The organism is Pseudomonas sp. D47 (assembly GCF_045447305.1).
In the GTDB taxonomy this organism is placed as follows: domain Bacteria; phylum Pseudomonadota; class Gammaproteobacteria; order Pseudomonadales; family Pseudomonadaceae; genus Aquipseudomonas.
Window position 1 is genome coordinate 1 of sequence record NZ_JBJGXU010000031.1, and the last position, 57,671, is coordinate 57,671.

The following is a 57,671-nucleotide window of genomic DNA, read 5'->3' on the forward strand; positions in this document are numbered from 1 at the left end:
CGCGACAACCAAAGAATTCAGCCCATAAAAAGATGTGTAGATACCTATGCTGCGATAGCATCAACCGGCTATCCCTGCCGTACCGAGGTGCCTGCATCGCAGCAGTGCGGCGATTCGACAAGCCAGCTCCCACACTGTATCGGCGTCGCCTTCGCGCATTCGGCCTGATAGCCCTGTGGTAGATGCCGGTCAGGCATTTCAGAGCTACAATGCACGCCTCGACCGTGACAAGCCTGACTAAAAAAACTATGTCCTTGCCCAAGCATCACCTGGAATTGCTCAGCCCTGCCCGCGATGTCGCCATCGCGCGCGAGGCTATCTTGCATGGCGCCGACGCCATCTACATCGGCGGCCCGAGCTTCGGCGCCCGCCACAATGCGTGTAACGAGGTGAGCGATATCGCTCAACTGGTCGAATTCGCCCATCGTTACCACGCCCGTGTGTTCACCACCATCAACACCATCCTGCATGACAACGAGCTGGAACCTGCGCGCAAGCTGATTCATCAGCTGTACGACGCCGGTGTCGATGCGTTGATCGTGCAAGACCTGGGCGTGATGGAGCTGGATATTCCGCCGATCGAGCTGCACGCCAGTACCCAGACCGATATCCGTACCCTGGGCCGTGCCAAGTTTCTCGACCAGGCCGGTTTCTCGCAGTTGGTCTTGGCCCGTGAGCTGAACCTGCAGGAAATCCGCGCCATCGCTGATGAAACCGATGCCGCCATCGAGTTCTTTATCCACGGCGCCCTGTGCGTGGCGTTCTCCGGGCAGTGCAATATCTCCCACGCGCAGAATGGCCGCAGCGCCAACCGTGGCGACTGCTCCCAGGCCTGCCGCCTGCCGTACACCTTGAAAGATGATCAAGGCCGCGTCGTGGCCTTTGAAAAACACCTGCTGTCGATGAAAGACAACAACCAGAGCGCCAACATCCGCGCGCTGGTCGAAGCCGGTGTGCGCTCGTTCAAGATCGAAGGCCGCTACAAGGACATGGGCTATGTGAAGAACATCACCGCCTATTACCGCCAGCGCCTCGACGACGTGCTCGAAGACCGCCCGGACCTGGCCCGCGCTTCGAGCGGCCGTACCGCGCATTTCTTCCTGCCCGACCCGGAAAAAACCTTCCACCGTGGTAGCACCGACTACTTTGTCAGCGACCGCAAGATCGACATCGGCGCGTTCGACACGCCAACCTTCACCGGCCTGCCGGTGGGTGTGGTGGAAAAAGCTGGCAAGCGCGACTTGCAGGTCGTCACTCATGAGCCGCTGTCCAACGGCGACGGCCTCAATGTGCTGGTCAAACGCGAAGTGGTGGGTTTCCGCGCCAACATTGCAGAACCCAAAGGCGAGTTCGAAGAAGACGGCGAGAAGCGTTACCGCTACCGCGTCGAGCCGAATGAAATGCCTGCCGGCCTGCATCAACTGCGCCCGAACCATCCGCTGAACCGCAACCTGGACCATAACTGGCAACAGGCGCTGCTCAAGACCTCGGCCGAGCGCCGCATCGGTCTGGCCTGGGTGGCACGCCTGCGCGAAGACCAGTTGCACGTGACCGCCACCAGCGAAGAAGGCATCAGCGCCAGCGTCACCCTGCCCGGCCCGTTCGGTGTGGCCAACAAGCCGGAACAGGCGCTGGACACCTTGCGCGATCTGCTTGGCCAACTCGGCACCACCGAGTATCACGCCACGAACATCGAGCTGGACGCGCCGCAAGCGTTCTTCATCCCCAACTCGCAGCTCAAGGCATTGCGCCGTGAAGTGATCGAAGCGCTGACCACTGCGCGGGTCGCGGCTCACCCGCGCGGTGGGCGCAAGGCCGAGACCTCGCCGCCGCCGGTGTACCCGGAAGCGCACTTGTCGTTCCTCGCCAACGTCTACAACCAGAAAGCCCGTGACTTCTATTACCGTCACGGCGTGAAGCTGATCGACGCGGCCTTCGAAGCCCACGAAGAAACCGGCGAAGTGCCGGTGATGATCACCAAGCACTGCCTGCGGTTCTCGTTCAACCTGTGCCCTAAACAGGCCAAGGGTGTGACGGGCGTGAAGACCAAGGTGGCGCCAATGCAGCTGATTCACGGCGATGAAGTACTGACCCTGAAGTTCGACTGCAAACCCTGCGAAATGCACGTGGTGGGCAAGATCAAGGGGCATATCCTGGGCTTGCCACAGCCAGGCAGCGGCGTGGGCCATTTTGACCCAGAAAATATCATCTTTCAGGGCACGCACTAGCCCTTGGGGAGCGGGGCCACCACCAGCCCCGCTGCAACCCCGCTGCCGCCAGCAGAATCGCCGCAACCCCCAGCCATTGCAGCCAACCCAGGCGATGCCCAAAGGCAATCCAGTCGACAAAAATCGCCGCAATCGGGTAGATGAACGACAGCGCGCCGGTAATGGCCGTCGGCAGTTTCTGGATCGCCCCGTACAACAACACATACATCAAACCGGTGTGCACCACGCCCAACGTGACCAGCGCAGCCCAGGCATGGGGCGCTGCAGGCAAGCTGTTCCAAGGCACTAACGGCGCCAGCAACAATGCGCCCGTAATCACTTGAATCAACGCCATCAAATGCGGCGGCACTGCCTTCAGGCGCTTGATGATCAGCGCCGCAATCGCATACAAAAACGCCGCGCCCAGGGCCAGGGCGATACCCGCCAGATAATCCCCGCCACCGCTCTGCTGCTCGCCATGGGCGGTGACAATCGCCAACATGCCTAGGAACGCCACGCTCAACCAGGCCAGTTTTTGCAGCGTGATCTTTTCCCCGAGAAACACCGCCGCCAGCACCACCAACATGAACGGCTGCACGTTGTACACCGCCGTACTGATCGCGATGGAAGCACGGGAATAGGATTCGAACAGCAGCAACCAGTTGCCCACAATGGCCACGCCACTGAGCATCGCCAGCCCAAGCTTGGCCCAGCTGAGCAGGTCCAGCCGCAGGTAGCCCAGCAGCGCACACACCAGCAACAGCGTCAGCGCGCCGATCACACAGCGCCAGAACACCACTTCGATCACCGACACACCCGACACCAGCACAAACCAACCAATGGTGCCCGAGATCAGCATGGCGGCGACCATTTCCCACGACCCGCGACGAATAGATGTGTCCACGATGGAAGCTCCTCAAGTGAGGCTCAATTATGGCAATCTGCTGGTCAGCGGCTCCAGCGACTAAAAAAGGCAAAACCTCGAAATCACCTTTTCTTATTAGGCACACGGCATGATTGACACTATCGACCAGAAACTGATCGCAGCTTTGATGGATGACTCGCGTCTGTCGCTCAAGGCCCTGGCGGGTATCACCGGGCTGTCTTCGCCCAGCGTCGGCGAACGCCTGCGCCGCCTGGAAGAACGCGGCGTGCTGACGCACTACACGGTCGATATCGACCCCAAGCACTTCGGCTACCTGCTGCAGGCCATCGTGCGCATCCGCCCCTTGCCGGGCAAGTTGCAGGAAGTGGAGCGCCAGATCCAGGCGATTCCCGAATTCACCGAGTGCGACAAGGTCACCGGCGAGGACTGTTTTATCGCGCGGCTGCACGTGCGCACCATGTACCATCTGGACACGTTGCTCGACCGGATCAACGCCTATGCCGAAACCAACACCGCTATCGTCAAGAAAACCCCGGTTAAACGCCGATTGCCGCCGCTGGTTGATGAGTGATCCTGTGTCACTAACGTAATGACCGGATCGCTATTGTGTCAGGGACGACCTCGCTGGACCGCGTACTGCGCCGGTTGGCCAGTCATACGGTTTGATCTACTGTGGCGAACGGGCTTGCCACAACAAGCACGCTCGCCACAGAAGAAGCGGCAGTCTCTCAAGCCTGCAGCGTCTTCGCCGCCGTCAACAACCCTTGGAACTTGCGATACCGGGCTTGCAACACCGGCTGCTGAGCCAGGTCAGGCCAATACCTGGCCTTGACCGGCATCCCTGCCTCCAGCAGATGCGCGCCCTCGCCAATCGCCAGAAACCCAAGTTTCGCCGCGCCAATACACGCACTCAGTTCACTGCCCTGCAAGGTGAAAATCTCCCGCTGCAGAATGTTCGCCAGTAACTGCGCCCAGTACTCGCTACGCGCCCCGCCGCCCACCAATGCACACGCGCCCACGCTGGCACCCGCAGATTGCACGGCGCGCAAGGCATCCAGTAAGCCAAACCCTACGCCTTCCATCACCGCATAACCGAGCATTGCCGGTGTGCAGTCATGGCCCAGGCTCATAAAACCGCCGCGCAGCAAAGGGTCGTTATGCGGCGTGCGTTCACCGGCGAGGTACGGCAGAAACAATGGCGTATCCAATGGCACCGGTTGGCCGATCGGCAACTGTGCCTGCACTTGGTCCAGTAAAGTTTGCTCATCCGGCATGCCGGTCAGCCGCGTCACCCAACGCAAGCAACTGGCGCCGGCGAGCATCGCGCCCATGGTGTACCAGCGGTTGGGCAATGCGTGACAGAAATTGTGCACCGCACTGGCCGGGTTGCCGGCGGCGTGATCGGTGATCGCAACAATGGCTGCGCTGGTGCCCAGGGTGATGAAGCCGTCACCGGCATTGATCGCGCCGATGCCGACGGCGGCGACCGGGTTATCGCCGCCGCCACCGGCAATCACCACGGCGGGCGACAGGCCCAGCCCGGCTGCCGTCACGCGCCCTGCCACCGCGCCGCCTTCCACTAGCTGGGGCATCTGCGCAGGTGCAAGCCCGGTGGCGCGTACCATCGGGGTAAACCATTGACGGTGCGCCACATCCAGCCACAGTGTGCCGGCGGCATCGGACATGTCGCTGATGCGCTCACCACTCAAGCGCAAGCGCAGGTAATCCTTGGGCGACAGCACGCAGGCAATCGCCTTGAACACCTCGGGCTCATGCTGTTGCAGCCACAGCAGTTTCGGCGCGGTCAGCCCGGCCATCGGCAAGCTACCGGTGACCTCGGCAAAGCCTGGGCCGAGTTGTTGCGCTTGGGCGACAGCGCGCGAGTCGTCCCACAGGATGGCCGGGTACAACACGCGGTTGTCATCCCCGAGCAACACCGCCCCGTGCATCTGCCCAGACAATCCAATGCATGCCACACGACTGAAAGCCTCATGTGTGCGCAACTGGTCGAGCGCCTGCAAGCAAGCCTGCCACCAATCTTGCGGCGCCTGTTCAGACCAGCCGCTATGGCGCCGGGAAACACTCAGGCGCACACCGGTATGGGCCAACACGGCGCCGCTGGCGTCCATCAGGATCGCCTTGAGTTCCGACGTGCCCAGATCAATACCGAGGGAAACAGGACTGCTCATACGTGGTTCATTCCGATCAAATACAGCCACATGAATTACGGTATTGCAGGCTCGGCGCCAGGCGCACGCTGTGTACCGGCGCGGCTGGCGTGGCCATGCGTTGCAGCAGCATTTGTACCGCGCGCGCGCCCAGCTCCTTGACCGGTTGAGCAATCAAGGTCAGGCGCGGCACGAAAAAATCCGCCCAGTCAAAATCATCAAAGCCCACCAGGGCGATCTGCCTCGGCACCTCAATCTGCGCGTCACGCAGGGCGTGCATGGCGCCCAGCGTCATCAGGTTATTGCCTGCCATGATCGCCGTCGGCGGTGCTGCCAAGGCCAGCAACTGCGCAGTCGCAGCCCGCGCCGGTTCACTGTTGGAGCCGCCGCTGACCAGCAACTGCGGGTCAAACACCAAACCAGCCGCCTGTAAGGCAGCCCTATAACCCGCCACGCGTTCATCGGTCGTGCCAAGCCCCGCACGCCCGGCAATAAAGCCAATACGCCGGTGCCCGTGCTCAATCAAGTGCGCGATCAGGGCCTGGGTCGACTGGGTATTCTCCACCCCGATCTGGTCAAACTGCAGGCTCATCATGCGGTCCACCAGTACCGTCGGCACTTGATTGGCCTGCAAATATTCCAGAGCCTTCGTGCCGGTGGACGGTGCCAGCAGAATCCCATCGACGCGCCGATGATGCAGCGCCGTGACCACCCGCAGCTCCTGCTCCGGGTCGTCGTGGGGCTCGACAAACAGCATCATGTAACCGTGCTTGGCGCATTCAGTTTCAATCGCGTGCACGGTTTCACTGAAGTAATGGTTGGACAGCGCCGAGATCGCCACGCCTATCGTGCTGGTGCTCGAACGGGCGAGCGAGCGCGCCAGGGTATTGGGGATGTAACCCAACTCGGCGATCGCGCGCTGTACCGCCTGCACCGTGGCCGGGCTGACCTTGCGCGTGCCGTTCAACACGTGGGACACAGTCGACGTCGACACACCCGCCCTGCTTGCCACGTCATCCATGGTGACCACGACGCTTTCCTCTTCAGTGAATCAATGTTTACTCGACCAGCCGCTGTAAGTAGCCACGTTGTCGCGGGTGATCAGTTTTGGCGTAAGCAGGATAACCGCTTCGGCCGGGGCTTTGTCATTGAGCAAGTCATTGCCCACATTCACCGCTGTCTGCGCCATGGCCCACGGGTCCTGGCTGGCCGAGGCCTGGATTTGCGTGTCGGTCTTCAGTGCATTCTCGATATCCGGCGCACCGTCCACCGAGGTGATGAGGATGGCGCTGCGTTTGAGCTGCTTGGCCGCCAAGTCACTGCCAATCGCTTGCGGGTCGTTGATCGCGAACAGGCCGTCGATTTTCGGGAAGCGCGTGAGGTAGCCCTGCATCACGTTCAGGCCGCCTTCGCGCGAGCCTTTGCCGTCCTGGTCATCGGACAGCACCTTGATGTCTGGCGCCGAAGCCAATGCAGCCTTGCAACCTTTGACGCGGTCCGTCACGGCGGTGACTTGCGGGCCATTCTGAATGATCACATTGCCCTTGCCCGCCAGCTTGTCCACCAGGAACTGGCAGGCCAGCTTGCCGGCTTCAACGTTGTCGGTTTGCACCGTGGCATTCACGCCTTTGGCGTCCACATCCACGGCCACCACGACGATGCCGGCATTGCGGGCTTTCTTGATCGCCGAGGCCATGGCCGATGGGTCGACGGCGTTGAGCAGGATCAGGTCAACCTTGGACGAAATGAAATTGTCGATCTGCGAAAATTGCTTGCTCAAGTCATAGTCGGCCGACACCGAGGTCACCTTGACGTTGGGGTTCAGCTCTTTGGCTCGTGCAGTGGCGCCGTCGGCCAGGGTGACGAAATACGGGTTGCCGAGCGAGCCCATGCTAATGCCCAGGGCTTTGAGTTCACGGGCTTGCACGACGTTTGACATCAAGGCAGCCAAGGCAATAACGGGAAACAGGCGTTTAAGGTTCATGCGGGTCTCTCTTGTGATTGTTGTAGGAGTGAACTCAGGTGCGCGCACCGGACTGGCGATAGCGATCCAGCGCCACCGCGCCGATGATCACGATGCCCTTGATGATGTACTGCCAGATGTCCGACACGCCCAGCAGCACCAGGCCGTTGGTGAGTACCGCGATAATCAGCGCGCCGATCAGCGTGCCGCCGATGGTGCCGACGCCGCCGGTAAAACTGGTGCCGCCCAGGATCACCGCGGCAATCGCATCCAGCTCATAGGATTGCCCCAGTTGCAGGCCGTTGGCCGCGAACAGGCGCGAAGCGCTCATCACCGCGCCAAGCCCGGCCAATGCACCGGACATGGCGTAGACGAACAGCAAGACTTTCCACACCTTGATCCCCGACAGCCGCGCCGCCTCGGGGTTGCCGCCCACTGAGTAGATCTGCACGCCCATGACGGTACGGCGCAGGATGAACCACGACAGCACCACCACCGCCACCGCGATGATCACCAGCCACGGCACGCCGAGCACCGAGTCATTGCCGATAAACGCAAACGGCAGGTCGGGGTTGAACACGGTCTTGTCATCCGCCAACAAGCGCGCCAGGCCACGCATGGCGGTCAGTGCACCGAGGGTGACGATAAACGGTGGCAAGCGCATGAAGGCGATCAACCCGCCATTGACCAGGCCCAGCAACAGGCCGAAACCGATGCCGGCAGCAATCCCGAACATGCCGAACTGTGGCGACATCGAGGCCTGCAACGCGACCACAGCGGACGCCGCGAGAATCGCGCCGACGGACAGGTCAATGCCCGCCGTCAGAATCACAAAGGTCATGCCCGCCGCCAGCACCACATTCACCGAGGCTTGCTGGGTGATGATCGACAGGTTCTGCACGGTGAGAAAGTTCTCACTGGCCAGGGCAAACCCCACCAGCAGCAACACCAGCACCGGCAACATGCCAACGGTGCGCATCAGCTCACGAACGCGCTCCGCTTTGCCGACGGGCGCGAGGGTCAGTGTGTTGTTGTTTGAATCAGCCATGGGCAGCCACCTGATCGCCACCAGTGGCGAGGTCAATAATGCGTTCTTGGGAGATGGCGTGGCCCGAAGCCCCGCCGACTTCGGCCACCAACTGGCCTTCGCGCATGATCAGCACGCGGTCGCACGTGCCGATGATTTCCGGCAGCTCGCTGGAGATCACCACAATGCCAACGCCCGCCAGCGCCAGTTGGTTGATGATGCGGTAGATCTCGGACTTGGAGCCGATGTCCACGCCCCGCGTCGGTTCGTCGAGGATCAGCACATGCGGCTTGACCTCCAGCAGCCGTGCTAACAGCACTTTCTGCTGGTTGCCGCCGCTCAAGGCGCCGACATTGACCTTGCCCGATGCCACCCGAATCGACAGCGACTTGATCGCGTCATTTGAACGCTGCGCGGCATGGCCGCGATCCAGCACGCCACCGGCATGCGCGTCCGGCACACAGGCACACACGTTGATGTTGTCGGCCACGCTCATGTCCAGGAACAGGCCCTGGGCCTTGCGGTCTTCAGTGAGGTAAACCACGCCCGCACGAATCGCGTCCGCCGGGTTACGCAGTTGGGTGACGGTTTTGCCGACCACTTCAAGGGTGCCGGAGGTGCGCGGGTCGGCGGCGAAGATCAGCCGCGCCAGCTCCGTGCGCCCTGCCCCGACCAACCCGGCAATGCCCAATACTTCACCGGCGTGCAGGTCGAAGCTGCAATTGCGCACGCGCTTGCCATCGGCCATGTCACGCACGCGCATCACCACGTTGCCGGGGTTATAGGCGGCGTGTTCCTTCTTGTAGAAACCGGAGAGGTCGCGGCCCACCATCATTTTCACCAGCACTTCGGCCGACAACGCGTCGCGGGTCAGCTCGCCGATGTACTGGCCGTCGCGCAGCACCGAGACCCGGTCCGACAACTCATAGATCTCAGCCATGCGGTGGCTGATGTAGATAATCGCCAGGCCCTGGCTGCGCAGGTGCTTGATCAACGCAAACAGGCGGTCGGTCTCACGCGATGACAGTGGCGTGGTCGGCTCGTCCATTACCAGGATCCTGGCGTGGGCATGCAGCGCGCGGGCGATTTCGACCAACTGGCGCTCGGCAATCGACAGGCTGCTCACCGGCGTGGTGGGTTTGAACTCGGCGCCCAGGCGTTGCAGCACCTCGACGCAGCCGGCTTGCATGCCCTTGCGGTCGATGGTCCAGCCGCGCCGCAGTTCGCGGCCCAGGTAGATGTTCTCGGCCACGCTGAGGTTCGGGCACAGGCTCAGTTCCTGGTAGATCACGGCGATGCCGAGGGTCTTGGCGGTGGCGGGGTCGAAGGTGGCGACGGGCTGGCCGTCGATGCGGATTTCACCGCCGGAGTCGGCCTGGTAAGCGCCGGAGAGGATTTTCATCAGGGTCGATTTGCCGGCGCCGTTCTCCCCCATCAACGCGTGAATTTCACCGGGGTAGACCTTCAGACCGACATTCTTGAGCACGCGCAAACCGTTGAAGGTTTTGCTGATGCCCTGCATCTCAAGCAAGGGTTCAAGGCTCATGGATGAGCTCCTGGCATTATTATTTTTGTAGGCGAGTGCCGCCGACTCTATGCCAGATACATTTGCTTACGCAAGCGCTTGCGTGTGCCGTTTATCGTTTGGTTAAACGTTTCATCAAGCGCAGAAGTGATAAATCTCTGTTGGCTGAAAGCTCGCGCGCAAGCTTTCAGCCATCAACGTTTTCAGCGCCCGTAACGCTTGGGCAGCATGCGCACCAGGGTGTTGTCATGCACCCAGTAATGGTGGAACAACCCAGCGGCCGCATGCAGGCCGATCAACCAATACCCGGTGCTGCCCAGCCACTCATGCCAGTGTTTGAATTGCTTGGCCAGGTCCGGGTCCGGTGCTACCAACGTCGGCAACGCAAACTCAAAATACGGCACCGGCTTGCCGGCAGCGTTGAGCATCAGCCAGGCCAACAACGGCGTCACAATCATCAAGCCATACAGCGCACAGTGCATCAGGTGCGACGCGGCCGTCTGCCACAGAGGCGGACGTGGCAGGATCGCCGGACGGGGCGCCAGACGCCCCAGTAAGCGCAGCCACACCAGCACGAAAATCGCGATCCCGAAGAGCGAGTGAGCCCCCAGGAACAGTCCCTTGAGCGCGTTGCCTCGCGGCAGCAGGCCTTTGATTTCAATGCAGGTGTACACGCCGACAAACAGCGCCAGCATCAGCCAGTGCAGGGTCATCGAGAGTCTCGCGTAGCGCGGTGTCAGCGGATTTTGAGTCATGGGGTACAAACCTTCTGCGTGAATGGTGGCGCTACCCTGCCGCCCCAGTCTTAAGGCAGTCTGAAGATCGGCAAACCGATCATTTTCACCACCTTCAGACTTCGTTAAGAAATGCCTTTGATACTCCTCCCAACATCACGTGGGAGGCGTACCGCCAATGCCCGATATCGATTGGAAGACTTCTTTGCCCCTGCTGTTCGGCCAGGCCGACAGTGCACAACTGCGCCTAGCCCGCGCCCTGCCCCACGACCCACAGCGCCCGGCATTCGAGGCGTTTATCCAACAGCGTTTTCGCATTGCCCATGGCGCCGACATCCGACACTTCATGCCTCAGCTGTTTGGCGTCAGCCAGGCTAACGGCGACCTGTGTGCGGTCGCCGGGGTACGGCTGGCAGGTGACGAGCCGCTGTTTCTGGAGCGTTACCTGGACCATCCGATCGATCCGCTGATCAGTGCCGCCGCCGAGCAAACGGTAGAGCGCCACGCCATCGCCGAAGTCGGCAACCTGGCCGCCAGCGACACCGGCAGTGCGCGCCTGAGCATCATCGCGGTGACCTGGTTACTGGCCATGGGCGGCCTGGAGTGGGTGGCGTTCACCGGCAATATCGGCCTGGTCAACAGCTTCCACCGCCTGGGGTTGAAGCCGGTCACCCTGTGCGCGGCCGACCCGCAACGCCTGGGCGATGACCGCCATCACTGGGGCAGTTACTACGAAAGCCAACCCTGGGTGCATGTCGGCAATATCCGCGCCGGGTTCATCCACTTGCGCAACATGGGCCTGTTCTCACGCCTTGGGTTGCCCACTACCTTTGAGGACACCAGCCATGTCGCCTGAAACCCGCCGCTTCCACGCTGTGCTGCGCGGCTATGCCGAACGTAACGACGGCGCCATCGCCCTGTGGGGCGATACGTTGAAAATGGATTACACCTCACTGTTTGCCGAGGTTGCCTATCGCCAGCAACGCCTGCGTGATGAAGGCGTGAACGTGGTCGCCTTGGCCTTGGACAACGGCGTCGATGCCATGCTGTGGGACTTGGCAATACTGTTCGAGGGCTTGACCTGCCTGACCTTGCCGCCGTTTTTCAGCCCTGCTCAGCGTGCCCATTGCCTTGAACAAAGCCACGCCGAACGGGTGATCGCCGAGCCGTATCTTGAGGCTGAGCTGTTGGCCGCCGGTTACCACCAAGGCGGCGACTTCTGGTGCAAAACCTTTGCAGACCGCCCTTCGATGCCGTCGGGCACGGCCAAGGTGACATTCACCTCCGGCACCACCGGGGCGCCCAAGGGCGTATGCCTGAGTGCCGATAGCGTGCTGCGGGTCGCTCGCGAGTTGCACCAGGCCAGCCACGCCACCGACCCACGTCACCACTTGGCGCTGCTGCCCATCGCGATTTTGCTCGAAAACCTCGGTTGCTACGCCGCGCTGTATGCCGGCGCCACCTTGAGTGTGCCCAGCCAGAGAAGCCTGGGTATCCAGGGCGCCAGTGCGGTGGACGCCGCGCAATTGCTCGGTTGCCTGGCGGAGCGTCAGCCCCACAGCCTGATTCTGGTCCCGCAATTACTGCTGATGTTAGTCATCGCCGCCGAACAGAAGGCGTTCAGCCCGCGAGGGCTGCGCTTTGCTGCGGTGGGTGGTGCGCGCGTTTCCAAAGCCTTGCTGCACCGGGCACAACAGTTGGGCCTGCCGGTGTTTGAAGGTTACGGGCTGTCCGAATGTGCCTCGGTGGTATGCCTCAATCGCCCCGATGCGCAGCGCCCGGGCAGCGTCGGCCGGCCCCTGCCCCACGTGGAAATCCGCTTGGCCGAAGACGATGAAGTGCTGATCAAAGGCTCGACCTTGCTCGGCTACCTGGGTCACAGCGAACAACCCGAGCAGTGGTGGCCCAGCGGCGATCTGGGCGCCTTCGATGAAGACGGCTTTCTCTACCTCAAGGGCCGCAAGAAACATCAGTTCGTGACCAGTTACGGCCGCAACGTCAACCCAGACTGGGTCGAGGCCGAATTGACCCAAGGCGGCGTCATCGCCCAGGCGTTCGTCTATGGCGAAGCCCTGCCCGAGAATCACGCGTTGCTCTGGCCCCATAGCAACGCCTGCACCGACGCCCAACTGGCCGCCACCGTGGCCACAGTCAATAGCACCTTGCCCGACTACGCCCAAGTGCATCAATGGACGCGCCTGGATGAACCCTTCAGCGCCGCCAACGGTTTGCTCACTGCCAACGGCCGGCCACGGCGCGACGCCATCGTCGCGCGTTATCAAACCCAACTGTCTACCGCACACAAAGAGGAAACCCCATCGTGAATTTTTTCGACACGCTGCAAGAGGCCACCCAACAGGAACGCCAGGCACTGTTCAGCCTGCCGATCATTCGGGATGCGCTGGAAGGTAAAGTCAGCCTGGAGAGCTATCGCGCGTTTCTTGCCCAGGCCTACTACCACGTTCGTCATACCGTGCCGTTGATGATGGCCTGTGGCGCGCGCCTGCCCTCGCACTTGGAATGGCTGCGCAAGGCCGTCTGCGAATACATCGAGGATGAATATGGGCATGAGCAGTGGGTGCTCAATGACATCCACGCCTGTGGCGGCGACAAGGATGCAGTACGTGACGGGCGCCCGGGTTTGCCTATCGAACTGATGGTCAGTTACCTCTATGACCTGATCGCCCGCGGCAACCCGGTGGGTCTGTTCGGCATGGTCAATGTGCTCGAAGGCACCAGCATCGCCCTGGCCACTCACGCCGCCGGCAGCATTCGCGAACGCCTGCAACTGCCTGCCACGGCGTTCAGTTACCTCAGCTCCCACGGTTCCCTGGACATCGGCCATATGGAAACCTACCGCCGCTTGATGAACAGCCTGCAAGACCCGGACGACCAGGCTGCCGTGATCCATGCGTCAAAAGTGGTGTACGCCCTTTATACCGACATGTTCCGCAACCTGCCGCGTATCGGGGAGGCTGCTCATGCGCCTGTCTGATGCCCGCGTCGTGCTGACCGGCGCCAGTGGCGGTATCGGCCTGGCGATTGCCGACGCCCTGTGTGCCAGCGGGGCGCAAGTGCTGGCCGTGGCACGCCATCGCGCACCGCTGGAGCCCTTGCTCGACCAATACCCGCAGCAGCTGTGTTGGGTGAGTGCCGACCTGACCTTCCTCGCCGACCGCCGCAAAGTGCTGGCCGCGGCCGAGGCCATCGGCGGTGTCAACCTGCTGATCAACGCCGCCGGCATCAATCACTTCGCCATGCTTGAGCAGTTGGACGACAACGAAATCAACGGCATGCTGGCGTTGAACATCACCGCGCCGATCTGCCTGACCAAGCTGCTGTTGCCCCTGCTCAAGCAAGCCGAGAGCGCCATGGTGGTGAACGTCGGCTCCACCTACGGTTCCATCGGCTACCCCGGCTATGCCACTTACTGCGCCACTAAGTTTGCCTTGCGCGGGTTTTCCGAGGCGTTGCGCCGGGAGTTGGCCGATACGCGGGTGGGTGTGTTGTACGTGGCGCCGCGCGCCACCCATACGCGCATGAACAGCCAGGCGGCGCAGGCCTTGAACACGGCCCTTAAGTCCAACGTCGATGACCCGCGCATCGTCGCGTCGGCCGTGACCCAGGCAATCGCCAAGGATCGTCGCGATCTGTACTTGGGCTGGCCGGAGCGCTTCTTTGTGCGCCTCAACAGCCTGTTGCCGAACCTGGTCGACCGTGGCTTGCGCAAGCAATTGCCATTGGTACGTCGCTTGAGCGACAAACCCGTGAATAAGGATCTGAATCCATGAAACGTCTTTTCGTTGCGCTGCTGCTCACCGCCCTGAGCCCCTTCACCTGGGCCCTGGATGCGGGCGATCAGCAGCGCCTGGCTGACATCCAGACGCGCTGGGCGCATATTCAATACAACCTGCCCGAGGAGCAGCGTACCCAGGCCTTTGAACAGCTCGCCACCCAGGCGAACGCTTTCACCCAAGCCCGCCCCCAGGCTGCCGAAGCGTGGATCTGGGCCGGGATTGTCTCCAGCAGTTGGGCCGGCGCCCAAGGTGGGCTCGGCGCATTGAGCAAGGTCAAGGCAGCCAAGGTCGACCTGGAAACAGCACTCGCGCTAGACCCCAAGGCCCTGCAAGGCTCGGCCTATACCAGCCTGGCGGCGCTGTACGACCGTGTACCCGGCTGGCCGATCGGCTTTGGCGACGCCGACAAGGCGCAACAGTTACTCAAACAGGCCTTGCAACTGAACCCGGCGGGCATTGATAGTCTGTATTTCTGGGGCGACCACCTGTACCGGCAAAAACGCTATGGCGAAGCCCGGGACGCCCTGCGCAAAGCCTTGCTGGCCGCGCCACGGCCAGGTCGGGAAACTGCCGATACCGGACGCCGCAAAGAGATCGAAGGCTTACTGGCCGACGTCGACAAGAAACTCAACTGACAGGAGTCCATGTGCGGCTATTACTGATCGAGGATGATGTAGCGCTGGGCGAAGGTATTCACCAGGCGCTGGTGCGTGAGGGCTACACCGTTGACTGGCTGCAAGATGGCAGCAGTGCCTTGCATGCGCTGCTCAGCGAAACCTTTGATGTGGTCGTGCTCGATCTGGGCCTGCCGCGCATGGATGGGCTGGAAGTATTGCGTCGCCTGCGTGACAGCGGCGCCAACGTGCCGGTACTGATCCTCACGGCGCGGGATGCCACCGAAGACCGCATCGCCGGGCTCGACGCCGGTGCCGATGACTACCTGATCAAACCCTTCGACCTGGCCGAACTCAAGGCACGCCTGCGGGCGCTGCTGCGCCGTAGCGCCGGGCGTGCGCAGGTACTGATCGAACATGCGGGCATTTGCCTGAACCCCAGCACGCAACAGGTCAGCTACAACGGCGCAACCGTGCTGCTGACGCCCAAAGAATATCAACTGCTGCACGAACTGCTCTCGCCGCCCGGGCGCGTCATGACCCGCGACCAGTTGATGCAGTTGCTCTACGGTTGGAACGAAGAAGCTGAAAGCAACACCCTGGAGGTGCACATCCATCACCTGCGCAAAAAGTTCTCCAGTGAGCTGATCCGCACCGTTCGCGGCGTTGGCTACCTGGTGGAGGAGCGTCGATGACGTCGATTCGGCGGCGCACCCTGACGTTGATCATCGGCCTGCTGCTCTCCGGGTTATTGGTGATCAGCGTGCTTAACCTGCATGACAGCAACCACGAAATAGCCGAAGTCTACGACGCCCAACTGGCGCAGAACGCGCGCCTGCTCCAGGGCGTCATGAGCATGCCGCTGGCCAGTAAAGATCAGGCTGACCTGTATCGGGCGTTCAACAAAGCCTTGGGCGAAGCCATACCCAAGGTGGACGGGCACCCTTACGAAAGCAAAATCGCTTTTCAAGTGTGGAGCCCCCAGGGTGAACTGATGGTGTTTACCGCCAGCGCCCCCTCATTTGCCACGCCGCCCGCCCAACCCGGGTACAGCAATGTCAACGACCTCAATGGCCGTGAGTGGCGCGGCTTTGTGCTCAAGGACAAAGACACCGGGCTGCGGATCTGGGTAGGAGAACGCGACGACGTGCGCTCCGACCTGGTAGGCCGCATCGTGCGCCACACCTTGTGGCCCAATGTATTGGGTAGCCTGATCCTGGCTGCGATGGTCTGGCTGGCCATCGGTTGGGGGCTCAAGCCGCTGGCCAATATGGCCGCCACCTTGCGCGCACGGCATTCCGGCTCCCTGGAACCGATGCAACTGACCCCGCTGCCCATGGAGCTGGAACCGATGCAAGCCGCGCTGAACCGCATGCTGGCACAGATCCAGGAAGTGCTCGGCCGCGAGCGGCGCTTTATCGCCGACGCCGCCCACGAAATGCGCACGCCCCTGGCGGTTTTGCGCGTGCACGCGCAAAACCTGTTGGAAGCCGGCACTGAAACCGAACGGCGCGAGTCCCTCGCATTTCTGATCACGGGCGTCGACCGCACCAGCCGCCTGGTCAACCAATTGCTGACCATGGCCCGTCTGGAGCCCGGCGCCGGGCAACCACCGGTGCAGGCCATCGACCTGGCGACCACCGTGCGTGACACGCTGATTCAGTTGACGCCCTGGCTGCTGAGCAAGGGCCTGGAATTGGTGTTTGACGTAGATGATGCGCACTACAGCGTAAGGTCCGAGGCGTCCACCATCAATATCGCCCTGACCAATCTGGTGACCAACGCGGCAAACTTCTCACCGGAACACGGGGTGATCACGGTGGGCCTGCGCCAAAACACCAGCGGTTTCGAACTGAACGTGGATGACCAAGGCCCCGGCATTGACGAGAACGAGCGCGATCGGCTCTTCGAGCTGTTCTACAGCAGGGGCAATGCCGAAGGGGCAGGCTTGGGGCTGACCATCGTACAGACCATCGCCCAACGTCTTGGGGGGCATATCAGCCTGGATAATTTGGCTGACGGCGGGTTGAGAGCCTCCCTGCAGATCCCGCGATCACTTGACGAATAACCCCAGCCACATCGCGAAGGCTTGCCCGAGCGTTAGCCGCCTATGCGCAGGTCTTCAGGGGGTAATCGCGACTTTCATGACGCCGTCGCGCTGGTGGGCGAACAGCTCATAGGCGGCCTCAATATCGTCGAGTTTGAAACGGTGCGTCACCAGCGGCGACAGATCCACCCCGCCGCTGGCCACCACGGCCATCAACCGGCGCATGCGTTCCTTGCCGCCGGGGCACAGGGTCGACACGATGCTGTAATCCCCCAGCCCCGCCCCAAACGCATCATAGGGAATACGCAAGTCACTGGAGTACACCCCCAGGCTGGACACGCGCCCGCCCGGACGCAGCACCCGCAATGCCGACTCGAACGTGCCTTGGGTGCCCAGGGCCTCGATGGCCACATCCACCCCACGGCCGTCGGTCAAGGCCATGATCTGCTCGACCACATCGCCTTTCTTGAAGTCGATGATATGGGTGGCCCCCAGGCCTCGGGCCACGCCCATGCGTTCAGTGACGCCGTCGACGCCAATGATCATCGACGCGCCCTTGAGCCGCGCGCCCGCCACCGCGCACAGGCCGATAGGCCCCAGGGCGAAGACTGCCACCGTATCGCCAATGCTCACCTCGCCGCGCTCGGCGCCGGAAAAACCGGTGGACATAATGTCCGGGCACATCAGCACCTGTTCGTCGCTCAGGCCATCGGGAATCGGGCACAGGTTGGCCAGCGCATCAGGAACCAGCACGTATTCGGCCTGGCAGCCGTCGAGGGTATTGCCGAATTTCCAGCCGCCGGCGGCGCGAAAGCCATGGCGTGTGTCGGGGCCGTCTTGGGAGCCGCAGCCGCACAGGCAGGCATAGCTTTGCCCGCTGGGGGTGATGGCGCCGGCGATCACCCGCTGGCCCTCGACAAAACCGCGTACCTGGGAGCCCAGGCGTTCAATCACGCCCACCGGCTCATGGCCGATAGTCAGCCCTTTGGCCACCGGGTACTCGCCGCGCAGGATATGCACGTCGGTGCCGCAAATAGTCGTGGTGGTGATACGTACCAATGCGTCCAGCGGACCAACTTCGGGAATCGGTTTGTCGTCTAGAACGATGCGGTTTTTTTCAACGAAAACTGCGGCTCTCATGGTAGCCATGGGGTGATCTCCTGCTCCAGGGAATACCAGACTGCGCCGTGATGGGGCCGTGCACGTTGATCATGATCAACAATCCCGCGATTGCCCTGTGCAATTGACCGGGCATTGGGTGCCTGGCCCATTCCTTGGGGTTCCACAGCGTTACCGACCCCGATGACAGTACCCGGATCATCCGTAGCGTGGCGCTCTGAGCATGACGATAGCGGAACGTATGAGTGCATTCGTACGGCGCTGAGCGCAGCATCTGCTATTGTCCAAAGACCTCATCTCCTGCTCGTCGCCTTGGCGCGATCTTCTGTGAGCATGCTCTGCGCCATCACCATTCGATGATGGCGGGCCTGAAGTTCCCGGAACGCCACCGCGATGGATAAAAGCCCCACCGACCGACCGCTGGAACCGCAATCGCGGGCCGAAAAGATCGTCGAGTTCAAACGCCAGAAAACCCTGCTCAAGACCGGCGCCCTGCAGGACGCAATCTTCAACAGCGCCTATTTTTCCAGTATCGCCACCGACGAAAAAGGCGTGATCCAAATCTTCAATGTCGGCGCCGAGCGCATGCTCGGCTACGCCGCCGAAGACGTGCTGAACCGCGTCACCCCTGCTGACATTTCCGACCCCGCCGAGCTGATCACCCGCGCCGCCGCTCTCAGCCTGGAGCTGGACACGCCCATCAACCCAGGCTTTGAAGCCCTGGTATTCAAAGCCTCACGCGGCATCGAAGACATTTACGAGCTGACCTACATCCGCAAGGACGGCAGCCGCCTGTCGGCGATGGTCTCGGTGACGGCCTTGCGCAATCGCCACGACACGATCATCGGCTACCTGTTGATCGGCACCGACAACACTGCGCGCAAACAGGAAGAAGCCGAACGCAAAGGCTTCGAACGTGCGCTGGAAGAAAAGAACCTGGAGCTGGAACACGCCAACCACATGAAGTCCGAGTTCCTCGCCACCATGTCCCACGAGCTGCGAACGCCACTGAATGCGGTGATCGGTTTTTCCGAGGCCTTGAAGGACGGCTTGGTCGGCGACATGAGCGAGGTGCAGCGCGAGTACATCGGCGACATCTTCACCAGCGGCCAGCATCTGTTGTCGCTGATCAACGACATTCTCGACCTGTCCAAGGTCGAGGCCGGGATGATGGACCTGGAGCTGGAGGCGGTTGAACTCGCCGGCTTGCTGGCCAACAGCTTATTGATCGTGCGCGAGAAAGCCGCGCTGCAACGCATCCAGTTGAAGCTCGAATGTGAGGGCGATTTCGGCACCCTGGAACTGGACCTGCGCAAGACTAAGCAGATCATCTACAACCTGCTGGCCAATGCGGTGAAGTTCAGCGAACACGGCGCCTCGGTGACCCTGGCGGTACGCGAGGTCAGCCACGCTCAGGTTGGGCAGATTCCCGGCGATTGGCCGACCCACGGCTTCGCCCTGCAACCCAGCAGCCACGAGCGCTTTCTGGAATTGAGCGTCAGCGACACCGGCATCGGTATCGCCGAAAACGACATGAGCAAGCTGTTCAAGGCGTTCAGCCAGATCGACAGCAGCCTGGCGCGCAAATTCGAAGGCACGGGCCTCGGGCTGGCGATGGTCAAGCAACTCACCGACCTGCATGGCGGCAGCGTCGCCGTCGCCAGCCGCGAAGGCGTGGGCACCCGCTTTGTGGTGTGGCTGCCCTTGCATCGTGCGCCGGAGGCCACATGGCCGAAATCCTGATCGTCGAAGACAACCAGGCGAATATGCGCCTGGCGCGGTTATTGCTGGTCAATGTCGGTCACACGGTGTTGTGGGCGGCGGATGCCGAGACCGGCCTGACCCTGGCGCGGGAAAAACAGCCGGCGCTGATCCTGATGGATATCCAGCTGCCCGGAATGGACGGCCTCGCCGCCACCCAATTGCTCAAGCAAGACCCCGACACCGCGCACATTCCGGTGATCGCCCTGACCGCCATGGCCATGAAGGGAGACCGCGAAAAAACCCGGTTGGCCGGGTGCGACGCCTACATCATCAAGCCGCTGCGCTACAAAGAGCTTTACCAGATCATCGACAGCCTGCTGCAACAACACATCAGCCCTCTTACATGAGTCCTCTCCATGGCCAGCCAACCCGCAACGCTATTGATCGTTGATGACGAACCCCAGGTTCGCAAGCTGTTGGAAACCCTGCTGCAACACGAGGGCTACCAGACCCTGAGTGCCGCCAGCGGTGAGGAAGCCTTGCAGTTGGTGGCGCAACAGCCGCCGGACCTGATCCTGCTGGACATCATGATGCCGGGCATGGACGGCTACGAGGTGGCCAGTCACTTGAAGGGCAACGAAACCACGGCGAGTATTCCGATCATCATGCTGTCGGCGCTCAGTGAGTCGAGCGCACGCGTCAGCGGGCTGGAAAGCGGCGCCGAGGAGTTCCTCAGCAAACCGGTGGAGCGTGTCGAATTGTGGCTGCGGGTGCGCAACCTGCTGCGGCTCAAAGCGCGTGGCGATCAGTTGAAGATCCATAACCTGATGCTTGAGCAACAACTGCAACGGCAAACGCCGGAACCGGCAGGCATGAGCGTGCACGACCTGGCGCGCCAGGACCTTGAAAACGCCCTGCGTGAGGCGGTTCAAACTCATCAGTTCACTGTGCATTACCAACCCAAGGTCGAGCTGCTCGGCGGCCAGATCTGCGCCCTCGAAGCGCTGCTGCGCTGGGAGCGCCCAGGCTACGGCGCGGTCTCCCCTGCGGTCTTCGTGCCCGTGCTGGAAAGCCTGGGCTTGATCGTGCCGGTTGGGCGCTGGGTGATCGAGACTGTGTGCCAACAGATCGCCGTGTGGCAACGCAGCCTCGTTGGCGCCGTCGAGGTCTCGGTCAACGTCTCCGGGCATCAATTGATCGAGGGCGACCTGATTGCCGATATTGTGCAGATCCTCGCCGGAACCGGGGTTGAAGCGCATTGGCTGTAAGTTGAACTGACCGAAAGCTCGCTGATGGAAAACACCCATCACACCATCACCAGCTTGCAGCGCCTGCGGGCCATGGGGGTGAAGATTGCTATTGATGATTTCGGCACCGGTTATTCAAGCCTGGCCTATTTGCGCCGCTTTCCCATCGACACTTTGAAGATCGACATCGCGTTTATCCGCGAAGTCACCACCAACCCGCAGGACGCGGCCATCACCCGCACCATTATCGAACTGGCCCACAGCCTGGACCTGCGCGTAGTGGCCGAGGGCGTGGAAACCCAGGAACAACTGGCGTTTTTGAAGGCCGCTGGCTGCGATCAGATTCAAGGTTATCTGTTCAGCCGGCCGTTACCTGCAGCAACCCTGGAGCGTCTGCTACTGGAGCGCCTGCCGAGGGAGTGAGAGCCCTTGATCAGCCCCCGGCAACTGTGGCGAGCGGGTCTGGTTGCCACAATCGGTTTGACCCGCTACGGGTCCAACACACCGCCACTGTAACTATCCGATAACCGCGTCCCCGTGAACTTCGCGACCACCGACCCCTGCGCCACCAACCGCTCACGGTGCCCGGTCACCATCCGCCCAGTTTGCGCCGCATGCAAAATCACTTCTGATGCCGCATCGCCAGGGCGGCCAATGATCCGGGCAAACCGCTGACCTTCTTCGACCTGATCACCCAGGCCTATTTCAAACACCAGCACCCCGGCGCAGGGCGCGAAGATGGTCTCCATGCAGCCCATGTCCACCACATCACCTTGCCATTCGCTGATAGCCGCGACCTCATCAATCACCCCGTTGATGCACAGCCACGCCCACAAACCATCGGCATCCTGTTGCGCCAGGGCATCGCTGACATCCGCTTGCCCACGCAACTCGATAGTGGCCGCCAAGCGCGGCGAACTGTGGTTAAGGATGGTTTCTTCAAAGGAGCCATCGCCGCCGTCCTCCCAGACAATCACCACATCCACCCGCAACGCCGCCGCCAGCGCCAACCCTTGCTCCGGCCAAAAGCTGCGATGGATATACAGATAAGGCAGCGCCTCATCGTCAGTGTGCAAATCCAGCACCAGATCAGCATCGGCGGCCAGTTCTACCAGGCTTTTTTGCCACTGCGCCACGTTGCTCGCCGGGCGCTGCATGGCCAGGGATTGATCGAAGGCACGGTTAAAATTCTGCCCGGTAGCCTCATGAAAGCGCCCCAGCAACTTGCCCTGGCGAAACTGGCCGATACCCAACGGGTTGGCCTGTGGCACCAGCGTGACGCTGCCTTTGAGGCGGCCCTGCTCCTGGCAAGCCTGCAAACGCGGCAGCAACTGGTGCAGCACCAGCATCCCGGCGATTTCATCGGCGTGCACGCCCGCTTGCAGGTGGACCGTGGGCCCACTGCCGTCGCCCTCAAAACGCCAGGCGCCGATGTGCAGCACGTTACCGGCATCGCCTGCTACCTGCCACGAAAGGTCTTTTGCCATGCCTTGCCCTCCTCTCATCATTTAATCGCTAGAGATTGAACACACGTTCAACTAACCTGAGCAGACTGTTTTTCAAAGCTGGTCTTCAACCAAAGGCATTCCCGTGACCATCGACCCTCCCAAACTGCGCCGTGCCGACCCCGATGAACGCCGGGACTTGCTGATCGCCGCGACCCTCACCAGCCTTTCCCGCGACGGGCATGCCGGGATTTCCGTGCGCAAGATCGCCGCCCAAGCCGGTGTTTCCGTAGGCTTGCTCAACCACCATTTCGGCACCATCGATGCACTCATTGCCGAGACCTACCACAAACTCGCCAATGAACTGACCAGCGCGCTATGGGCGCAAGTCGAGCTGGCCGAAGGCGCCGCCGCACGTTTGGATGCGTTTCTCAGCGCGTCCTTTTCACCGCGGGTCATGGACCCCGACCTGCTCGGCGTGTGGGTGGTGTTCTGGAGCCTGATCCGCCACTCGCCCCACGTAAACCAGGCGCATGAAAACAGTTACCGCGCCTACCTGGCGCTGATCCAGCAATTGCTGGACGACCTCGCCCGCAGCGAAAACCTGGTGATCCACGACAGCCATCTGGCCGCCATCGGTCTATCGGCGATGCTTGACGGGCTCTGGCTCGAGGGGTGCCTCAACCCCGGCACCTTCAGCCCCGCCAACGGCCTGCACATCTGCCGGTGTTGGGTACAGGGGTTGCGTTACGGCGCATTCGGCGCCGACCACGTCTTGTGATTCGGGGTGGCGCGCACTGAGCATCGCCAAGGTGCCGCTGACGGCAATCAGCACCGCGCCGAGGATCAGCGACACATCCATCGACGTGCCCCAGATCAGGCTCGATAACACAAAGGCCCAGATCAACCCGGTGTACTCGAACGGCGCGAGCAAGGTCGCCGTGGCGCGGCGGAAACTGGCGAACAGCAGGAATTGACCGATACCACCGACCAGACCTGCCGCCAACATGCCCAGCCATGCCGGTGTGGGCGCCGGGGTATGGGTCCAGGGCAAGGTCACTGCCATGCAGATGACGAACACCCCATTGGTGATCAGCATCTGTTCCAGCACTGAGGTGGTCGGGTCGACCTGGCGCAGCTGGATATAGGTGAACGCCCAACACAATGCGGCGGCCAGGGTCAGCGCGATGGGCAACGGATCAACCATATGGCTGGGGCGACAGGCGATCACCACGCCGACAAAACCGATGATCAGCGAGATCCATTGGCCCCGGCTGGCGCGCTCCTTGAGGATCAGCGCCGCGAGCAGCGTGACCATGATCGGCGCGGAGAAATACAGCGTGGTCATTTCCGCCAGGGTCAGGTCCTTGGCGGCGGTGTAATACAGCAACCACGCCAGTAGCGACAGCACGCCACGGATGATCAGCAGCTTGCGGCTGACCGAGGTCCACGCACGCCGCAACAAGCCCATGCGCCCGGCCATCACACACGCACCCACCACCACCAGGCTGCGCCAGAACAGAATGCTGAACACCGAATAATCGGCCACCAGCCACTTGATCACCGCGTCCTGCAACGCCAGGAACGCGTAGGCCAGTGAGCACAGGGCAATCCCTTGCAATGCGCGGTTCTGGTTCATCCCACCGACCTGCGCAACGGTGTGCCGCGCCGTTCGGCGATGGCGTAGACGCCTTCGATGAGAAAGGTCAGGCACAGGTAAACCCCGGCCACCAGCAGCAACGGCTGATAGATTTGCAAGGTCTGCGCCCGTACCACGTTAGCCGCGCCCAAAAGATCGACCACGGCAATCGTCGAGGCCAGTGCCGTGGACTTGAGCAACATCACCGTCTCCCCGGCCAGTGTCGGCAACAGCAACCGCATTGCCCGTGGCAGGCGCACCCGCAGCAACGCCTGGCGCGGCGTCATGCCAAACGCAGACGCCGCCTCCATCTCGCCCTTGGGCACTGCCAGCAGGCCGCCGCGAATCACTTCACCCACATAGGCACCCACCGACAGCACCAGGGCGAACACGATGTACCAGTAACCGTCGCGCAAAAACGGCCAGAGGAAGCTGCCACGTATCATTGGAAACTGCGCAAACACGCTGCCCAACCCGTAGTAGAAAATGTAGATCTGGATCAACAGCGGCGTGCCCCGCAACACGCTGGTGTAGGCCAGCGCACCCCGCGCCAGCCACTTGCGCCGCGACAAGCGCGCCAGTGCCACCAGCACCGCCAGGGTAAAACCGAGCACTGCCGAGATCGCCAGCAGCGACAAGGTGGTCTGCAGCCCCTTGGCGATCAGCCCCGCGTAGTAACTTATCCACTCAGGCATGGCGACTCACTCGACAACCGGCATCCAGCGACGAATACGTCGCTCCAGGCGCCCGGACAGGTAGTTGGAAGCCAGCGTCACCAGGTAGTACAAGGCGGCGGCCGTGAGGTAGAACAGCAAGTATTGGCGTGTGGAACCCGCCGCCTGCTTGGCGGTGTACAGCAGTTCGTTGGTGCCGACCACGCTGATCAAGGCGCTGTCCTTGATCAGGTTGATCCACAAGTTGGACATGCCCGCCAAGGCGTACGGCGCCATGATCGGCAAGGTGACCCGGCGAAACAGGCCAAAGCCGCTGAGGCCAAACGCCCGTGCGGCTTCGATCTGGCCGTGGGGAATCGCCAGGATCGCTGCACGGAAAATCTCCGAGGCATAGGCGCCCTGCACCAGCCCCAATACCAGGACCGCCACCAACGGGCCGCTGATATTCACCTGCTCGAACCCCAGCCACAGCATCAGCGCGTTAAGGCCCATGGAGCCTGCGTAGTACAGCAGCAGGATCAGCAGCAGTTCCGGCACCGCGCGAAACACCGTGGTGTAGCCGCGCATCAACAACGCTATCGGGCGCGGCGCGCTGAGCTTGGCGCAGGCCACCACCAAGCCAATCAGCAACCCTACGACAAAGGAGCCTGCTGAGATTTGCAGGGTCATCCATAACCCTTTCAACAGCGCGTTGCCCCATCCCTGGTCACCAAAGCTGAGGAGATCCAGCATTATTCGGTCTTCTGGGCGATTTGCTGATATGGGCTGTCACAGGTCTTGCTGACAAACGCCGGGGTGTCGCTGCGTTTGCACGGGCTGACCGACAGGCCGAAGTAATGCTGGGACAAATCGTCATAGGCCTTGCTCACCAGCAACTCGCCGATAGCCTTGTCGAGGCGGGCCTTGAGCGCAGTGTCTTCCTTGCGCAGGCCGGCGCCGACGCCACGGCCGATAATCGGGTCATACGGCACGCTGGCGATATGCGCCAAGGCGCTGGCCTCCGGGGTTTTGACCATCATGGCGATGGCGGTGTCGTCGGCCATCATGTAGTCAATGCGCCCCGCAATCAGGTCGGCGCTGGCCGATTCCTGGGTGTCGTAGTACTTAAGGTCGGCGATGTTCTCATAGTACTTTTTCAGGTAATTAGCACTGACGGTGGAGATCTGCACGCCGATCAACTTGCCCTTGAGCCCCGCCGGGGAAACCTCGACTTCACTGCCTTTCGGGCCCGCCACACCGAGCAGCGAGTCGTAATAGGCACGGCTGAACGCGATCTGTTTTTCACGCTCATCGGTGACCGACATCGAGGAAAAAATCACGTCGATCTTCTTCGCCAGCAGCGACGGGATGATGCCGTCCCACGCGACTTCCTTGATCTGGCACTCGGCTTTCATGCCTTCGCACAGCTTGTGGATCAGGTCCACTTCAAAGCCGGACCACTGACCATTGCCGCCCTTTACGGTAAACGGTGGATAGGGTTCCGCGGCCACTGCGAACACGATGGGTTTCTCTGCGGCCTGGGTAAACCCTGCGGCCACCATCAACACTGCACTGCTCAACCACGTTGCCATGCGTCTGGATTTCATGATTTGCCTCGTCTTTTTTTGGTGTTAGCGAGTTTGATGCGCGTTGACGAACTGCCGGCAACGCTCACTGCGTGGGTTGATAAACACCGAGTCCGGCGAGCCGGTTTCCTCGATCATGCCTTGGTGCAGAAAAGCCACTTTGGAGGACACATCCCGGGCGAAGGCCATTTCATGGGTGACCAGGATCATGGTGCGGCCTTCTTCGGCCAGCGAGCGGATAACGCGCAGCACTTCGCCGACCAGTTCCGGGTCGAGGGCTGAGGTGGGCTCGTCGAACAGCATGACTTTGGGACGCATGGCCAACGCGCGGGCAATCGCCACCCGTTGTTGCTGGCCGCCGGAGAGAAACGCCGGGAACTCGTTGCGCTTGGCGGCCAGGCCCACGCGGTCAAGCAAGGCTTCGGCGCGCTCGATCGCCTCGGCACGGCTTTCGCGCAGCACTTGGGTCGGCGCTTCGATGAGGTTTTCAAGCACGGTGCGATGGGGCCACAGGTTGAAGTTCTGGAACACCATGCCCAGGGTCGAGCGGATGCGCACCAGTTGCTTGGCGTCGGCCACCAGTGGCGCGCCGGGAGCGCCGTAGTTCAGCTTGATGCTTTCGCCATCGACGTGAATGCTGCCCTGGTCCGGCACTTCGAGCATGTTGATACAGCGCAGCAAGGTGCTTTTGCCCGAGCCACTGGCGCCGATCAGCGAGATCACCTCGCCTTCGTGGGCGGTCAACGAAATGCCTTTGAGCACGTCGATATTGCCAAAGCGTTTATGCAGGTCGATGACTTCAATCATCTTCTTGGCTTGGGCCGGTTGCACCACCTCGACCTTCGGCGCCGCCGCGATACGCGGCTCACTGGCCAGCTTGGCGACGAACGCGGCAATGCGTTGGCAGGCTTGCGCCAGGCGTTCTTCACCGAGGGTGAAGGACAAGCGCACAAAACCTTGCGCCGGCTCACCAAAGGCGGCCGCGTCCAGCACCGACACGCCCGCTTCGCGGAACAAGCGCCAGGCAAAATCCAATGAGCCCAGGCCAGTGCCGCGCACGTCCACCAGCACAAACATGCCCGCTTGCGGTGCCTGCACCTTGATCCCCGGGCACGCACTAAGGCCCGCGACGACCAGGTCACGGCGGCGCCGGTAGATTTCGCGCATGCCCAGCGTCACCTCGTCATGGGCCAATACCGCCGCTGTGGCGGCTTCCATCACGAAGCCGGGCAAGCCGTACAGCATGCTCAGCACCAGGGTTTCTGCGTGCACGACCATCTGCGGCGCGGCAATGATCCAGCCGATTCGCCAGCCGGTCATGGCGTGGGATTTGGACAAACTGCCGATCACGATGCAGCGCTCAGCCATGCCCGGCAATGCGGCGAGGCTGTGGTAGTGGCCGTCGAACACCAGGCTTTCGTAGACTTCGTCCACCACCACCCACAGGTCATAGGCGACGGCCAGGTCGGCAATCGCTTGCAGTTCTTGCGGGTTGAGGACTACGCCAGTGGGGTTGTTCGGGTTGGAGAAAAAAATCGCCCGGGTGCGCGGCGTGATGGCGGTAGCGAGCAACTGGGCGTCCAGGCGAAACCCGGACTCCGGCGAACACGGCACGCGCACAAGCGTCGCACCACTGGCCTTGAGCGTGGCTTCGTAGGTGACGTACATCGGGTCGAGCACCAGCACTTCATCACCGGCTTGCAGCAGGCACAGCGAACTGATGAACAACGCGTTCTGCGCACCGGGCACGATGATGACGTTTTCGGCGGCTACTGGCCGCGACAGGGTCTTGCTGTAGCGCGTGGCGACGGCATCGCGCAATGTCGGGCGGCCGGGGATTTCGGTGTAGTGGGTGTCGCCGCCGCGCAACGCACTGACGGCGGCGTCGGTGATAAACGACGGCGTGGCGAAATCCGGGTCACCGACGCTGAGGATGATGATGTCTTCGCCCTGGCTGGCTGCTTGGTACGCCGCGTGGTGGATGTCCCAGGCGGCTACGCCCTGCCCTGCAATTCGTTCAACGAAGGGGGAAAACCGCATGCCAGAGCCTCTCGTTCCAGAAGAAAAAGCGCGAACCCGTTTGCATGCAAAAGGGTGGATGCGGTCAACATAGTTCAAACTGAACAGTCGTTCAATGGATAGATTTGGGTGGGTGTCGTTTATCGTCCAAATAGGTCGTTGTGGTGACTTTTGAGCCTATTGCTCAGCGGTCTTTTCGTGGTAAGCCAAAGCCATTGGTGGAAGTGCTCGCGGACTGGGCCTGCATCGGCCAGCCTCTATGCATGTACTACCCCAGCCGCCGCCAGTCGCCGCCAGGGCCGCGTCAATTGATGGACATGATTCGGATAAAAACCATCGGTTCGCCGTTAATCGAAACACACTGAACTTGAGGCCGGAGCCTCTCCTGGCAGGGCTGAAACACAGGGCAACGATATAATCAGTCGGGCAAGGGAATTAATCCGACGCTGGCGCTACGTAAGGGAAAAGCTTCGGTAGCTATCCACGCCGAGACCGTATTCCCTAACGCCAGGTATCAGACCTTATGAGCAGTGTGTCCAATCGCATTACCGAGCGCGCTCCCCACTTACTTGCTCCGCTCACCGTCCTCTCGCCGCCGCTGTCCAGGCAAAAGCGTGACGCACCTTCACCACAAGAGCCCGAGGTCACCACTCGCACCCGAGGAGACGCTGAGTTATCAGTGCAATATCAGATTGCCCTGACCCTGGCCGGCACGCGTAAAGAAGTCAACGACCTCGAACACATCCCGCCCCATTCCACCTTCGGCCAATGGTGGCAGCATTTGCATGACGCCTTCCAATCACCCGACGTTCAACAGTGGATTCGCAGTGTGGGTATCGACACAACATCGATAAAACTCGATCCCAAATCAGGTCAAATCTCCTTCACCCTCGAGCGCCCTCTCGACCCGTTGGAGACCTTGCGCACGGTCGGTCAAGACGATAGCCAGTGGGCCGCCGTCAGCGGTCCGATCCTTCAGGCTGCTCGTATCATCAGCGCGCAGCTCTCGTTCGCACCACCGGTCAATACCCCAAGCGAACCGGTTCCGTGGCAGATAATCGGGCAGTTTTATCAAGAGCCACAAAGATTGACGTTATCCGGCATGCTCAGGCGTGCGGACGAAATTCACCAGGATCAGAACTTTAAACCCCTCGACCCAACCCGCTTTGCGGACGTGATCAAGTCGCGCAGTGAGGATGCCCTCCAAAACCAGAAAGCGCTTCTGGGCGACATTCGCAACCGGCACCTGGCTGGCGAAGCCTTGCAGAGCCTGGCGACGGCCCTGGAGAATGGCAGCAAACAGGCGGGGCACATCCAGGCTGAACTGCAGCAAACCGTGCATTTATCCGCCGACGGTACCTATCGGCCAACGGGCACCGGCGCACCCAACGAAGTCAGCCTGCAGCAACTGCTGTTGGATCATGGCTGGGACATCCCTACCACCCATGAACAGGTGGTGAACCTGGCCAACGCCCTGACCGCTGCGCCCCCCAAGCCTGCCCGCCAGGGCGACCTGGGTGGCGCATTGAGCTGGCCGATACCGCTTGATCAGGCAAGCCAGGACCAACTGAGAGCGGCTATACGCACAGGTAAGCTCGGCGGTATCGCATTGAGCCCCTTCAAAAACGTGCTGGATTACCTGCTCAACGGCAGGCCAATCTCTACGCAGGAGCAGAACAATCCGCGACTGTTGATCGAACACTTGATCAACTCGCCCAGAGGCATTGCACTGGGCAACGCCCTTGAGGGTTCATTCGCGGCACGCTCGGTTAAAGGCAGCGCCAGCGACTGGCTGCTCGCGGCATTAAGCGTGGGGAGCAAGGGTGACACCGGTGGCGCAACGGAAATCGAGGGCTATCGGCTGGTGTCAGTGGCCAACCACAACAAATCCGCGTCGGCGGTGGTCGAGGCGCTGGCGAATCATCTGGAGGCTCGCGGCATAGCCAGCTCCCCGCAAACCGCACGGGCACAAGCCCACTTCATGCTCGCCAGCCGAGCCCCCGCGTTTTTGGTCAAGGACATCCCCAAAGACCTGGGGGTAGGCACCCACAGCTGGGTCAGCTTCACCACGGCGGTCGCGCGCATAGAAGCGAAAGCGCCCGGTGCGACCGCCGGTATGAGCTATGCGCACGTCATGCTCGCCGCCAGCATCGCACCGATCACCGATGAAGAGCGCCAGGTTGAGTATGCCGCTCAGAACCAGGCGATCAAGGAATGGGCGGCGCCCAATGGCATGGACTATCCGACAACCGATACTGCACTGGCCGACGTGCACAAGGCGTTCAATACGCAGCTGCGTGAGCTGAGCGAGGCCGCCACCACGCCCGCTATCGACATGCCGACTACCGTCGCCATAGCGACCAAACTGTTGAAAGAAAAATGCCCGGGCATGGACCCAGCGCTCTTCGAAAAAAAATGTATCACCTCCAAACCCTCCAACCGGCACTTTCCGGGGCCTTATTCACTATTGGATCTGGTTATCAATGGCAGGGCGCTGGTGGGCGCACCACCCGACTCGAACAGTGACTGGGGCCCAGCTCGTGGTGTGTTGGACGTCCTGACGTTTGGCGGTCTTAGTACTCCACCTGACGGCACACCTGCGGCATGGGTTTCATCCTCCAATGAGGTCAAGATCAACGAGTTGCTGCCAAAGCTCAAAGAGCTGCCCAGCCCGCTGAAACAGTTTGATGAGGACTTTCAGAAATACGCCGACGCTGTCAAAAAGACCACGTCGGCACAAATCAAATATCTGATCTCAAAACTGCCGCTGGAAGACAGGCTAAACCTGGAGTTCGGCGAAATAACCGTGCGCAAAGAACGTGAATACTACAACCCTAGTCACGTTTTGAGGACTGAAGAAGGCGTTGTGCTGGTTCGCACGCAACGCATGATCAATGGCGTTCCCAACGTCACGATGTATGCAATCGATCGGCTGAAGGGTACCGTCACCCGGCGGCCAGACCAGACGTTTGGTGTGAAAGAAACCTATGTTTGGGGCGAAAAGCATAAAAGATTCGACTCGATAAAGCCTACAGGCCAGCACCCGCCGGGGATAACGGATGAACGCCAAGGTGACCACAGTGTGCCCATGAGCTTCACCAGCGCCAGAACCCAATACCTCGTTGATTCCATACTCGGGGACATGGAGCTGCCTGCGGTACGCCAATACGCCAAGGGTGCAACAACCTTTGACACGGAAGTTCCGACCTACAAGATCGTTCAAGAGATTGCGCTGAACCTGATCCCGTTCAGGTCCGCCATTGTAAATTTCAAAGAGGGCAAGGTTCTCGAAGGTGCTGTCGACCTGGCCTTCGATATCTTTGGTTTCGCGGTCGGCCTCGGCGCCGCCGCCAAGGGCGCGAAAGTAGCCTTTGCCGGTGCGTCCGCGCTTTCCAAAGCCGGTCAGGTGTTCAAGATTGTCGGCCGGGCTGCCGTTGGCGCACTTAACCCCGTGGGCGGTATTGATGACCTGGCACGGGGTATTTACAAGGCCGGGCGCTTTGTGATCAGTGATACCCATAAGACTGTCAAACAACTGCGCGCCGCCTCTTCGGGTGTCAATCTGCTTGAGTTGGCAAAACAAGCCGATATCGCTGAAGGCACACTCAGGGCGGCCAATGGCGTGCACAGCGGTAAATTCCTGGCCAAATTCGACGAGGAAAGCCAGCAGTGGTTTCGCTTTAATCCACGCACACAGGAGATGTATAGCGACCCGCTGCCGAATTTTATCCCCGACCTGCCCACTTCAAACGACGTTAATAGTTTGCACGCAATCGGCAGCCATGACGCCGTAAAGGCCGCCAGCCAGCAGCACGGACTGGCGGCCACCGGTACGGTCAAGGTTGGGCAAGAAACTGTCGAGGATACTGTGGTCATGTCGCAGGGCAACTGGCATCGATACGACGCCTTGAACAAACAACCCATTTCCCCCCCGGTGACAAATTTCACCCCCCGCCGGATAGCGGCCAACGGCGAGGTCAGGTCACTGGACGCCGACCTTCTGGGTTATGAATCCAAATACGTAGCGCCGGGCGAGTTAGCGACCAAGGGCTTACAAGGCAATGTGTTTGTAGGTCGTAGCAAAAAAGAATACGTGAAGGTCGATGGGCTGCTTTATGAGTCTCGATTGAAGGCTGGGCGTCGCGTCATCCGGCATCCGACAGGCGCGGGGCCTGATATACCCGTTAGAGATCTGGGTGCTAGCGGATGGGAGCCCGCCACAAGGTCTGCCCGGCTGCTGGGAGGCGCGGGTAGCGACCCTGTGCGTTGGAATGTTGGCAACGGCATTTTTGCGGTACCGATGGATGATATTAAAATCGCGAAAAATTCAGCTGCGCCGTTCTCGCTTAACTATCAGGGCGTCGATCGTAACGTAACCTTCAACAGTGTTACCGGCACATGGATGGAAAAACGGCTCATCGGCGGTCGGGATGAAGTACAGCCTATCTATTACTGGAGAGCTGGAAAAGGCGAGTGGAAAGGCGGAACACTTGATGAACTTTCGAAGGCCAAGAAACAGGATTCTAAAACGTACAAACTGGCTGATGTTTCGGCACCGGTGGTGGTGAGCATCCCGAAAGACTTAAAGCCGCTGCCCAAGCAACTGCACTATTTTTGGGCCGGTCAGGAGATGCCTCAACTCAGGATCGACACCCTGGCCCAAAACGCTGCCCAAGCACCGGGGTTCAAATCCATTCTTCATGTTGATGCCGACAGCCCGGCTATTTTTCAGCAGATAAAGACCAACCTGCAGAGCAAGGTTCCCGGCCTGACCGTCGTGAATCTGCGTGAGGATGAGGCGTTCAAACAGGTCATCAACAGCGAGCTCTACACCTATTTTCGGCAAGGCCAAGGCAAAAACCTGGCCGCCGCTTCGGATGTGGCCCGCTATCCGATCATGAATAAACATGGCGGCGTGTATCTCGACACCGATGATGTCATTAGTGCCAAAATCAGTGCCGACCCGCTGGTGGCAGGTGCGAACGATGTTCTGCTCGGTGCGCCGAACGTGCATTCGCTCACCGACTACAAGACCTTCTACAACACCAGCAATTTTGCAACTCGACCGGGTAATCCCGTGATTGAAAACATGATCACGGAGATGAACCAACGGTTCACTGCAAATAAAGCCTACTTCGCGGCCAATCGACCGAGTGCTGCCCGAGGGGCAGATGGCCGGGTTAACTTCACCCCCGAATTCCGCAATTATGAGCAAAAAATATTCGAAACCGTAGGACCGACTATGTTTAACGACGTGCTCAAGTCGAAAAGACCGGATATGTACGATCTAGGTATTGATGGGCTGACGAAACAAGCCGAGGTTATCGATGCCACGCTCGTGACGAAGGGCCCGACGGTCGACATCAAAAAAGAGGTTCTTGACGCGTACGCAAGAAATGGCATTGAGCCTCCGATCCTTCTGGATAACAAAATAAAGAAGGTGAAGGAACATTACTTCCCGCTTCACCATCGGTTCAACGTCAAAATAGGCTCCGACCACTCGTGGATCGATACCTGATAGAAGTACATTGAACCTGCACCCGGCCGTGGTCCTCCAACGTGGATAGACCCCGGCCTGGTGCACGCTCGATGACGTTTATTTTATGGTTGGCCGTCTTGGGCGCCGTGTTGCTCACACTCGCCCTCACCTCCTCCTACCTGCGCTGGATGCCGGTGACCACCTCAGCGGTGTGCCTGCTGCTGGGCGTGGCAATCGGCCCACTCGGTGTCGACCTGTTGCACCTCGATATCAAAGGCTCCGCACGCTGGATGGAGCACCTGACCGAAGTCGCGGTGCTGTTTTCCCTATTCGTCAGCGGCCTGAAACTGCGCCTGCCGCTCAGGCACCGCACGTGGCGCGTCGCATTCGGCATGGCCGGGCCGGTGATGCTGTTGACGATTCTCGGCGTGTGCCTGGCGCTGCATTACATGTTCGCGTTGCCTTGGGGCGTGTCGTTGCTGGTGGGCGCCATTCTTGCGCCGACCGACCCGGTGCTGGCCGGGCTGGTGCAGGTCAATAATGCCCAGGACTATGACGCGCTGCGCTTTGGCTTGTCCGGTGAAGCCGGCCTCAACGATGGCACGGCCTTTCCCTTTGTGATCTTCGCGCTGCTGTTTATGCAGCACGGCGGGTTTGACGGTGACTGGTTCGGTGGCTGGGTGTTGAAGAACCTGTTGTGGGCGGTGCCGGCCGGGCTGTTGATGGGCTACTGGATGGGCCGTGGCATCGGACGTGTGACGCTGTGGATGCGCATCGCCCATGCAGACAGCACGTTGTCGCCCAACGATTACCTGACCCTGGCGCTGATTGCGCTGGCCTACGTGGCGGCTGAAGCGGTGGGTGGCTACGGCTTTCTGTCGGTGTTCGCCGCCGGGCTGGGCTTGCGCCAGGCCGAGTTCAAATCCACCGGCAACTCACAGACGCCGTCAGAGCATTTGGCGCTGCCGGTGGTGGGCCATTTGGAGGTGGAACCTGCGCGCGCCTTGAAAGGTGATGTCAGCGAACTTGCCGATACGCAGATCGCCGCCGGCGTGATGATGGGCGACATGCTGTCATTCGGCAGCCTGGTAGAGCGCTCGATGGAAGTGTTTCTGGTGACCGTGCTGGGGATTGTGCTGGTCAGCCATTGGGATTGGCGCGCACTGCCGGTGGCGGCATTGCTGTTCTGCGTGATTCGCCCGGTCAGTGTGCTGGCAATGCCCTGGGGCAACCTGATCGATTACCGGCAACGCGGCTTGATCGGCTGGTTCGGCATTCGCGGCATCGGCAGTATTTACTACCTGTTCTACGCGCTCAACCACGGGCTGATCGGCACCAGCAGCGCGGTGGCGGTGAACCTTACGGTGTCAGTGATCGCCTTGAGCATCGTCGTTCATGGCCTGAGTACCCAGCCGATGCTGGCGTGGTATGAACGACGTGCCAAGGTGAACACTCAGTCTTGATTCTCGGTATGGCCTACATCCGCGGCGTCGTCCAGATCGTTCAGCGGCACTTGTGCATCGTCCATCAATGAACCCGGGTCTTCGTTGCCCGGGTCGTTGAGTTCTTCGTCGTCGAGTTCGTGGGACATGAGCGTCTCCTCTAACCGCCTTGGGTGTCGATATCAGCGTCGGTTTCAGGCTTGGCCTCAGGCGTAGGCTTGAAGTCTGGACTGTAGTCGTTTTCCTTGGCTTTGGGGTCGCTGGCAGGCTTTGGGTCTTTCGGCGCGTCGACGGCGGTGCCGGGTGCCGGTTCGCCACCGTCGATGGCCGGGTCATTGCGGTTGCTGACTTGGGGATCGTTGCTGGTATTCATGGGTCACCTCTTCGCAGTTTTGGAAAACACAGGCTGCGTATAGGTAAGGTCGTGCGCACAGTCATGAAGTTCAAATTGCTTAAGACACCGGGTTATCGACCTGGATATAAAACGCATAGGCGCCGAGCAATACCCAAAACACCATGAATAGCCACGGCGCGCGCATGGAGAACAGCAGCGACTTGCGATAGCCCTTGTGGGATGACTCGGTCTCGCAGAACAGCGGCGAATCGTCATAGGCCAGGCCCATTACCGGCTCGCTGCGTAGCAGTTCACTCTGCTTGTAGTGCCAGTGATCAATGATTTCGTACGCGGCGCGGATACCTGGCCAGGCATTCAGGGAGCTGAGCACGCCAAGGGAGGCCAGGAATACCGGCACGATCAAGGTGAAGAACTTGCCCCACTCCGGGTTCAGGTTACCCATGCCGGAGACAAAGGCGATGACCAGGAACGACTGCGCGGTGAGGTAGGCGTCGGTGCGGTTGGCCAGGATGGTGGTTTCGTACTGGATCTCGCGGCGGTAGAAGTCGAGACGGTCCTTGGGTGAACCAAAGATCTTGGCGTTGTGTTCGCTGTGATCGGTCAGGGCCGCTTCGGGGGTGTTGGGAGAGATGATTCTGGGCACGACGGTGCTCCGCAAGGTTTCGAGTCTCGTTAGAAGAATCGGGCCTGGGCGAAGTTCAAGTTTGTTCATGCACCATTGTGGAACATCCCTTGCACCCTTGTAGTGAACCCGGTGTTTTGACGAGCAGGCTCATTGTGGCGAGCGAGCTTGCCCCGCGCTGGGCTGCGTAGCGGCCCCAAGAAAAAGCGGGAGCGCTGCGCACTCCAACGCGGGGCAAGCCCGCTCGCCACAGGATTAAATCAACCCAGCCCCCCATTCCGGCACACGCATTGCTTTATCCATTCATCTGCCCGGATACAGGAGCATTCGTTACCCCCCGACCCAGAGCCGACCCCATAAGAAAGTAAGGACCAGGCCTGTTGGCACCATCAGCCACGGGCTCATAAAAAAATGCGTTTTTTTGCGGCAGTGCCAACCAAGCAACTTGCCAACCAAGCAATGCAGGCACTGACAAGGTACTGGAATGGCTCGATCTTTCTTTGATGAAATGAATGACGCAGATGGCGTGTGCCGTGCGCATTATCAGGATTTCTCCCGCTGGCTGGCCAACACGCCGCCGGAACTGCTGGCCCAACGGCGCCGCGAAGCCGATTTGCTGTTCCACCGCGCCGGTATCACCTTCACCCTCTACGGCGACGAGCAGGACACCGAGCGCCTGATCCCCTTCGACATCATCCCCCGCAGCATCCCTGCCAGTGAATGGAGCGTCATCGAACGCGGCTGTATCCAGCGGGTCAATGCGCTGAACATGTTCCTCGCCGACATCTACCACGACCAACGCATCATCAAGGCCGGGATCATTCCAGCGGACCAAGTGCTGGGCAACGAGGGTTATCAGAAGGCCATGGTCGGGTTGGACCTGCACCGCGACATCTACTCGCATATCTCCGGTGTGGACCTGGTGCGCGACGGCGACGGCACCTACTACGTGCTCGAAGACAACCTGCGCACGCCCAGCGGCGTGAGCTACATGCTCGAAGACCGCAAGATGATGATGCGCCTGTTCCCTGAGGTGTTCGCCAAGCAGCGCATCGCGCCGGTGGACCACTACCCCAACCTGCTGCTCAAGACCCTGAAAAGTTCCAGCCGCCTGGACAACCCCAACGTGGTGGTGCTGACCCCGGGCCGCTTCAACAGCGCCTTCTTCGAACACGCCTTCCTTGCACGTGAAATGGGCGTGGAGCTGGTGGAAGGCGCCGACCTGTTCGTGCACAACCTCAAGGTGTTCATGCGCACCACCGACGGCCCCAAACCGGTGGACGTGATTTACCGGCGCATCGACGACGCCTTCCTCGACCCCAAAGCCTTCAACCCCGATTCGATGCTCGGCGTGCCCGGCCTGGTGGCGGCTTACTGCGCGGGCAACGTGGTGCTGGCCAATGCGATTGGCACTGGCGTGGCCGATGACAAGTCGATCTACCCGTATGTGCCGGAAATGATCCGCTTCTACCTGGATGAAGAACCGATCCTGCAAAACGTGCCGACCTTCCAGTGCCGCAAGCCGGATGAACTGTCCCATGTGCTCGCGCATCTGCCGGAGCTGGTGGTCAAGGAAACCCAAGGCTCGGGCGGCTACGGCATGCTCGTCGGCCCAGCCTCCACCGCCGCCGAGATCGAGGACTTCCGCCAACGCATCAAGGCACGCCCCCACGCCTACATCGCCCAACCAACCTTGAGCCTGTCCACCTGCCCCACCTTTGTCGAAAACGGCATCGCGCCACGGCACATCGACCTGCGCCCATTCGTGCTCTCAGGCAAGGAAACCCGCCTGGTGCCTGGCGGCCTGACGCGCGTCGCGTTGAAGGAAGGCTCGTTGATCGTCAACTCGTCGCAAGGCGGCGGAACCAAGGACACCTGGGTGGTGGAGGGCTGAGTATGTTGAGTAGAACCGCCGCAGATCTGTACTGGATGTCGCGTTACCTGGAGCGTGCCGAGAACCTGGCGCGCATGCTCGAAGTCAGTTACTCGCTGTCGTTGATGCCCCAGGCCGGGCGCAGCGATGGGCTGGACGAACTGGCGATGTCGTTGCTCAGCAGCGGCACCCTGGAGAGTTACCTGGAGCGTCACAAACAACTGGACGCGATGCGCATGCTGCACTTCTTCGCCCTCGACGAAGAAAACCCCGCCAGCATCTACAACTGCCTGCGCGCCGCCCGTGGCAATGCCCACGCGGTACGCGGGCGGATCACCGCCGACATGTGGGAAAACCTCAACGCCACCTGGCTGGAAATGCGCAGCATCGCCGCCGGCGGCCTGGCGCGCCATGGCATCAGCCACTTCTGCGACTGGGTCAAGCAGCGCTCGCACCTGTTCCGGGGCGCGACCTCGGGCACCATCATGCGCAATGACGCGTATCGGTTTATTCGCCTGGGCACCTTTGTCGAGCGCGCGGACAACACCTTGCGCCTGCTGGATGCGCGCTATGAGATGTTTGGTGAAGAGTCGGAAGAAGTCAGCGACTTGTCGGCACGCGGCTATTACCAGTGGAGCGCCCTGCTCCGCGCGTTGTCGTCGTTCGAGGCGTACACCGAGCTGTACCCGAATGCGTTGAATGCACGCTCGGTGTCGGAGTTGCTGCTGTTGCGCAGTGATGTGCCGCGATCGTTGCACGCGTGTATCGAGGAGCTGAGCCATATCCTGGCCGACCTGCCCGGCAGTTATGGCCGAACGGCGCAGCGTTTGGCCGCCGAGTTCGAGGCGCGGCTGCGTTATACGGGCATCGACGAAATCCTGGAAGACGGCTTGCACAGCCGGCTCACGGACTTTATCGACACCGTGCGCGAACTGGCCCGGGCGATTCACAGCTCATACCTTGAAGTGGTGTGAGTGCATTGCAGTCACTTAACTGTCAATTCGGGTGATTGACCCTGCTTTGTTACCGCTCTTATGTTGGGCAGGTGAAATGCCTTCCCATCATAAGAACAGGTACCGAACATGTCCGAACTGACACTGACCCCCGCCGCCGCCCAGACCCTGCAACGCTGGCACGCCCTGTTGGCAACCCGCGACCTAACCTCCCTGCCTGAACTGCTGGCGCCTGATGCGGTGTTCCGCTCGCCCATGGCGCACACGCCCTACCCTGGCGCGCCGGTGGTGTCGATGATCCTCAATACGGTGATCAAGGTGTTTGAGGACTTTACCTATCACCGTGAGTTGGCCACCGGCGATGGGCTCAGTGTGGTGCTGGAGTTCAGCGCGCGGGTGGGTGACAAGCAGCTCAAGGGGATTGATCTGATTCGCTTTAATGAGCAGGGGCAGATCGTTGAGTTTGAAGTGATGGTGCGGCCGTTGAGTGGGTTGCAGGCGTTGGGGGAAGAGATGGGGCGGCGGTTGGCGCCTTATCTGGCAAAAGCCAAAGGTTAAACATGTGGGAGCGGGCTTGCCCGCGATAGCGGTGGCTCAGTTGCATGGGTTGTGGCTGAACGGACGCCATCGCGGGCAAGCCCGCTTTGCGGTGTTTGTTGGGCTGATGATTGTTCCCACGCTCTGCGTGGGAATGCATCCTGTGACGCTCCGCGTCAGGTCTTTAAAAGCGGACGCAGAGCGTCCATTGCGGCATTCCCACGCGGAGCGTGGGAACGAGCGCTCATTGGGTTTTGGGGTGGTTATTGGTTTTTGACCAGCACCGGTTCTGCGCGGTATTGGTCCGGGAACAGCTTTTTGAGTTGCGCCACTTTTGGCAGGTCGTTGATCACGATGTAGGGGTACGACGGGTTTTCGGTGAGGAAGTCCTGGTGATAGGACTCGGCCGGGTAAAACGCCTTGCCCATCTCCACTTTGGTCACGATGGGTTTATCGAACGCTTTGGCTGCGTCCAGCTGTGCGATGTAGGCCTGGGCGACTTTTTGTTGCTCGGCATTCTGCGCGAAAATTTCCGAACGGTATTGGGTGCCGCTGTCCGGGCCCTGGCGGTTCAGTTCGGTGGGGTTGTGGGCCACTGAAAAGTAGATCTGCAGCAACTTGCCGTAGCTGACTTTGCTCGGGTCGTAGGTCACCGAGACCGACTCAGCGTGGCCGGTGTCGCCGTTGCTGACCGATTCGTATTGGGCGGTGTTAGCTGCGCCGCCGTCGTAGCCGGAGACCGCGTTTTTCAAGCCTTGCACGTGTTGGAACACGCCTTGGACACCCCAAAAGCAGCCACCGGCGAAGACCGCGGTTTGCAGGTTGCCCGCGTTGGCGGGCACGTCCAGGGCCGGTGGCGCGAGCATGACCGCGTCGTCAGAGGCGCCAAAGGAGAAGGCTGAGTTTTGGCCGACAAAGGCGGCGAAGGCAAGGGCCGGTAAGAACTTAAGCAGTTTCATTAAACTCACTCCAGAACACGGTTGAATGTGGGCGCTGGCTTGCCTGCGATAGCGGTGTAACTGTGTCAGATGCGTTGGCTGACTTGCCGCCATCGCAGGCAAGCCAGCTCCCACATTTATTGGGTTTTCACGTCAAGATTGATGGGTTAGCCGAAGGTGAAGGCATACGCCGACACGTGTGGGTCGAGAAATTCGATACTGAAAGTGCGGTCCTTGACCCCGGCGGGCTGGCGTACCAGCTGGTACAGGCGTTGTTCGGTCACCGTACCGCTGCCATCCGGCGCCACATCGGTGCCGTGGGCGGCGCCTGGGGCCTGGCCGTCAATCGTCACGTTGAAACGCACCGGCTTGCCATCGGCACCCGGGCCCAGCACCAGGTGCAGGTCACGGGCGTGGAAGCGGTAGACGATGCGCCCGCCGGCCTGGTCGAGGGCGGCTTGTTGGCCGCCGACGTTCCATTGGCCTTGCAGGGTCCAGTTGTTCAGGGCCAGGTTGCTGGCGGCCGGGTAATCCACCACCTTGTCGGTGCCCAAAGTGGCGGTGGTGACGAAGTTTTCCGCACGCTGGAAGCCCAGGTAGGTTTCCGGCGACTGCACTTCGTTCATGTCCGGCGCTTGCTGCACGCCCTTGGCGTCGGCCTCGATCAGGCCGCCGGCAACGTTTGTTGCACCGGCTTCACGCAGCAGCTGCTGAATAACCCGCTCCGACTCGGCGTAATCGCCTTCGCCAAAGTGGTGATAGCGGATCTGGCCCTTGGCATCGGCAAAGTAATGCGCCGGCCAGTACTGGTTGTTGAACGCGCGCCAGACTTTGTAGTTGTTGTCGATCGCCACCGGGTAGGTGATGCCCAAATCCTTCATGGCTTGGGTGACGTTGCCCACGTCGCGCTCAAAGGCGAATTCCGGGGCGTGTACGCCGATCACCACCAAGCCTTGGTCGCGGTATTTCTCGGCCCAAGCTTTGACGTAAGGCAAGCTGCGCAGGCAGTTGATGCAGGAGTAGGTCCAGAAATCCACCAGCACCACTTTGCCTTTCAGCGCTTGGGCGGTCAGTGGCGGGCTGTTGAGCCATTGCACAGCGCCATCCAGCGACGGCAGCGTGCCTTCGATCGGCAGCGCGTCGTTGTGGTTGGCGGCCGCCATCATTGCGCCGCCGGCCATCATCGCTCCGCCCTTCTGCTCAGGCTTGGCGCTGAGTGTGTCCACCAGGCTTTGTTCCAGGCCACCGGTGGAGGCCGTCGACACGCGCGCCAGCACGCCGGTGTCCAGGCCCAGGGCGATGGCGGCCACACCGGCCAACATCAGCGCGCCAAGGCCACGGCGCAGCCATTCACCGGCACCGAGGGAGCGCTTCATAAAGCCAAAGACTTTACCGCCGACCAACAGTGCCAAGGCCAGGGACGTGGCAGCTCCGGCGGCGTAGGCCAGCAACAGTAAGGTCGTACCGATGCTGGCGCCCTGTAGCGCCGCGCCGGTGAGCACCAGCCCCAGGATAGGCCCGGCGCACGGTGCCCAGAGCAAACCGGTGGCCACGCCGATCAGGAACGAGGCGCCCGGACGCGGTTTGGCATCGGCCCCAGCGGCTTCGGACAGGCGACTGCCGGCGGCTACCAATGGCCGCGTCAGGCGTTCCGACAGTTGCGGCAGCAGCAGCGTGAGCCCGAACAGGGCAACGCACAGCAACGCGAGCCAGCGCCCGTATTGATTGACTTGCACCACCCAACCGCCGCCCACTGCCGCCAGTGAGGCCACCAGGGCGAACGTCACCGCCATCCCCGCTAACAGCGGCAAGCCACTGCGCATAAACGGCTGCCCGGTGCGAGCGAAGACAAAAGGCAGAACAGGCAGGATGCACGGGCTGACAATTGTCAGCACGCCGCCCAGATACGCGAGAACCAGAAGCCACATGGGATCGACCCTTATAGGTGTAAGAAAACATCGGCTTAAACCGCCGTGAACGTCATGGCCACGCCATTCATGCAATAACGTAGGCCGGTAGGTGCCGGGCCGTCGTCAAATACATGCCCTTGGTGACCGCCGCACCGGCGGCAGTGAATTTCCTTGCGCACCACGCCGTAGGAAGTGTCGACGTGGCTGGCGACGGCGTTGTCCAGCGGCTGCCAGAAGCTTGGCCAGCCGGTGTGGCTGTTGAACTTGGTGCTTGAGGAAAACAGCGGTAAGGCGCAGCCGGCACAGGCAAAGGTGCCGGTGCGGTGTTCATCGTTGAGTGGGCTGGTGTAAGGGCGTTCGGTGCCCTCCTCGCGCAGCACGGCGAATTGCTCGGCGCTTAGCAGGCTGCGCCATTGGGCCTCGGTGTGGGTGACTTCGAAGGTTTCGGCGGCTTCGGCTTCGGTGACCATGTTGAGTTGTTTGAGCAGGCCGCCGGCCAGGACGGCGACACCCAGGCCGCCAGTGGCTAGCAGTATTTGTCGGCGTGAGTACATGGGGGTTTCCTCATTGATGGCTGGCGCGGAACCTGTGGTGAGCGGGCTTCATTTGAAGAGCGGGCTTGCCCGCGAAAGCGGTGGGTCAGTCAACATCAATGTTTGCTGGGCCGACGTTATCGCGGGCAAGTCGAATCGTCGCACCGCCGCTCCCACATTTAATCTTCGCTGCTTTGGGCATTGCGTTCGCTTAACTGAACGGCATTAGGGCAAGCCCGCTCGCCACAAAAGCTCGCTCGCTCTTGCAATGGGGTCATCCTGGGCCTTGGGTGGTCGCGAAATCCTCACGCAGAGTTAAACAATTCGTGATAACTACACTGTTGCAAAACCCGCACAATGCGCGGACTACAAGCGAAGGTTTTTAAAGGTTTTCAGCATGGATCAGCCCAAACGTGTCCTCGTGGTCGAGGACGATGCCCATATTGCCGACTTGATCTGCCTGCACCTGCGCGACGAGCAGTTTGAGGTGGTGCACAGCGCCGATGGCAACGAAGGCCTGCGCCTGCTCGAGCAAGGCGGCTGGGACGCGCTGATCCTCGACCTGATGCTGCCCGGCGTCGACGGCCTGGAAATCTGCCGCCGTGCCCGCGCCATGACGCGCTACACACCGATCATCATCACCAGCGCACGCTCCAGTGAATTGCACCGCATTCTTGGGCTGGAACTGGGCGCCGATGACTACCTGGCCAAGCCGTTTTCGATGCCGGAGCTGGTGGCGCGGGTCAAGGCGCTGCTGCGCCGGGTTGATGCCATGGCGCGCAACTTGAAGATGGACGCCGGCAGCCTCGACCTCGGCCAGCTGTTCATCAACCCGCTGACCCGCGACGCTACCCTTCAAGGCCAGCGCCTGGACCTCACGCCACGGGAATTCGACCTGCTGTATTTCTTCGCGCGCCAACCGGGCAAAGTCTTCTCGCGCATGGACCTGCTCAACGCCGTGTGGGGCTACAGCCACGAAGGTTATGAACACACCGTGAACACCCACATCAACCGCCTGCGCGCCAAGGTCGAGGCCGACCCGGCCAACCCGGTGCTCATCCTCACGGTGTGGGGTCGGGGCTACAAGTTTGCTGAGAGTTCGCCATGAAACTGACCCTGACCCAGCGCCTGTCGGTGGTGTTCGCCGTGTTGCTGGTGATCTGCAGCGGCACCTCGGCATGGCTGCAGGTGCGCTCCAACCACATGCACGAACTGGAAGTGGTGCAAGGCCTGTCCCGCGACCTGGCGGCGCACATCGCCCGCGACACGCAACTGATGGACGCCGACGGCCTCAAGCCCGACGCAGTACGCAACCTGTTCAGCCAGTTGATGCTGGTCAACCCCAGTGTCGAGGTGTACTTGCTCGATATCGACGGGCGCGTGGTCGGGAATGCCGCACCCGCAGGGCATTTGCTGCGCGATAAGGTCGATCTGGCGCCGATTCGGCGCTTCTTGAGTGGCGCGATGCTGCCGATCCTCGGCGACGACCCGCGCAGCGTCGATGGGCGCAAGGTGTTCAGCGCCGCGCCGCTCAAAGCCAACGGCCAGCAAACCGGATTCTTGTACGTGGTGCTGCTGGGCGAAGCCCACGACGTGTATGACGCCAAAGATGCCACGGGCATGGCGTTGAAAATCGCCCTGTGGTCCATCGGCCTGGTCGCCCTGCTCTGCCTGTTGGCCGGCCTGATTGCCTTCGCCTGGATCACCCGACCGCTGCGCCAGTTGACCGACAAGGTCGGCCAGTTCGACATCAACGGCGCGCCCGAACCCGCGCAAATCAACCGCCCCAAACTCGACAGCGGCGATGAAATCGCTGTGCTCGACCACGCCTTCGTACAAATGGAAAACCGCCTGGGCGAGCAATGGCGCGCCATCACCCAACAGGATCAGGAACGCAGGGAAATGGTCGCGAATATTTCCCACGACCTGCGCACGCCGCTGGCGTCACTGCACGGTTACCTGGAAACCCTGAGCCTCAAGGACGCCAGCCTCAGCCCCGAAGAGCGCCGGCGTTACCTGGGCATCGCCCTGGACCAAAGCCGTAAGGTCGGCGGGCTGGCCCAGTCATTGCTGGAGCTGGTGCGCCTGGAACATGGTTTCGTGCAGCCGGTGATCGAAGGCTTTTCACTGCCGGACCTGGTGCAGGACATCTTCCAGAAATTCGAACTCACCGCCGAAGCCCGGTCCATCAAGCTTATCGCCACCCTGCCGCGCCAGGTGCCGACAGTACTGGCCGACCTGGGCTTGATCGAACGCGTGCTGACCAACCTGCTTGATAACGCTTTGCGTCACACACCGCTAAACGGTGAAGTCGAAGTGATCCTGTCACCCGAGGCCAACAGTGTGGCGGTCACCGTCAGTGACAGTGGCCCAGGCATTGATGCCGAGCTGCGCGATGGCTTGTTCCTGCGCGCGTTCACCATCGGCGGTGCGCGCCGCGATGGCGGCCTGGGCCTGCGCATCGTGCACCGTATCCTGCAATTACACGGGCGCAGCATCCAACTGGTGGACCGCCCCGGGCATGGCGCGACCTTCAGGTTCTCGCTAGAAACGCGAGCATCAGCGCGTTGACCCGCTGGGCCTGCTCGTTCTGGACCCAGTGACCGCAGTTGGCCAACACCTGCTGTTGCAGGTTGGGCACTGCGTCGGGCATGCGCTTGAGGGTGTGGGCTTCGAACACACCGACCGGGTCGCGGTCGCCAATCAGGAACAACGTGGGTTGCAGCACTTGCTGGCCCGCCAGGCACTCGGTGCGCTTCCAGTTGCGCTCGAAGTTGCGATACCAGTTCAGCGCGCCGCGAAAACCGTGCTTGCTGAAGGTTTGCACGTAAACGTCCAAGTCCGCTTGAGCACACCACGGCGGCAGTGTGCCGGGGGCCGAGACGCCTTCGAGCAAGGTGGCGTTAGCTGGCTTCTTCTGCAGGAACACATCCTGATCCTGCATGAACAGCCGCAGCGTGCGTTCGATGTCGGCATCCAGTTCCCGCTCGGCTACGCCCGGTTCCTGGAAATACAGGATGTAGTTGAAGCGGTCGGCATACAGCTCACGCATGATTTCGATTACCGGGCGCCGGGCACGTCCGGCAAACGGCACCGACATCGTAATCAAGCGGCTGACCCGCGCAGGTTCGAGCAGTGCGAGGTGCCACGCCACCACGGCGCCCCAGTCATGGCCGACCATCACCACCGGTTGATGGCCGAAATGGTTCATGGCCTGTTGGATATCGGCGCACAGCGTCAGTAAGTCGTAATCGGCGATCCCGGCAGGCGCACTCGATTCGCCGTAGCCACGCATTTCAGGCACGAACACCCGATACCCGGCAGCGACCAGCGCGGGAATCTGCTCGCGCCATGAATGCCAACACTCAGGAAACCCGTGCAGCAGCCAGATAGGCTGGCCATGCTCGGGGCCGGCGATGTGAACGCTTAACTCAATACCGTTGACCTGGATCCTCTCGTGCTGGATATCGCTCATCACTGGCTTCCTTGTGACTGATGCTGTGAGTGTTGTGGGTGTTATGTAGGGCGCGCTCACGGTATTCACGTGGCGAGCAATTCATCTGGCGCTTAAATGCGCTGCTGAAAGCGCTGTCCGACTGATACCCCAACGCCTGGCCGATACTGGACACACTGCTGCTCGAGGTGTTCAAAGCCTTTATCGCCAAGTGCATGCGCCAGTGGGTCAGGTACTCCTGAGGCGGCATCCCGACGTGCTGCTTGAAGTGCAAGGCAAACGTCGAACGGGACTGATTGGCGATACTGGCCATTTCGCTCAACGTCCAACGCCGCGCCGGTTCGGCGTGCACTTGCGCAAGTACCGGTGCCAGCCGTGGGTCGGTCAACGCCGCCAACCAGCCTTGAGTGCTGGCACCCAAGGAAGATTGATAGAGCCGCAGGATTTGCACCAGCATCATTTGCGCCAAATGCTCGGTCATCAATGCCGCGCCGAGTCTTGGGCTGGCATATTCCAGGGCAAGCCGCTCCAGGCACCAGCGCAATACGCCGGCCTGTTCGGACCTGGCGCTGATACGCACCACCGGCGGCAACCCATCGAGCAACAAACGCGCGTCATCACCGTAGGTGAACAGCCCGCCAATCAGAAACAAATCCACGGTGTCGCCCAAGCTGGCGATGCCGCCCACCGCCTCTCTGTATACGTCGCGCGCGTCAATGCCCTGCCGTGCAAGGTTGCTCGACAATCTCCACGGGCGATTGTGTGTCAGTAAAAAACAATCGCCCTCACTCAAGGCAATTGGCACCGGCTCGCCCTCCACTTCCAGCCAACACTTGCCTTCCACCACCGCATTGAACTTGATGCCCTCCGGCGCCGGGAAATTCACCGCCCACGTGCCGCCAGCCTTCAAGCCCGCAAATAACGTGCGGTGGCTTTTCAAGAGGGCCAACACTTCGGACAGGGTATCCACAATAAAAACCTCCGGACGATCGCGATAGAAACACAGACTTTAGGGCATTCCGCGTCCGGCCTCCAAAGAAGAACGTAACCCTCCCCCAAACGGTGAAGCGTTATGACGCGTAAACAAGCCCCCATCAGCAGTGGTTTCAGTGCCAGCAGCACCGCGCTGCAAGCGTTGGCCGCTAAAGACTGCGCGGTATGACAGCCATCGTCACCGGCGGTTACTCCGGAATTGGCCTGGAAGCCACTCGTGTACTTGCAAGTGCCGGAGCGCAGGTGATCGTTCCTGCGCGTGACGCGCAAAAGGCGCAGCGACGATGGTGTGGTGTGGCGTCAGCCCGCAACTTGAGGGCATGGGTGGCCTGTATTGCGAGGATTGTGAGGTTGCCGCGCCTACTGAAGATCACACCCAGCGCAGCGGCATTCACGCCTGGGCCATCGACCCGGAGCAAGGCGAACAGCTCTGGGCGCTGAGCGAACAACTGAGCGGCGTCACGCTTGAGTGACGGGCGCCCACCAGCGAGGCAACAGCTGCCGCACCCGCGCCTCGCCAAAGCGGTCATCAATCAACATCACCACACCCTCGTCCTGCTGGCTACGGATCACCCTGCCCGCCGCCTGCACCACTTTCTGAATGCCGGGATACAGGTAGGTGTAGTCGTAACCGGAGCCGAAGATCGAGGCCATGCGCGCTTTCATCTGTTCGTTGATCGGGTTCAGTTGCGGCAACCCGAGTGTGGCGATAAACGCCCCGATCAAGCGCGCGCCCGGCAGATCAATGCCTTCGCCGAACGCGCCGCCCAGTACGGCAAAGCCGATGCCCTGACTGTGCTGGGTGAACTGATCCAGGAATGCTTGCCGTTCGGCCTCGGCCATCCCGCGTGACTGCAACCACAGCGCCACCTGCGGGTGCCGCTCGGCCATCAACTGCGCCACCTGTTGCAGGTAATCAAAGCTTGAAAAAAACGCCAGGTAATTGCCGGGCCGTTGCGCGAATTGCGCGGCGATCAGTTCGACGATTGGCGCCAGCGAGGCTTGGCGATGCACAAACCGCGTCGAAATCGCATCGATGATGCGCACCTGCAATTGCTCGGCCTTGAACGGCGATTCCACATCGACCCACGCGGTGTCCGCCGGCAGGCCGAGCAAGTCGGCGTAATAGTGCCGAGGGCTCAAGGTCGCGGAGAACAGCACGCTGCTGCGCGCGGCGGTCAGCCTGGGGCGGATAAATTCGGCGGGCACTACGTTGCGCAGACACAGGGTCGAAGCACTGCGCTTGCCACTGAACTGGCGCTTGCTGATATCAAAGATGAAGTGTTCGTTGAACAGCTCGGCGACCTTGGCAAATTGCAGCGCCTCGAAATAGAACGCTTGCAGGTCGCCACTGAGGGCTTCGGGGTGGTCGTTAAAGTAGTCGCCCATGGCGCTGGCACACAGGCTCAGGGCCTGGAGGAGTTTGTCGGGCTTGTTGGCATAAGCCTGGTACGGCGCGAGCTGGTCCTTATGCAGGGCGTTCCATTCGCGGTTGAGGCGTTGCAAGGGTTTCTTCAATGGCTCAGGTGCGATATCGCGCAGGGTCTTGAGGCTGTATTGGTCGAGGCTGGCGCTGTACATCGAACGCGCACGCTCCACCAGGTTGTGGGCTTCGTCCACCAGCACGGCGGCGCGCCATTGGTTCAGCTGGGCCAGGCCGAACAGCATGGCGCCAAAGTCGAAATAGTAGTTGTAGTCAGCGACCACCAGGTCGACCCAGCGCGCCATTTCCTGGCTCAGGTAATACGGGCAAACGTCATGGGCCAGGGCCACCTCGCGCAGATTGCGCTGGTCGAGCAGGCGCACCTGGGAAGCTGCCGTACGCGCGGCCGGCAGGCGATCGTAAAAGCCCTTGGCCAACGGGCAGGAGTCGCCGTGGCAGGCTTTGTCCAAGTGTTCACAGGCTTTGTCCCGCGCCACCAATTCGAGCACGCGCAGCGGCAAGTCGGGGCTGCTGTCGTACAGCACTTGGGCGGCATCCAGTGCCAATTTGCGCCCCGGGGTCTTGGCGGTGAGGAACAACACTTTGTCCAGTTGCTGCGGCGCCAGGGCCTTGAGCAGCGGGAAGATCGTGCCCACGGTCTTGCCGATGCCAGTGGGCGCCTGGGCCATCAGGCAGCGGCCGGTGCTGACAGCCTTGTAAACCGACTCGGCCAGCGCGCGCTGGCCCGGGCGAAAGTCGGCATGGGGAAATGCCAGGGTTTGCGCGGCGCTGTTGCGTGCGTCGCGGTGCTGCATTTCCTGGTGCGCCCACCCCAGGAACAGCGCGCATTGCTGGTTGAAAAACCGTTCGAGGTCGGCCGCCTGAAAGCGCTGGTTGAGCAGGGTTTCGCCTTCGCCGACGATGTCGAAGTACACCAGCGCCAGGTCGATTTCGCCAAGGCCGAGCTTTTGGCACATCAGCCAGCCGTACACCTTGACTTGGGCCCAATGCAGTTGCCGGTGGTTGGCCGGCTGGGCGTCGAGGTCGCCGCGATAGGTTTTCACTTCTTCCAGGCGATTGCTGTCGGGGTCGTAGCCGTCCGCCCTGCCCCGCACCTTGAGCTGCTGGTATTCACCCTCCAGGGCCACTTCGTTCTGATAGTGCGCGCTGCGCCGCGAGGCCACGGTGCGGTGGCCGACAATGCCTTCCTGGGCGCTGGGCGACGGCGTGAAGCGCAGGTCGAGGTCGCCGACCTTGGCGGTGAACTCACACAGCGCTCGCACCGCAACGCTGTAGCTCAAGCGGGCTGCGCCCAGCGTACATAACAGACAGTGACCGGCATCTGGTATTCGCCACAGAACTCCAGCCAGCGCAGTTGGTTGTCTTGCAGGCGATCGCCGGGGCCTTTGACCTCGATCATGCGGTAGGTCTTTTGCGCGGGCCAGAACTGGATCAGGTCGGGCATGCCGGCACGGTTGGCGCGAATGTCCAATAGCAGCCGCTCAAACCAGTAGCGCAGGTGTTCGGCGGGCAAACAGTCCAAGGCCTGTTCCAACAGTTCTTCACTGAGCAGGTTCCAGAATACGAAGGGCGACTGAATGCCCCATTTGTCCACGTAGCGCTGGAGGATGGTGGTCTTGTAGCGCTCGTCCCCCAACTGCTCGAAGCAGGCGGCGAACAACACAGCGCGGCGCTGATGAAAGTCCTCGCTGTGCAGGTCCACCGGCCCACGCTGGAACGGGTGAAAAAACGAGCCTGGCAATGGCGCAAATATCGCCTCCCAGCACAACAACCCGAACAGCGAGTTAATCAGCCCATTCTCGACGTAATGTACCGGTGCATCGGGCTCGCTCAGATGCGCCTGCACGCAGTACTCCACCGACATCAGCGGCTGTGGAATTTGCAGTGCCAAATCCAGGCGCGTGACGGTCCGCGGCTTGACCTTGGGCAGTGCCGGCTCGCCCAGTTTACGGCGCAGGCGTGGCAGCACTCGCAACAGATGTTGCTGCTCGGCGGCGCTTTCCGGCGCCTGTTGCGCGGCGCACGCCAGGGCCATGGCCTGGGCGTAATCCTCCTGGCGCTCGAGCACACGAATCAGACGCGAGCGCGCGCCGGGATAAGCGCAATGGCGGTAGATCTGCTGCGCCATGTCCAGTTCGGCGCTGCGTTCGCAATACTGGCCGATTTGAAACAACAACTTGGCGCGGCGTTTTTCCAGCCACGGGTTGTCGGTAGACAGCGTGGCGATTTGCGCCAGCACAGCGTCCAGCGCCTCACCGGTTTCAAACGCCTGCTGGCATTGATGCAGAAACAGAAAACCCACAACGTCGTCACGCGTGCGCAGGCCACGGGACTCGGCGCAAAACTCGACTTTTTCATAGGTGTAGATGCCCAGGTCCGCCAGCACGAATTCCGACCAGTCCTGATGCAGGTTGCCGAAGAACATCAGGCGCAGGCGGTCGCACAGGTCCATCACGGTGAGGCTATAGAGCGCATCGCCGAGGTCCGGGCACCACTGGGCAAAGCTGCGTTGCTGCGGGAACTGCGCAGCCAGCGGCTCCAGCCAGTCGGCCTTCTTGGCCTTGGGCTGGTCAATCCATGGCTTGAAGGCCGCGAGGACTTCGCCTTTTTGCAGCAGCGCAAACAGCGCCTCAAAGCACAGCGTGCCCTGGTCACTGACCCAACCCTGCTCCACCAGCGCCAACACGGCGGCGCGGGTGCAGCCGATCTCGAGGTAATTGAGTTTGCTCGCACGAAAATGCACGCCCTTGCGCATCACCATGCGCACCAATAACGCCTGGGACGCTTGCGGCAACCTGTCAAATTGCTGAATGAAATGCGCTTCGTCCGCGTCGAGCAAATCGGCATAGCGCTGCCCCAGCCAGTGCAGCACTTGGCGGAAGTTATGCAGGTAATACAAGGGGTCGTCGAGGGGGTTGGCCATGTCGCGCGCCGTTCAAATACTGGTTATGCATACAGATTGCCGTCGTAAACCACTTGTTGCAATCGGTAATAGATAAATGGCGCACGCAACTTTTCTTATAAAAGTGATCAGATAGCTCTGTTGATGGCGTAACATTTGCGGCCCGCCCCATACGCAGCGGGACTTTCTAGAGTAAAAGCTTTCCAAGGTTAAAGGTAAGGGTTATGAACATGAAGAATTTGGGTCTGCCACTGGTTGCACTCACTTTTCTGCTATTGACCGGTTGCTCAACGCAAACCGTGGTGACATTGCAAAATGGTACGCAGTATTTGACCAAGGACACCCCAAACACCAAAACAGCCGATGGCTTCTACGAATTCACCGATATCGCCGGCAAGCACGTGCGCGTCAAGGCCGATGACGTGGCGACGGTACGCAACGGAAAGTGATAACAAACAGCCCCGCAGATGCGGGGCTTTTTGTTGCAGGCTTCAGTAACGGTTGATCAGCCGATCACTACGCCATCCGTCCACAGGCCGCCATGCCCGACGCCGACCAATGTCACCGAGTCGGCGCCAAACGTGAGCACCGTGTCCGCGCCGACCACCTTGGCGTGGTCGCGCAGGTCGGTGCTCCCTTCCACGTCCTTGAACACCAGCTTGTCGGTGGGCTGGTAACCAATCACGCGGTCGTTGCCAAAGTGGCCACTGAACAGAAAGGTGTTATGCCCACTGCTGTCGCGGATCGTGTCATTGCCTTTACCGCCCTCGATAAAATCGGCGCCCTTGCCGCCCTGGATCAGGTCGTTGCCGTTACTGCCGATGATGAACGTATTGCCCTTGTGTGGTTCGGCATTGCGGTTCAGGTCCTGCACCCAGGTGTTGGCCCGCGCCGGGTCGGACAGGTTGGCGACGATCACCGTGGAGTCGCGGGTCATCTGGTCGTAAAAGCCGGACTCGAGGATGCGGGTCATCCCGTCGCCATACGCCGTGGGTAAGTGCGAGACCCAGGTCGGCAGGTTGACGATGGAAAACGGGAGCACATTCCACAAGGTCGAGGCGTAGTGGTCGTTGAAGTTGACGATGTTGTCGGTCGTCGACTCGTGGGGTTTGTCGTGCACGCCCAGGGACGACAGGTTGAACGACGAGCCGTTCAACGCGCGGAACACCGGGTCGTTTTCATAGCCGATATTAAGCACCTTGTCGCTGGCGCTCTGGGTTGGCGAGGCGTAGGCCACGTAGTTGGAGTCCTTGTAGAACCCCGACCATTTATTGCTGCTCAAATCCGCCATGCTGTTGACCGCCAGGCCGCCCAGGCTGTGGCCGCTGACCACCACGTCCTTGCCGGTCAGGCCATGGGCGCCGGCAAAGTCGGCGACGTTCTTGAGCAAACCACTAAAGGCTTCACCGGCGTAGTTTTTCGCGTAATCCTTGGGGCCCAGCGCTGCAAGCAAGTCGCTGATCAAGTCGCCGATGGAGTCGCTGATCAAGGTTTCCCGCGGCCCCGAAGTGCCACGAAAACCGATACCGATTTCCAACAATTTGCCGGCGTCATCGTACTTGCCGAGCACTTCGACCTGCGCGCTGGTGTAGCCGGCCTTTTCACCAAAGAACGTGCCCCGCGCATCAACCTTGCCACCGTACCCGAGGGCGCTGGCGCTGATCGGCGTCCACCCGGCTTTCTGCACGGCCCCAAGCGCAGCTTTTTCCGAGTCGGGGTTCCACGCAATGCCCGGAATCAAACCTTGTGAGTCCGTGCTGCCGAGCAACGCACCGACCAACGTGGCCGGCAGCCCGAGCCCCAGGCCGTAGTGCTGATAACCCACGGCAAAGCCGTTATCGAGGTTGTGATAGGCATACAACGTGATCGCCATGGCATCGGCGAACAACGCTTTGGAGCCCTCGGTTCCGAGGTTTTTATAGTCAAAAATTCCCATGGTACTGCCTCTCTGTTGTTGGATTTGTAGAGAAAGCGAAAACACCTTTTAACTGCGGGCTTGCCTGCAATGACGGCCTCCAGGCCAACGAAAATCTCCCTGTTACCTCTCAATCCAATTGTGGAAGCGGGCTTGCTCGCGAATGCGGTGAACCAGCCAATGAATCCATCAACTAACACACCGCTTTCGCGAGCAAGCCCGCCCCACATAAAACCCGGCCCCACATTCAGCAGGTCGTGCTTGTTTAGAACGCCCAGTCCAGGCTCAACCCCACCCCGTGCACTTTCTCCTTACTGGCCAGCAGCCCGTTGTAATCAAAGTTCAACCGCGCATCCTTGCTCAACGCCAGGCTCACGCGCGCGCCTACCAGCGCCGCATCACGCACCATCGGTGCACTTTCCACCGCAAACGAAGGCCCACCCGAGGCAAACGCCAGGTGCTGCTGCGAATCGGTGCTGCTCAAATTGTGCTGCCAACCCAAGGTGCCAGACACTTCCAACTGCTGGTGATCATTCACATTGAAGGTCTTCAACGCGCGCACACCCAGGGTGCTCAACACCACATCGCGCGTGTCGTCATGACCTTTCAACGCTGCAGCATCACCCTTCTCGGTAAAACCATCGGTATTGAGATGCACGTACGCCAAGTTGGCAAACGGCTCCAGGGCCAGCGGTTGCAGGTTGACGCGGTACGCCGCCTCACCGAACACCTGGGTGCTGCTCGCATCCACTTTGACTTTTTGCTTGCCGGCCACTTCACCGTATTGCAGGTCGCGCTTCACATCTGCACGGTGCCAGCTGTAGGTCGCGCCGCCGGTCAAGCGCCAGGCGCCGATCTCATGCCCGGCGTACGCGCCGAAGTGGTAGCTGTCCACCGAAGCACGGCTATGGCTGCCGTCGCCCATGTTCAACGAGGTGTCGCTGTAGCCGGCGACTAAACCGATACGGGTCGCTTCGTCCAACGCACCATCAACCCCGGCGAGCATGCCGCCCAGTGATGTGGTGTAGCCCGTTGTGTCGCTGCGGCTGTCGGTCTTGCCCCACGCGCCCAGCGCCTTGACCCATACGTTGCCACGGCTGTCGACAGTCTGGCTGCTTGCGCCCATCTCACCATTGCGCAGGCGCTCGCCCACTGCTTCACGCACGTAACGGCTGTCGTTGACCAGTGCGCTCTGCAACGCCGGGTAAATTTCACCCGACAGTTGCTTGAACGCGCCTTGTGCCGAGGCCGCATTCGGCGCCAGCAGCAGGCTTTCGTACACCGCATTGCCCGCGCCCAACTGCTCGGCAGCCGCCGCGACCGCGCGCTGGTTCGGCGTAGCCGCCACACTGGCGAAGCTGTTGGTACGCGCCACGTCCAACTGCACACCGTTGGCCGCATAGTTCAACGTGCCACCAATGAACAGGTAATTGGGCAGTACCGCACCAAAACTACCGGTAATGCCGCCAGCGGCTTGCAGGATGTTGTACTGGCGACCCACCAGGCTCTGGGCCTGCGCGTTGGTCAGCAGCGTCGGACTGTTTTCCAGGGCCAGGGTCACGGTGCCGCCGTTGAGCGTGGCCGTGCCACCGGCAACGATGCGGTCGCTGCTGGTCGGCGACAACTGCACCGCGTAGGTCGAGCCGGCGTCGAAGGTCACATTGCCCGCCACGTTCAGCGTGCCGATGGAATTACCCGGCGCCACGGTGCCGCCGCTTTTGGCAGTCAGCGAGCCGATACGCCCCGAGCCACCGAGTACGCCGCGCTGGCTGACCGTCACGTCGGAGGTGACCGAGCCATTGATCGCCAGCAAGCCTTGATTGACCAGGGTCGGGCCGCTGTAGGTGTTGTTGCCGGTGAGCACCAGCGCGCCGATGCCCTGCTTGGTCAGGCCGCCATGGCCGGCGATGTTATTGCTCCACACGTCCAGCCCGCAGTGCACGTCGGTGCACAGGCGCTGGGTCGGTTTGCCGGCATCCACCACAGCGCCAATCCCTGGCAAATCCGCAACGAATTGCCCACTGCCATACGCGCCGTCGATGCGGAACTCGGCCGGAATATCCTCGGCGGTGATGAACATGCCAGGGCCGTTGACCGCCTTGCCCAGGTTGATCATGCCCCAACCGTACAGCGAGTCGATGCCCGGCGCGCCGAGGTCGGTGGCGGTGGTTTTCAGCACGGTGGAGACCTGCTCGCCGCTCATGTACGGGAAGCGTTCCATCAGCACCGCCGCAGCGCCCGCCACATGCGGCGCGGCCATGGAGGTGCCATTTTTGTTGGCCCAGTCGGTGGTGAGGTTTGAAAGCTCGGTGCCGTTGATGATCGAGCTGTAGATCTTGGTGCCGGGCGCCGACACGCAGAAACTGGCCGCATAACCGCAACGCGTCGAGAAGGTGCTGATCACATACGGATCGGCGCTAGCGGTGTCCGGGTTTTGCTGCAAGGCCGCGACCGACAGCCAGTTCGGCGCGATCTCCGGCACAAAGTACGCGAGGCCCGATATCGCATCCGGGTTGTTGCGGTTGTAGTCGTTACCGGCGGCAAAGATGGTCAGCACGCCGCTGCGAGCCGCGTCGATTGCGCCCTGGTAAGCGCCACCGGCAATCGTGCCGAGGATCGGCCGGATATTATTGAACTGCGCCTGCGCTTCATTGACCGTGAAGTTGGGAAACGCCGGATCGCGGCCGCCCTTGGCATACTGGTCACCGATGCCGATGCCCCAACTGTTGTTGATAATCCGTGCGCCGCTGGCCACCAGCCCGTCCCAACCGGCTTTGTACACAGCGCCGTCGTTGCCCAGAATGATCCCGTCTTCCGGGCCCGGGTCGCCGTTTTCCGCCGTGATGATTTGCGCATTGAACGCTACGCCATGCATCGGCCCGCCATCGCGGTTACCGGCGGCAATCCCGCCGACGTGGGTGCCGTGGTTACCCAGCTTGCCGTTGGAGTCCTTGGACGGCGTGCCGTCGTAGCGGAACGCATCGCCGGCCTTTACCGGAATATACGGGTCGGTGTATTGGCGAATGCCCTCGGTGACAACCGTCACCACCTTGCCGGGGCTGTTGAATTCCGGGTGCTGGGCGTACACCGGTTGGTCGAAGATCCCCAGTTTGACGCCCTTGCCGGTGTAGCCGGCGGCATAGGCCGCGTCTGCATGCACCGCGCCCAGGCCCCAGTCGGCCTTGAACTCATTGCTGCGCCAACTGGCAGCGTCGCCCAACTTGCCGGTTTCCACATAGGGTGCGGCCTGGGCGGTATCCAAGCTTGCCAGGCAGCACAGCAACGCACCGTATGGCACGCAGCTCAAAGCCTTGAGCGGGTAGCCCGGGCCGGTGTGAGTGGCGGTGATTAACCCTGACGTACGTTTTTTCACGGTGACCTTCCTTAGTTTTCTTATTGCACTTTTTTGGAAATCCAACCCGATCGTTCCCATGCTCCGCGTGGGAATGCAGCCCAGGGCGCTCTGCGTCCAAAGCGTGACGCAGAGCGTCACATAAGGCATTCCCACGCGGAGCGTGGGAGCGATCATCGTCTTGAACTCAGAACTGCCAGTTCAGGCTCAACCCCACGCCTTGGGTTGTCTCGCGCCCACCCAACTGCCCGTGGTAATCGAGGTTGACCCGCGTGGCCTTGCTCAGCGCCAAGCTGGCCTGCACCCCAACCAACGCCGCATCGCGCAGTAACGGCGAACTGCGCACGGCAAATGAAGGCCCGCCAGCGACAAACGCCAAATGTTCTTCCGATTCAACCGCGGTAAGGCTGTGCTGCCAGCCCAGCGAGCCGGACAGTTCCAGCTGCTGATGGTCATTCAACGGCAGGGTTTTCAATGCGCGCACACCGAGGGTGCTGAGCACCGCATCGCGCCGATCACGGCCACGCTCCAGCGCAGCGGCGTCGCCTTTTTCGTGGAATGAATCACTGTCCAGGTGCACATACGCCAG

47 protein-coding genes and 4 pseudogenes (1 of these 51 running past the window's edge) are annotated in these 57,671 nt (G+C 61.1%); 24 read left to right on the plus strand and 27 right to left on the minus strand.

The genetic code is table 11. The features are described 5' to 3' along the window. Positions 1-248 precede the first annotated feature (248 nt). Positions 249-2,228 carry a U32 family peptidase gene (locus ACI77I_RS19550; RefSeq protein WP_094950586.1) on the plus strand — a complete coding sequence of 660 codons (1,980 nt, stop codon included), beginning with the start codon at positions 249-251 and terminating at the stop codon, positions 2,226-2,228. Here the strand turns inward: ACI77I_RS19550 and ACI77I_RS19555 are convergent. Further along, on the minus strand, positions 2,206-3,111 hold the full coding sequence (locus ACI77I_RS19555; RefSeq protein ID WP_242149336.1) for a DMT family transporter: 906 nt from the start codon (positions 3,109-3,111) through the stop codon (positions 2,206-2,208). The genes ACI77I_RS19550 and ACI77I_RS19555 overlap by 23 nt on opposite strands. A gap of 109 nt (positions 3,112-3,220) precedes the next feature. Between ACI77I_RS19555 and ACI77I_RS19560 the strand changes: the two genes are divergently transcribed. Beyond that, positions 3,221-3,664, plus strand: coding sequence for an Lrp/AsnC family transcriptional regulator (locus ACI77I_RS19560; RefSeq protein WP_406998218.1), 444 nt, complete (start codon positions 3,221-3,223; stop codon positions 3,662-3,664). Between the two features lie 157 nt (positions 3,665-3,821). On the opposite strand, the gene xylB is transcribed toward ACI77I_RS19560, so the two are convergent. The 6 genes from xylB to ACI77I_RS19590 all read right to left on the minus strand — a co-directional run bounded on the left by xylB (position 3,822) and on the right by ACI77I_RS19590 (position 10,531). Beyond that, positions 3,822-5,282: a xylulokinase gene (gene xylB / locus ACI77I_RS19565; RefSeq protein ID WP_406998219.1), complete on the minus strand. Its 1,461-nt coding sequence runs from the start codon at positions 5,280-5,282 to the stop codon at positions 3,822-3,824. 16 nt (positions 5,283-5,298) lie between these two features. Further along, complete coding sequence (locus tag ACI77I_RS19570; protein WP_406998220.1) at positions 5,299-6,291, minus strand: LacI family DNA-binding transcriptional regulator; 993 nt, start codon at positions 6,289-6,291, stop codon at positions 5,299-5,301. A 21-nt stretch (positions 6,292-6,312) separates the two neighbouring features. Next, positions 6,313-7,245 (minus strand): ABC transporter substrate-binding protein, encoded by a 933-nt coding sequence (locus ACI77I_RS19575; RefSeq protein ID WP_406998221.1) that lies wholly within the window; start codon positions 7,243-7,245, stop codon positions 6,313-6,315. 34 nt (positions 7,246-7,279) lie between these two features. Further along, positions 7,280-8,272, minus strand: a complete 993-nt coding sequence (locus tag ACI77I_RS19580; RefSeq protein ID WP_094950535.1) for an ABC transporter permease subunit — start codon at positions 8,270-8,272, stop codon at positions 7,280-7,282. Further along, positions 8,265-9,797 carry a sugar ABC transporter ATP-binding protein gene (locus ACI77I_RS19585; RefSeq protein WP_406998222.1) on the minus strand — a complete coding sequence of 511 codons (1,533 nt, stop codon included), beginning with the start codon at positions 9,795-9,797 and terminating at the stop codon, positions 8,265-8,267. Before ACI77I_RS19585 ends, ACI77I_RS19580 begins: the two co-directional genes overlap by 8 nt. Before the next feature lie 182 nt (positions 9,798-9,979). After that, positions 9,980-10,531, minus strand: coding sequence for a cytochrome b (locus ACI77I_RS19590; protein ID WP_094950537.1), 552 nt, complete (start codon positions 10,529-10,531; stop codon positions 9,980-9,982). A 157-nt stretch (positions 10,532-10,688) separates the two neighbouring features. Between ACI77I_RS19590 and ACI77I_RS19595 the strand changes: the two genes are divergently transcribed. Genes ACI77I_RS19595 through ACI77I_RS19625 form a run of 7 tightly spaced genes read left to right on the plus strand, consistent with a single transcriptional unit; the run spans position 10,689 to position 16,989 of the window. Further along, on the plus strand, positions 10,689-11,366 hold the full coding sequence (locus tag ACI77I_RS19595) for a thermostable hemolysin (RefSeq protein WP_094950538.1): 678 nt from the start codon (positions 10,689-10,691) through the stop codon (positions 11,364-11,366). Beyond that, positions 11,356-12,834, plus strand: coding sequence for an AMP-binding protein (locus ACI77I_RS19600; RefSeq protein ID WP_406998223.1), 1,479 nt, complete (start codon positions 11,356-11,358; stop codon positions 12,832-12,834). Before ACI77I_RS19595 ends, ACI77I_RS19600 begins: the two co-directional genes overlap by 11 nt. Beyond that, on the plus strand, positions 12,831-13,505 hold the full coding sequence (locus ACI77I_RS19605) for a TenA family transcriptional regulator (RefSeq protein ID WP_094950540.1): 675 nt from the start codon (positions 12,831-12,833) through the stop codon (positions 13,503-13,505). The genes ACI77I_RS19600 and ACI77I_RS19605 overlap by 4 nt, the downstream gene beginning before the upstream one ends. Continuing rightward, complete coding sequence (locus tag ACI77I_RS19610) at positions 13,492-14,301, plus strand: SDR family oxidoreductase (RefSeq protein WP_242149327.1); 810 nt, start codon at positions 13,492-13,494, stop codon at positions 14,299-14,301. The genes ACI77I_RS19605 and ACI77I_RS19610 overlap by 14 nt, the downstream gene beginning before the upstream one ends. Further along, on the plus strand, positions 14,298-14,942 hold the full coding sequence (locus ACI77I_RS19615; protein WP_263472584.1) for a tetratricopeptide repeat protein: 645 nt from the start codon (positions 14,298-14,300) through the stop codon (positions 14,940-14,942). Before ACI77I_RS19610 ends, ACI77I_RS19615 begins: the two co-directional genes overlap by 4 nt. An 11-nt stretch (positions 14,943-14,953) precedes the next feature. Next, positions 14,954-15,616 (plus strand): response regulator, encoded by a 663-nt coding sequence (locus ACI77I_RS19620; RefSeq protein ID WP_242149321.1) that lies wholly within the window; start codon positions 14,954-14,956, stop codon positions 15,614-15,616. Beyond that, positions 15,613-16,989: an ATP-binding protein gene (locus ACI77I_RS19625; protein WP_406998224.1), complete on the plus strand. Its 1,377-nt coding sequence runs from the start codon at positions 15,613-15,615 to the stop codon at positions 16,987-16,989. The genes ACI77I_RS19620 and ACI77I_RS19625 overlap by 4 nt, the downstream gene beginning before the upstream one ends. A 54-nt stretch (positions 16,990-17,043) precedes the next feature. Here ACI77I_RS19625 and ACI77I_RS19630 read toward each other — a convergent pair whose 3' ends face one another. Beyond that, positions 17,044-18,117: an NAD(P)-dependent alcohol dehydrogenase gene (locus ACI77I_RS19630; protein ID WP_094950545.1), complete on the minus strand. Its 1,074-nt coding sequence runs from the start codon at positions 18,115-18,117 to the stop codon at positions 17,044-17,046. A gap of 363 nt (positions 18,118-18,480) precedes the next feature. Between ACI77I_RS19630 and ACI77I_RS19635 the strand changes: the two genes are divergently transcribed. The 3 genes and pseudogenes from ACI77I_RS19635 to ACI77I_RS19645 all read left to right on the plus strand — a co-directional run bounded on the left by ACI77I_RS19635 (position 18,481) and on the right by ACI77I_RS19645 (position 21,461). Next, positions 18,481-19,830, plus strand: a complete 1,350-nt coding sequence (locus tag ACI77I_RS19635) for a HAMP domain-containing sensor histidine kinase (RefSeq protein WP_242149318.1) — start codon at positions 18,481-18,483, stop codon at positions 19,828-19,830. Continuing rightward, on the plus strand, positions 19,815-20,198 hold the full coding sequence (locus tag ACI77I_RS19640) for a response regulator (protein ID WP_242149316.1): 384 nt from the start codon (positions 19,815-19,817) through the stop codon (positions 20,196-20,198). Before ACI77I_RS19635 ends, ACI77I_RS19640 begins: the two co-directional genes overlap by 16 nt. A 9-nt stretch (positions 20,199-20,207) precedes the next feature. After that, positions 20,208-21,461 (plus strand): annotated as a pseudogene (locus ACI77I_RS19645) (EAL domain-containing protein). A 65-nt stretch (positions 21,462-21,526) separates the two neighbouring features. Here the strand turns inward: ACI77I_RS19645 and ACI77I_RS19650 are convergent. Beyond that, positions 21,527-22,525 carry a succinylglutamate desuccinylase/aspartoacylase family protein gene (locus tag ACI77I_RS19650; protein ID WP_242149310.1) on the minus strand — a complete coding sequence of 333 codons (999 nt, stop codon included), beginning with the start codon at positions 22,523-22,525 and terminating at the stop codon, positions 21,527-21,529. A 214-nt stretch (positions 22,526-22,739) separates the two neighbouring features. Between ACI77I_RS19650 and ACI77I_RS19655 the strand changes: the two are divergent. After that, positions 22,740-23,168 (plus strand): annotated as a pseudogene (locus tag ACI77I_RS19655) (TetR family transcriptional regulator C-terminal domain-containing protein); the annotation flags it as partial. Here ACI77I_RS19655 and ACI77I_RS19660 read toward each other — a convergent pair. The 5 genes from ACI77I_RS19660 to ACI77I_RS19680 are packed head-to-tail and all read right to left on the minus strand — an operon-like array spanning position 23,124 to position 28,401. Beyond that, entirely contained in the window at positions 23,124-24,122 is a 999-nt protein-coding gene (locus tag ACI77I_RS19660; protein ID WP_242149307.1) for a DMT family transporter, read from the minus strand. The pseudogene ACI77I_RS19655 and the gene ACI77I_RS19660 overlap by 45 nt on opposite strands. After that, positions 24,119-24,817, minus strand: a complete 699-nt coding sequence (locus ACI77I_RS19665; RefSeq protein WP_094950552.1) for an ABC transporter permease — start codon at positions 24,815-24,817, stop codon at positions 24,119-24,121. Before ACI77I_RS19665 ends, ACI77I_RS19660 begins: the two co-directional genes overlap by 4 nt. Before the next feature lie 6 nt (positions 24,818-24,823). Continuing rightward, entirely contained in the window at positions 24,824-25,528 is a 705-nt protein-coding gene (locus ACI77I_RS19670) for an ABC transporter permease (protein ID WP_094950553.1), read from the minus strand. Next, positions 25,528-26,382: a transporter substrate-binding domain-containing protein gene (locus ACI77I_RS19675; RefSeq protein ID WP_406998225.1), complete on the minus strand. Its 855-nt coding sequence runs from the start codon at positions 26,380-26,382 to the stop codon at positions 25,528-25,530. The genes ACI77I_RS19670 and ACI77I_RS19675 overlap by 1 nt, the downstream gene beginning before the upstream one ends. 24 nt (positions 26,383-26,406) lie before the next feature. After that, positions 26,407-28,401: an aminotransferase class I/II-fold pyridoxal phosphate-dependent enzyme gene (locus tag ACI77I_RS19680; RefSeq protein ID WP_406998226.1), complete on the minus strand. Its 1,995-nt coding sequence runs from the start codon at positions 28,399-28,401 to the stop codon at positions 26,407-26,409. Between the two features lie 194 nt (positions 28,402-28,595). Here ACI77I_RS19680 and ACI77I_RS19685 point away from each other — a divergent pair. The 3 genes and pseudogenes from ACI77I_RS19685 to ACI77I_RS19695 form a co-directional block, all read left to right on the plus strand. Continuing rightward, positions 28,596-28,745 (plus strand): annotated as a pseudogene (locus tag ACI77I_RS19685) (LysR family transcriptional regulator); the annotation flags it as partial. 158 nt (positions 28,746-28,903) lie between these two features. Continuing rightward, entirely contained in the window at positions 28,904-33,898 is a 4,995-nt protein-coding gene (locus ACI77I_RS19690; protein ID WP_406998227.1) for a glycosyltransferase family 32 protein, read from the plus strand. Between the two features lie 71 nt (positions 33,899-33,969). Beyond that, on the plus strand, positions 33,970-35,322 hold the full coding sequence (locus ACI77I_RS19695) for a cation:proton antiporter (protein WP_406998228.1): 1,353 nt from the start codon (positions 33,970-33,972) through the stop codon (positions 35,320-35,322). Here ACI77I_RS19695 and ACI77I_RS19700 read toward each other — a convergent pair. The 3 genes from ACI77I_RS19700 to ACI77I_RS19710 form a co-directional block, all read right to left on the minus strand. Then, positions 35,313-35,450: a hypothetical protein gene (locus tag ACI77I_RS19700; RefSeq protein WP_176462925.1), complete on the minus strand. Its 138-nt coding sequence runs from the start codon at positions 35,448-35,450 to the stop codon at positions 35,313-35,315. The genes ACI77I_RS19695 and ACI77I_RS19700 overlap by 10 nt on opposite strands. Positions 35,451-35,461: 11 nt before the next feature. After that, a complete protein-coding gene (locus ACI77I_RS19705; protein WP_242149297.1) occupies positions 35,462-35,674 on the minus strand; it encodes a hypothetical protein in 213 nt (70 codons plus the stop codon). 79 nt (positions 35,675-35,753) lie between these two features. After that, positions 35,754-36,299, minus strand: a complete 546-nt coding sequence (locus ACI77I_RS19710; protein WP_094950559.1) for a hypothetical protein — start codon at positions 36,297-36,299, stop codon at positions 35,754-35,756. 463 nt (positions 36,300-36,762) lie between these two features. Here ACI77I_RS19710 and ACI77I_RS19715 point away from each other — a divergent pair, with 463 nt between their 5' ends. From ACI77I_RS19715 to ACI77I_RS19725, 3 genes are all read left to right on the plus strand, one after another. Further along, entirely contained in the window at positions 36,763-38,172 is a 1,410-nt protein-coding gene (locus tag ACI77I_RS19715; protein ID WP_094950560.1) for a circularly permuted type 2 ATP-grasp protein, read from the plus strand. A gap of 2 nt (positions 38,173-38,174) precedes the next feature. Then, complete coding sequence (locus ACI77I_RS19720) at positions 38,175-39,125, plus strand: alpha-E domain-containing protein (RefSeq protein ID WP_094950561.1); 951 nt, start codon at positions 38,175-38,177, stop codon at positions 39,123-39,125. 108 nt (positions 39,126-39,233) lie between these two features. Next, positions 39,234-39,662, plus strand: coding sequence for a nuclear transport factor 2 family protein (locus ACI77I_RS19725; RefSeq protein ID WP_406998229.1), 429 nt, complete (start codon positions 39,234-39,236; stop codon positions 39,660-39,662). 242 nt (positions 39,663-39,904) lie between these two features. Here ACI77I_RS19725 and msrA read toward each other — a convergent pair whose 3' ends face one another. The 3 genes from msrA to msrB all read right to left on the minus strand — a co-directional run bounded on the left by msrA (position 39,905) and on the right by msrB (position 43,043). After that, a complete protein-coding gene (msrA, locus tag ACI77I_RS19730) occupies positions 39,905-40,600 on the minus strand; it encodes a peptide-methionine (S)-S-oxide reductase MsrA (protein ID WP_406998230.1) in 696 nt (231 codons plus the stop codon). 146 nt (positions 40,601-40,746) lie between these two features. Beyond that, on the minus strand, positions 40,747-42,507 hold the full coding sequence (locus ACI77I_RS19735; RefSeq protein ID WP_242149285.1) for a cytochrome c biogenesis protein DipZ: 1,761 nt from the start codon (positions 42,505-42,507) through the stop codon (positions 40,747-40,749). Between the two features lie 35 nt (positions 42,508-42,542). Beyond that, complete coding sequence (gene msrB, locus ACI77I_RS19740) at positions 42,543-43,043, minus strand: peptide-methionine (R)-S-oxide reductase MsrB (protein WP_406998231.1); 501 nt, start codon at positions 43,041-43,043, stop codon at positions 42,543-42,545. 376 nt (positions 43,044-43,419) lie between these two features. Between msrB and ACI77I_RS19745 the strand changes: the two genes are divergently transcribed. Together ACI77I_RS19745 and ACI77I_RS19750 are read left to right on the plus strand one after the other, a co-directional pair. Beyond that, positions 43,420-44,130 (plus strand): response regulator transcription factor, encoded by a 711-nt coding sequence (locus ACI77I_RS19745; protein WP_094950567.1) that lies wholly within the window; start codon positions 43,420-43,422, stop codon positions 44,128-44,130. Continuing rightward, positions 44,127-45,593, plus strand: coding sequence for a HAMP domain-containing sensor histidine kinase (locus ACI77I_RS19750; RefSeq protein WP_094950568.1), 1,467 nt, complete (start codon positions 44,127-44,129; stop codon positions 45,591-45,593). The genes ACI77I_RS19745 and ACI77I_RS19750 overlap by 4 nt, the downstream gene beginning before the upstream one ends. Here the strand turns inward: ACI77I_RS19750 and ACI77I_RS19755 are convergent. Beyond that, positions 45,556-46,497 carry an alpha/beta fold hydrolase gene (locus tag ACI77I_RS19755; RefSeq protein WP_406998232.1) on the minus strand — a complete coding sequence of 314 codons (942 nt, stop codon included), beginning with the start codon at positions 46,495-46,497 and terminating at the stop codon, positions 45,556-45,558. The genes ACI77I_RS19750 and ACI77I_RS19755 overlap by 38 nt on opposite strands. Then, positions 46,454-47,446: an AraC family transcriptional regulator gene (locus ACI77I_RS19760; protein ID WP_242149276.1), complete on the minus strand. Its 993-nt coding sequence runs from the start codon at positions 47,444-47,446 to the stop codon at positions 46,454-46,456. The genes ACI77I_RS19755 and ACI77I_RS19760 overlap by 44 nt, the downstream gene beginning before the upstream one ends. A gap of 188 nt (positions 47,447-47,634) precedes the next feature. On the opposite strand from ACI77I_RS19760, the pseudogene ACI77I_RS19765 reads away from it, so the two are divergent. Continuing rightward, positions 47,635-47,697, plus strand: a pseudogene (locus ACI77I_RS19765) (hypothetical protein); the annotation flags it as partial. Between the two features lie 56 nt (positions 47,698-47,753). Continuing rightward, positions 47,754-47,942 carry a hypothetical protein gene (locus ACI77I_RS19770; protein WP_406998239.1) on the plus strand — a complete coding sequence of 63 codons (189 nt, stop codon included), beginning with the start codon at positions 47,754-47,756 and terminating at the stop codon, positions 47,940-47,942. On the opposite strand, the gene ACI77I_RS19775 is transcribed toward ACI77I_RS19770, so the two are convergent. Then, positions 47,929-50,193, minus strand: a complete 2,265-nt coding sequence (locus ACI77I_RS19775; protein WP_406998233.1) for an ATP-dependent DNA helicase — start codon at positions 50,191-50,193, stop codon at positions 47,929-47,931. The genes ACI77I_RS19770 and ACI77I_RS19775 overlap by 14 nt on opposite strands. Next, positions 50,190-51,836 carry a VRR-NUC domain-containing protein gene (locus ACI77I_RS19780; protein WP_406998234.1) on the minus strand — a complete coding sequence of 549 codons (1,647 nt, stop codon included), beginning with the start codon at positions 51,834-51,836 and terminating at the stop codon, positions 50,190-50,192. Before ACI77I_RS19780 ends, ACI77I_RS19775 begins: the two co-directional genes overlap by 4 nt. 203 nt (positions 51,837-52,039) lie before the next feature. On the opposite strand from ACI77I_RS19780, the gene ACI77I_RS19785 reads away from it, so the two are divergent. Beyond that, the gene (locus ACI77I_RS19785) at positions 52,040-52,264 is read left to right on the plus strand and encodes a YgdI/YgdR family lipoprotein (RefSeq protein WP_094950574.1); all 225 of its coding nucleotides are present in this window, start codon (positions 52,040-52,042) and stop codon (positions 52,262-52,264) included. Between the two features lie 56 nt (positions 52,265-52,320). Here ACI77I_RS19785 and ACI77I_RS19790 read toward each other — a convergent pair whose 3' ends face one another. The 3 genes from ACI77I_RS19790 to ACI77I_RS19800 form a co-directional block, all read right to left on the minus strand. Then, positions 52,321-53,751 carry a lipase gene (locus ACI77I_RS19790; protein WP_263275073.1) on the minus strand — a complete coding sequence of 477 codons (1,431 nt, stop codon included), beginning with the start codon at positions 53,749-53,751 and terminating at the stop codon, positions 52,321-52,323. 244 nt (positions 53,752-53,995) lie between these two features. After that, complete coding sequence (locus ACI77I_RS19795; protein WP_406998235.1) at positions 53,996-57,103, minus strand: autotransporter domain-containing protein; 3,108 nt, start codon at positions 57,101-57,103, stop codon at positions 53,996-53,998. A gap of 166 nt (positions 57,104-57,269) precedes the next feature. Then, on the minus strand, positions 57,270-57,671 hold the final stretch of the coding sequence (locus ACI77I_RS19800) for an autotransporter domain-containing protein (protein WP_406998236.1). It continues 2,556 nt past the right edge of the window; 402 of the gene's 2,958 nt are visible here — the last part of the coding sequence; the start codon falls outside the window, past its right edge; the stop codon is at positions 57,270-57,272.

Coding starts and splice junctions, on each gene's coding strand:
- ACI77I_RS19550 (WP_094950586.1), top strand. CDS start 249: ATGTCCTTGCCCAAGCATCACCTGGAATTGCTCAGCCCTGCCCGCGAT.
- ACI77I_RS19560 (WP_406998218.1), top strand. CDS start 3,221: ATGATTGACACTATCGACCAGAAACTGATCGCAGCTTTGATGGATGAC.
- xylB (WP_406998219.1), bottom strand. CDS start 5,282: ATGAGCAGTCCTGTTTCCCTCGGTATTGATCTGGGCACGTCGGAACTC.
- ACI77I_RS19575 (WP_406998221.1), bottom strand. CDS start 7,245: ATGAACCTTAAACGCCTGTTTCCCGTTATTGCCTTGGCTGCCTTGATG.
- ACI77I_RS19580 (WP_094950535.1), bottom strand. CDS start 8,272: ATGGCTGATTCAAACAACAACACACTGACCCTCGCGCCCGTCGGCAAA.
- ACI77I_RS19585 (WP_406998222.1), bottom strand. CDS start 9,797: ATGAGCCTTGAACCCTTGCTTGAGATGCAGGGCATCAGCAAAACCTTC.
- ACI77I_RS19590 (WP_094950537.1), bottom strand. CDS start 10,531: ATGACTCAAAATCCGCTGACACCGCGCTACGCGAGACTCTCGATGACC.
- ACI77I_RS19595 (WP_094950538.1), top strand. CDS start 10,689: ATGCCCGATATCGATTGGAAGACTTCTTTGCCCCTGCTGTTCGGCCAG.
- ACI77I_RS19600 (WP_406998223.1), top strand. CDS start 11,356: ATGTCGCCTGAAACCCGCCGCTTCCACGCTGTGCTGCGCGGCTATGCC.
- ACI77I_RS19610 (WP_242149327.1), top strand. CDS start 13,492: ATGCGCCTGTCTGATGCCCGCGTCGTGCTGACCGGCGCCAGTGGCGGT.
- ACI77I_RS19615 (WP_263472584.1), top strand. CDS start 14,298: ATGAAACGTCTTTTCGTTGCGCTGCTGCTCACCGCCCTGAGCCCCTTC.
- ACI77I_RS19625 (WP_406998224.1), top strand. CDS start 15,613: ATGACGTCGATTCGGCGGCGCACCCTGACGTTGATCATCGGCCTGCTG.
- ACI77I_RS19630 (WP_094950545.1), bottom strand. CDS start 18,117: ATGGCTACCATGAGAGCCGCAGTTTTCGTTGAAAAAAACCGCATCGTT.
- ACI77I_RS19635 (WP_242149318.1), top strand. CDS start 18,481: ATGGATAAAAGCCCCACCGACCGACCGCTGGAACCGCAATCGCGGGCC.
- ACI77I_RS19640 (WP_242149316.1), top strand. CDS start 19,815: ATGGCCGAAATCCTGATCGTCGAAGACAACCAGGCGAATATGCGCCTG.
- ACI77I_RS19650 (WP_242149310.1), bottom strand. CDS start 22,525: ATGGCAAAAGACCTTTCGTGGCAGGTAGCAGGCGATGCCGGTAACGTG.
- ACI77I_RS19660 (WP_242149307.1), bottom strand. CDS start 24,122: ATGAACCAGAACCGCGCATTGCAAGGGATTGCCCTGTGCTCACTGGCC.
- ACI77I_RS19665 (WP_094950552.1), bottom strand. CDS start 24,817: ATGCCTGAGTGGATAAGTTACTACGCGGGGCTGATCGCCAAGGGGCTG.
- ACI77I_RS19670 (WP_094950553.1), bottom strand. CDS start 25,528: ATGCTGGATCTCCTCAGCTTTGGTGACCAGGGATGGGGCAACGCGCTG.
- ACI77I_RS19675 (WP_406998225.1), bottom strand. CDS start 26,382: ATGAAATCCAGACGCATGGCAACGTGGTTGAGCAGTGCAGTGTTGATG.
- ACI77I_RS19680 (WP_406998226.1), bottom strand. CDS start 28,401: ATGCGGTTTTCCCCCTTCGTTGAACGAATTGCAGGGCAGGGCGTAGCC.
- ACI77I_RS19690 (WP_406998227.1), top strand. CDS start 28,904: ATGAGCAGTGTGTCCAATCGCATTACCGAGCGCGCTCCCCACTTACTT.
- ACI77I_RS19695 (WP_406998228.1), top strand. CDS start 33,970: ATGACGTTTATTTTATGGTTGGCCGTCTTGGGCGCCGTGTTGCTCACA.
- ACI77I_RS19700 (WP_176462925.1), bottom strand. CDS start 35,450: ATGTCCCACGAACTCGACGACGAAGAACTCAACGACCCGGGCAACGAA.
- ACI77I_RS19705 (WP_242149297.1), bottom strand. CDS start 35,674: ATGAATACCAGCAACGATCCCCAAGTCAGCAACCGCAATGACCCGGCC.
- ACI77I_RS19715 (WP_094950560.1), top strand. CDS start 36,763: ATGGCTCGATCTTTCTTTGATGAAATGAATGACGCAGATGGCGTGTGC.
- ACI77I_RS19720 (WP_094950561.1), top strand. CDS start 38,175: ATGTTGAGTAGAACCGCCGCAGATCTGTACTGGATGTCGCGTTACCTG.
- ACI77I_RS19725 (WP_406998229.1), top strand. CDS start 39,234: ATGTCCGAACTGACACTGACCCCCGCCGCCGCCCAGACCCTGCAACGC.
- msrA (WP_406998230.1), bottom strand. CDS start 40,600: ATGAAACTGCTTAAGTTCTTACCGGCCCTTGCCTTCGCCGCCTTTGTC.
- ACI77I_RS19735 (WP_242149285.1), bottom strand. CDS start 42,507: ATGTGGCTTCTGGTTCTCGCGTATCTGGGCGGCGTGCTGACAATTGTC.
- msrB (WP_406998231.1), bottom strand. CDS start 43,043: ATGTACTCACGCCGACAAATACTGCTAGCCACTGGCGGCCTGGGTGTC.
- ACI77I_RS19745 (WP_094950567.1), top strand. CDS start 43,420: ATGGATCAGCCCAAACGTGTCCTCGTGGTCGAGGACGATGCCCATATT.
- ACI77I_RS19750 (WP_094950568.1), top strand. CDS start 44,127: ATGAAACTGACCCTGACCCAGCGCCTGTCGGTGGTGTTCGCCGTGTTG.
- ACI77I_RS19755 (WP_406998232.1), bottom strand. CDS start 46,497: ATGAGCGATATCCAGCACGAGAGGATCCAGGTCAACGGTATTGAGTTA.
- ACI77I_RS19770 (WP_406998239.1), top strand. CDS start 47,754: ATGGTGTGGTGTGGCGTCAGCCCGCAACTTGAGGGCATGGGTGGCCTG.
- ACI77I_RS19780 (WP_406998234.1), bottom strand. CDS start 51,836: ATGGCCAACCCCCTCGACGACCCCTTGTATTACCTGCATAACTTCCGC.
- ACI77I_RS19785 (WP_094950574.1), top strand. CDS start 52,040: ATGAACATGAAGAATTTGGGTCTGCCACTGGTTGCACTCACTTTTCTG.
- ACI77I_RS19790 (WP_263275073.1), bottom strand. CDS start 53,751: ATGGGAATTTTTGACTATAAAAACCTCGGAACCGAGGGCTCCAAAGCG.